Source organism: Pseudomonas sp. N-137 (assembly GCF_034555295.1).
Taxonomy (GTDB): Bacteria; Pseudomonadota; Gammaproteobacteria; order Pseudomonadales; family Pseudomonadaceae; genus Aquipseudomonas; species Aquipseudomonas rhizophila.
Map to the genome: position 1 here is coordinate 686,243 of NZ_JAXUDQ010000006.1, position 57,671 is coordinate 743,913.

The 57,671-nt window shown below is 60.1% G+C and carries 47 protein-coding genes, 1 tRNA gene and 1 pseudogene (1 of these 49 cut by a window edge); 32 read left to right on the forward strand and 17 right to left on the reverse strand.

Features of this window, described 5'->3' with window-relative positions; translation table 11 throughout:
- Positions 1-78 precede the first annotated feature (78 nt).
- The gene (locus T3A99_RS05315) at positions 79-345 is read left to right on the forward strand and encodes a hypothetical protein (RefSeq protein ID WP_047226544.1); all 267 of its coding nucleotides are present in this window, start codon (positions 79-81) and stop codon (positions 343-345) included.
- Between the two features lie 187 nt (positions 346-532).
- The gene (locus T3A99_RS05320) at positions 533-1,822 is read left to right on the forward strand and encodes a hypothetical protein (protein ID WP_322834021.1); all 1,290 of its coding nucleotides are present in this window, start codon (positions 533-535) and stop codon (positions 1,820-1,822) included.
- A gap of 13 nt (positions 1,823-1,835) precedes the next feature.
- Here T3A99_RS05320 and T3A99_RS05325 read toward each other — a convergent pair whose 3' ends face one another.
- From T3A99_RS05325 to gnd, 3 genes are read right to left on the reverse strand one after another with little or no spacing between them, the layout of a single operon-like run.
- Complete coding sequence (locus T3A99_RS05325; RefSeq protein ID WP_047226638.1) at positions 1,836-2,657, reverse strand: HAD family hydrolase; 822 nt, start codon at positions 2,655-2,657, stop codon at positions 1,836-1,838.
- A complete protein-coding gene (zwf, locus tag T3A99_RS05330) occupies positions 2,650-4,173 on the reverse strand; it encodes a glucose-6-phosphate dehydrogenase (RefSeq protein WP_173406998.1) in 1,524 nt (507 codons plus the stop codon). Before zwf ends, T3A99_RS05325 begins: the two co-directional genes overlap by 8 nt.
- Entirely contained in the window at positions 4,170-5,174 is a 1,005-nt protein-coding gene (gene gnd / locus T3A99_RS05335) for a phosphogluconate dehydrogenase (NAD(+)-dependent, decarboxylating) (RefSeq protein WP_260990091.1), read from the reverse strand. Before gnd ends, zwf begins: the two co-directional genes overlap by 4 nt.
- A gap of 250 nt (positions 5,175-5,424) precedes the next feature.
- Here gnd and T3A99_RS05340 point away from each other — a divergent pair, with 250 nt between their 5' ends.
- Entirely contained in the window at positions 5,425-5,598 is a 174-nt protein-coding gene (locus T3A99_RS05340) for a DUF6026 family protein (RefSeq protein WP_171061379.1), read from the forward strand.
- 348 nt (positions 5,599-5,946) lie between these two features.
- Positions 5,947-7,686: a phosphoethanolamine transferase CptA gene (locus tag T3A99_RS05345; RefSeq protein WP_322834022.1), complete on the forward strand. Its 1,740-nt coding sequence runs from the start codon at positions 5,947-5,949 to the stop codon at positions 7,684-7,686.
- A gap of 36 nt (positions 7,687-7,722) precedes the next feature.
- Here T3A99_RS05345 and T3A99_RS05350 read toward each other — a convergent pair whose 3' ends face one another.
- The 4 genes from T3A99_RS05350 to T3A99_RS05365 all read right to left on the reverse strand — a co-directional run bounded on the left by T3A99_RS05350 (position 7,723) and on the right by T3A99_RS05365 (position 10,657).
- A complete protein-coding gene (locus T3A99_RS05350) occupies positions 7,723-8,217 on the reverse strand; it encodes a GNAT family N-acetyltransferase (protein ID WP_047226549.1) in 495 nt (164 codons plus the stop codon).
- A 57-nt stretch (positions 8,218-8,274) separates the two neighbouring features.
- The gene (gene zapE, locus T3A99_RS05355; protein ID WP_076384977.1) at positions 8,275-9,396 is read right to left on the reverse strand and encodes a cell division protein ZapE; all 1,122 of its coding nucleotides are present in this window, start codon (positions 9,394-9,396) and stop codon (positions 8,275-8,277) included.
- Between the two features lie 151 nt (positions 9,397-9,547).
- Entirely contained in the window at positions 9,548-9,889 is a 342-nt protein-coding gene (locus tag T3A99_RS05360; protein WP_047226551.1) for a nuclear transport factor 2 family protein, read from the reverse strand.
- Between the two features lie 51 nt (positions 9,890-9,940).
- Positions 9,941-10,657 (reverse strand): helix-turn-helix transcriptional regulator, encoded by a 717-nt coding sequence (locus T3A99_RS05365; protein WP_047226552.1) that lies wholly within the window; start codon positions 10,655-10,657, stop codon positions 9,941-9,943.
- A gap of 191 nt (positions 10,658-10,848) precedes the next feature.
- On the opposite strand from T3A99_RS05365, the gene T3A99_RS05370 reads away from it, so the two are divergent.
- Positions 10,849-11,319, forward strand: coding sequence for an LEA type 2 family protein (locus T3A99_RS05370; RefSeq protein WP_047226553.1), 471 nt, complete (start codon positions 10,849-10,851; stop codon positions 11,317-11,319).
- A gap of 1 nt (position 11,320) precedes the next feature.
- Here T3A99_RS05370 and T3A99_RS05375 read toward each other — a convergent pair whose 3' ends face one another.
- The gene (locus T3A99_RS05375) at positions 11,321-12,244 is read right to left on the reverse strand and encodes a carbon-nitrogen hydrolase family protein (protein WP_047226639.1); all 924 of its coding nucleotides are present in this window, start codon (positions 12,242-12,244) and stop codon (positions 11,321-11,323) included.
- Between the two features lie 94 nt (positions 12,245-12,338).
- Between T3A99_RS05375 and T3A99_RS05380 the strand changes: the two genes are divergently transcribed.
- Entirely contained in the window at positions 12,339-13,238 is a 900-nt protein-coding gene (locus T3A99_RS05380; protein ID WP_172833799.1) for a LysR family transcriptional regulator, read from the forward strand.
- Positions 13,239-13,241: 3 nt separating this feature from the next.
- Here T3A99_RS05380 and T3A99_RS05385 read toward each other — a convergent pair whose 3' ends face one another.
- On the reverse strand, positions 13,242-13,496 hold the full coding sequence (locus T3A99_RS05385) for a hypothetical protein (protein WP_076384979.1): 255 nt from the start codon (positions 13,494-13,496) through the stop codon (positions 13,242-13,244).
- A 160-nt stretch (positions 13,497-13,656) separates the two neighbouring features.
- On the opposite strand from T3A99_RS05385, the gene T3A99_RS05390 reads away from it, so the two are divergent.
- Positions 13,657-13,974: a DUF883 family protein gene (locus tag T3A99_RS05390; RefSeq protein ID WP_047226556.1), complete on the forward strand. Its 318-nt coding sequence runs from the start codon at positions 13,657-13,659 to the stop codon at positions 13,972-13,974.
- A gap of 104 nt (positions 13,975-14,078) precedes the next feature.
- Here the strand turns inward: T3A99_RS05390 and T3A99_RS05395 are convergent, their stop codons facing one another.
- Complete coding sequence (locus tag T3A99_RS05395) at positions 14,079-15,110, reverse strand: Ldh family oxidoreductase (protein WP_322834023.1); 1,032 nt, start codon at positions 15,108-15,110, stop codon at positions 14,079-14,081.
- Positions 15,111-15,417: 307 nt separating this feature from the next.
- On the opposite strand from T3A99_RS05395, the gene T3A99_RS05400 reads away from it, so the two are divergent.
- Positions 15,418-20,172, forward strand: a complete 4,755-nt coding sequence (locus T3A99_RS05400) for a dermonecrotic toxin domain-containing protein (RefSeq protein ID WP_322834024.1) — start codon at positions 15,418-15,420, stop codon at positions 20,170-20,172.
- A 196-nt stretch (positions 20,173-20,368) separates the two neighbouring features.
- Positions 20,369-21,370, forward strand: coding sequence for a FecR family protein (locus T3A99_RS05405; protein ID WP_322834025.1), 1,002 nt, complete (start codon positions 20,369-20,371; stop codon positions 21,368-21,370).
- Positions 21,371-21,419: 49 nt separating this feature from the next.
- Here T3A99_RS05405 and T3A99_RS05410 read toward each other — a convergent pair whose 3' ends face one another.
- The gene (locus T3A99_RS05410; protein WP_160892640.1) at positions 21,420-23,768 is read right to left on the reverse strand and encodes an acylase; all 2,349 of its coding nucleotides are present in this window, start codon (positions 23,766-23,768) and stop codon (positions 21,420-21,422) included.
- A 267-nt stretch (positions 23,769-24,035) separates the two neighbouring features.
- Between T3A99_RS05410 and T3A99_RS05415 the strand changes: the two genes are divergently transcribed.
- Entirely contained in the window at positions 24,036-24,416 is a 381-nt protein-coding gene (locus T3A99_RS05415) for a fe2+ zn2+ uptake regulation protein (protein WP_047226560.1), read from the forward strand.
- 9 nt (positions 24,417-24,425) lie between these two features.
- Here T3A99_RS05415 and T3A99_RS05420 read toward each other — a convergent pair whose 3' ends face one another.
- A complete protein-coding gene (locus T3A99_RS05420) occupies positions 24,426-24,614 on the reverse strand; it encodes a hypothetical protein (RefSeq protein WP_047226561.1) in 189 nt (62 codons plus the stop codon).
- Between the two features lie 308 nt (positions 24,615-24,922).
- Between T3A99_RS05420 and T3A99_RS05425 the strand changes: the two genes are divergently transcribed.
- The 19 genes from T3A99_RS05425 to T3A99_RS05515 all read left to right on the forward strand — a co-directional run bounded on the left by T3A99_RS05425 (position 24,923) and on the right by T3A99_RS05515 (position 51,876).
- Positions 24,923-26,158: an MFS transporter gene (locus T3A99_RS05425; protein WP_322834026.1), complete on the forward strand. Its 1,236-nt coding sequence runs from the start codon at positions 24,923-24,925 to the stop codon at positions 26,156-26,158.
- A 27-nt stretch (positions 26,159-26,185) separates the two neighbouring features.
- Complete coding sequence (locus T3A99_RS05430) at positions 26,186-27,313, forward strand: acyl-protein synthase (protein ID WP_322834027.1); 1,128 nt, start codon at positions 26,186-26,188, stop codon at positions 27,311-27,313.
- 1 nt (position 27,314) lies between these two features.
- Complete coding sequence (locus T3A99_RS05435) at positions 27,315-29,726, forward strand: acyl-CoA reductase (protein ID WP_316913154.1); 2,412 nt, start codon at positions 27,315-27,317, stop codon at positions 29,724-29,726.
- Positions 29,727-29,778: 52 nt separating this feature from the next.
- Positions 29,779-31,053 (forward strand): phenylacetate--CoA ligase family protein, encoded by a 1,275-nt coding sequence (locus tag T3A99_RS05440; protein ID WP_305468350.1) that lies wholly within the window; start codon positions 29,779-29,781, stop codon positions 31,051-31,053.
- A complete protein-coding gene (locus tag T3A99_RS05445; protein WP_160892630.1) occupies positions 31,050-31,994 on the forward strand; it encodes a GNAT family N-acetyltransferase in 945 nt (314 codons plus the stop codon). The genes T3A99_RS05440 and T3A99_RS05445 overlap by 4 nt, the downstream gene beginning before the upstream one ends.
- A 286-nt stretch (positions 31,995-32,280) precedes the next feature.
- Positions 32,281-32,727 (forward strand): DUF411 domain-containing protein, encoded by a 447-nt coding sequence (locus T3A99_RS05450; protein ID WP_047226568.1) that lies wholly within the window; start codon positions 32,281-32,283, stop codon positions 32,725-32,727.
- Positions 32,727-33,161, forward strand: coding sequence for a YqaA family protein (locus tag T3A99_RS05455; RefSeq protein ID WP_047226569.1), 435 nt, complete (start codon positions 32,727-32,729; stop codon positions 33,159-33,161). Before T3A99_RS05450 ends, T3A99_RS05455 begins: the two co-directional genes overlap by 1 nt.
- 86 nt (positions 33,162-33,247) lie before the next feature.
- Positions 33,248-34,279, forward strand: coding sequence for an alpha/beta fold hydrolase (locus tag T3A99_RS05460; RefSeq protein WP_281459269.1), 1,032 nt, complete (start codon positions 33,248-33,250; stop codon positions 34,277-34,279).
- A gap of 11 nt (positions 34,280-34,290) precedes the next feature.
- Positions 34,291-35,256 carry a D-2-hydroxyacid dehydrogenase family protein gene (locus T3A99_RS05465; RefSeq protein WP_107322524.1) on the forward strand — a complete coding sequence of 322 codons (966 nt, stop codon included), beginning with the start codon at positions 34,291-34,293 and terminating at the stop codon, positions 35,254-35,256.
- Positions 35,257-35,815: 559 nt separating this feature from the next.
- Complete coding sequence (gene glgA, locus T3A99_RS05470; protein ID WP_047226572.1) at positions 35,816-37,387, forward strand: glycogen synthase GlgA; 1,572 nt, start codon at positions 35,816-35,818, stop codon at positions 37,385-37,387.
- Positions 37,388-37,394: 7 nt separating this feature from the next.
- Positions 37,395-39,197 carry a malto-oligosyltrehalose trehalohydrolase gene (gene treZ / locus T3A99_RS05475; RefSeq protein ID WP_047226573.1) on the forward strand — a complete coding sequence of 601 codons (1,803 nt, stop codon included), beginning with the start codon at positions 37,395-37,397 and terminating at the stop codon, positions 39,195-39,197.
- The gene (gene malQ / locus T3A99_RS05480) at positions 39,194-41,272 is read left to right on the forward strand and encodes a 4-alpha-glucanotransferase (RefSeq protein ID WP_139050374.1); all 2,079 of its coding nucleotides are present in this window, start codon (positions 39,194-39,196) and stop codon (positions 41,270-41,272) included. The genes treZ and malQ overlap by 4 nt, the downstream gene beginning before the upstream one ends.
- The gene (locus T3A99_RS05485) at positions 41,269-44,055 is read left to right on the forward strand and encodes a malto-oligosyltrehalose synthase (RefSeq protein ID WP_322834028.1); all 2,787 of its coding nucleotides are present in this window, start codon (positions 41,269-41,271) and stop codon (positions 44,053-44,055) included. The genes malQ and T3A99_RS05485 overlap by 4 nt, the downstream gene beginning before the upstream one ends.
- A 20-nt stretch (positions 44,056-44,075) precedes the next feature.
- On the forward strand, positions 44,076-44,402 hold the full coding sequence (locus tag T3A99_RS05490) for a DUF2934 domain-containing protein (RefSeq protein WP_107322529.1): 327 nt from the start codon (positions 44,076-44,078) through the stop codon (positions 44,400-44,402).
- A gap of 209 nt (positions 44,403-44,611) precedes the next feature.
- Positions 44,612-46,771, forward strand: a complete 2,160-nt coding sequence (gene glgX, locus T3A99_RS05495) for a glycogen debranching protein GlgX (protein WP_092397872.1) — start codon at positions 44,612-44,614, stop codon at positions 46,769-46,771.
- Positions 46,772-47,019: 248 nt separating this feature from the next.
- On the forward strand, positions 47,020-47,784 hold the full coding sequence (locus T3A99_RS05500) for a PIG-L deacetylase family protein (RefSeq protein WP_047226578.1): 765 nt from the start codon (positions 47,020-47,022) through the stop codon (positions 47,782-47,784).
- A 182-nt stretch (positions 47,785-47,966) separates the two neighbouring features.
- Positions 47,967-48,767: an endonuclease/exonuclease/phosphatase family protein gene (locus tag T3A99_RS05505; RefSeq protein ID WP_047226579.1), complete on the forward strand. Its 801-nt coding sequence runs from the start codon at positions 47,967-47,969 to the stop codon at positions 48,765-48,767.
- A gap of 347 nt (positions 48,768-49,114) precedes the next feature.
- Entirely contained in the window at positions 49,115-50,029 is a 915-nt protein-coding gene (locus T3A99_RS05510; protein ID WP_160892616.1) for an autotransporter outer membrane beta-barrel domain-containing protein, read from the forward strand.
- A 221-nt stretch (positions 50,030-50,250) separates the two neighbouring features.
- The gene (locus T3A99_RS05515) at positions 50,251-51,876 is read left to right on the forward strand and encodes an NADP-dependent glyceraldehyde-3-phosphate dehydrogenase (RefSeq protein ID WP_047226581.1); all 1,626 of its coding nucleotides are present in this window, start codon (positions 50,251-50,253) and stop codon (positions 51,874-51,876) included.
- A gap of 18 nt (positions 51,877-51,894) precedes the next feature.
- On the opposite strand, the gene T3A99_RS05520 is transcribed toward T3A99_RS05515, so the two are convergent.
- Positions 51,895-52,788 carry a DMT family transporter gene (locus T3A99_RS05520; RefSeq protein WP_107322532.1) on the reverse strand — a complete coding sequence of 298 codons (894 nt, stop codon included), beginning with the start codon at positions 52,786-52,788 and terminating at the stop codon, positions 51,895-51,897.
- A gap of 134 nt (positions 52,789-52,922) precedes the next feature.
- Here T3A99_RS05520 and T3A99_RS05525 point away from each other — a divergent pair, with 134 nt between their 5' ends.
- Positions 52,923-53,360: an Lrp/AsnC family transcriptional regulator gene (locus tag T3A99_RS05525; RefSeq protein WP_047226583.1), complete on the forward strand. Its 438-nt coding sequence runs from the start codon at positions 52,923-52,925 to the stop codon at positions 53,358-53,360.
- A gap of 41 nt (positions 53,361-53,401) precedes the next feature.
- On the opposite strand, the gene T3A99_RS05530 is transcribed toward T3A99_RS05525, so the two are convergent.
- Positions 53,402-54,745, reverse strand: a complete 1,344-nt coding sequence (locus T3A99_RS05530) for a hypothetical protein (protein WP_047226584.1) — start codon at positions 54,743-54,745, stop codon at positions 53,402-53,404.
- A 403-nt stretch (positions 54,746-55,148) separates the two neighbouring features.
- Complete coding sequence (locus T3A99_RS05535) at positions 55,149-55,820, reverse strand: Bax inhibitor-1/YccA family protein (protein ID WP_039588756.1); 672 nt, start codon at positions 55,818-55,820, stop codon at positions 55,149-55,151.
- 124 nt (positions 55,821-55,944) lie between these two features.
- Between T3A99_RS05535 and T3A99_RS05540 the strand changes: the two genes are divergently transcribed.
- Positions 55,945-56,032, forward strand: a tRNA-Ser gene (locus T3A99_RS05540).
- A 117-nt stretch (positions 56,033-56,149) separates the two neighbouring features.
- On the opposite strand, the gene T3A99_RS05545 is transcribed toward T3A99_RS05540, so the two are convergent.
- Positions 56,150-56,575: a hypothetical protein gene (locus T3A99_RS05545; protein ID WP_322834029.1), complete on the reverse strand. Its 426-nt coding sequence runs from the start codon at positions 56,573-56,575 to the stop codon at positions 56,150-56,152.
- Between the two features lie 30 nt (positions 56,576-56,605).
- The gene (locus T3A99_RS05550; protein ID WP_322834030.1) at positions 56,606-56,755 is read right to left on the reverse strand and encodes a LysR family transcriptional regulator; all 150 of its coding nucleotides are present in this window, start codon (positions 56,753-56,755) and stop codon (positions 56,606-56,608) included.
- Between the two features lie 266 nt (positions 56,756-57,021).
- Between T3A99_RS05550 and T3A99_RS27820 the strand changes: the two are divergent.
- Positions 57,022-57,671 (forward strand): annotated as a pseudogene (locus T3A99_RS27820) (MCP four helix bundle domain-containing protein); its annotated part runs 112 nt beyond the window's last position; the annotation flags it as partial.

Below are 57,671 nucleotides of genomic sequence, written 5' to 3' on the forward strand. Positions count from 1 at the left end.
TCAGTACAAGTAACCAGCCGCCCGGTACGCCCAACCGACGGCACATCATTTGATTGGGCATACTTAAGAGATAACGCCATGAACGCCCCGCTCCGTATCAACGAAGCTCTTTTGATTGCCGACCGCGCCTTTCGTCCTTTTCAATGCGTGGCCTGGGCTCCACAAGACGGTAATGGTGAACTGAGCCTGACCGTCATTGACCGCACCAATACTCATATTGGCCGCACTCAGATTCCAAGCAGTGCCTACACCGACCCGGCCCAACTGGCTGACTGCTTGAAACAGGCCCGTGCCGAGTTGAGCCAGGAAGGCTACACCCTGCAATCCTGGTCCATGCCTGAGTAAATCCTTAGCGGTAAACCTGATGATGGATTGCAGGCTTTGCACTGGATCGAAAAGCCAGTGTTCTGGCACGATTCGCTGCTGTTTCTGCAGCGTCTGATAGTTGTGCATTGTCACATTCAGGGATTGAATGTTGCCCTCATGCAGTCGTCGCCCCTCCGGGCTTATCGACACGCAAGGAGAGGCATGCATGCTCGATCAAACCGCGTTTGCAATGCGGACGGCCGCAGCCTGTGCCGGCCAACTCGACCCAGGCTTTGCCGATAACGGTAAAGCCTGGGTGCATTTTACCGGTAGCTTCGGGAGCCGGACCACGGGCCTGACGGTCGATCATGCCGGAAGGATCCTGGTGGCAGCCCGGATCGAAACGACCGAAGGCAGCCGGTTCGGGCTTGCACGGCTCAACCACGACGGTTCGGCTGACGCGAGCTTCGGACACCATGGCTATGTGATCGGCTCTTTTGAGCGCGGCTTCGAAGCCACGGCAGGCAAGGTGATGGAATTACCCGACGGCCGTATCCTGCTGTCCGGTCTGCACTACGAAAACACCGACCGCACCCTGCCCGCCATCGCGCTGTTCGATCAGCAGGGCCGCGCCGTTCAAAGCTTCGGCAGCGCCGGGCGGCAGGTCATACGGCTGTGCGGCAATCTTTCCCAAGGTCTGCGCGACACCTGGCTCCCACCCGGCGTACCGGGTCTTGAAGCCTGCGACATGCGGGTGCAGGCCGATGGCCGGATCCTCATCCTCGCCAATCATCATTACCAATTATCTGACCATGTCGGCATCCTGATCCGGCTCCTGCCCGACGGCGCATTGGACACTTCGTTCAACAACCGCGGCTTTGTGATGGTCCGGCATCTGTTGAAAAACACTTGGCTGGGTTGTGTGGCGCTTCAGGCCGACGGCAGCATCGTGGTCGGCGGAGTGATTGACTTGCCCCAACAAGGTTTGATGGCCCGCTATGATCCCAGCGGCACACTTGATGACAGCTTTGGCGAGGACGGTTTCCTGTCCATCACGACCCAACAGCACAGCGTGATGGTCAGCCAGATCGTCCAACTTCCAGACGGTGATCTGCAAGCACTGGGCAGCAGCCGCGACCCGATGCATTGCCTGTCGCTAAGAGTGGGCAGGGACGGCAAACCGGACCCTCGCTGCAATCAAGTACAGTGTCAGTTCCTGAAATTTGGCAACAGCGCCAGTCAGTGGACGGCGGCCCAGCTTCAAGCAGACGCAAAGCTGGTGACCGCTGGGGCCACCATCGGCGGTATCGAAACTGACTTCGTTCTGGCCCGGCACTTGCCGGACGCCAGCCTCGATCCGGATTTCGGTGAGGGCAGAGGTTGGGTCCGCACTCGACTGGGCTACAGCCTCGACACCGCCACATCCCTGGCGCTGCAGGCAGACGGGAAGATCCTGGTGGGCGGCTATTCTCTGCATGGCAAGTATCGAGCAGTGGTGGTGCGGTACCGGCCCTGAGGATTTGCTTGGTTCATCGAGCCAGAATGAATCGCTCGATTGCCAGCGCCGCGCCGTCTTCGGTGTTGGCTGCGGTGATGACATCGGCCTGACGCTGAATCGCCTCCTCCGCCTGCCCCATGGCAATCGACAACCCCGCACGGTGAAACATCGCCGGATCGTTGCCACCGTCGCCCATGGCGGCAGTCTGTTCCAACGGCACCCCCAGGAACGCTGCCAGGGTCGCCAGCGCTTCACCCTTGTTTGCCCGCATCGCCGTCACATCCAGATAGATCGGTTGCGAACGCGAGACCTGAGCCTGGCCCTTGAGCAGCGGATGCAAACGCGCCTCCAGCTCAACCAGTAGCTGCGTATTGGCGCTGGTGGCGACGATCTTGTCGATACGTTCCAGGTAAGGCTCGAAACTCTCGACTTGCACCGGCGGATAGCCAAGCCCACGCGTCTCCACCGGCACCATCGGACCGTTGGCGTCGCGCACCAGCCAGTCGCCGTCGGCAAACACCCAGACCTCGATATCAGGCTGGTCGGCGTACAAGGCCAGCGTCGCCAAAGCCGCCTCAGGTGGCAGGTAGTGCACGGCGAGGAAACTGCCGTCCGGGTGGACCAGCGTACCGCCATTGAACGCGGCGGTAGGCAGGTCCACGCCCAAGGCTTCGATCTGCTGCAACATCGCCCGGGGCGGCCGCCCGGTGGCGAGGCTGAACATCACGCCCGCCTCGCGCAGCGAGCGAACGGCCTCGATAGTGCGCTGGTTGAGACTGTGGTCGGGCAGCAGCAGCGTGCCGTCCATGTCACTGAGTAAAAACCGGATGGGGTGTTTCACCTGATCACTCATCGAGCGCATGCCAAACGCGGCCATCGCGTGTCAGCAGGTCATCTGCGGCCGACGGACCATCTTCACCGGCCTTGTAGAACTGGACCGTCGCGTCCTGTTGCCAGGCATCGAGGAACGGCTGGACCACACGCCAGCCGTTTTCAATGTTGTCGGCACGCTGGAACAAGGTCTGATCGCCGGTCAGGCAGTCGTAGATCAAGGTTTCGTAGCCCGTGGACGGTTGCATTTCGAAGAAGTCCTTGTAGGCAAATCCCAGCTCAATATTCGCCATGTCGAGGGTTGGCCCCGGCCGCTTGGCCAGCAGGTCGAACCACATGCCTTCATTGGGCTGGATCTGGATTCTCAAGTACGTAGGTTGCAGTTCATCGACTTCGGTATCGCGAAACTGCGCGTAAGGCGCCGGTTTGAAGCAGATGACAATTTCCGTGTCCCGCACACTCATGCGTTTGCCTGTGCGCAGGTAAAACGGCACCCCGACCCAACGCCAGTTATCGATCATCACCTTGAGGGCGACGTAGGTTTCGGTATTGCTGTCGGGCGCGACATTCGCTTCCTCGCGGTAACCATTGACCGGTCTGTCGCCGACGTGGCCTGCGGTGTACTGGCCACGCACCGAATTGGCGCGGGCCTGCTCCACCGACCAGGGGCGAATGGCCCCGACCACCTTGGCCTTCTCACCACGCACCGCATCGGCGCCAAAGGCGGCCGGCGGTTCCATGGCCACCATCGCCAGCAACTGGAACAAGTGGTTGGGTACCATATCCCGCAGGGCGCCGGTGTGTTCGTAGAAACTGCCACGGGTTTCCACGCCAACGGTTTCCGCGGCGGTGATTTGTACGTGGTCGATGTAGTGATTGTTCCAGAAGGCCTCGAACAGGCTGTTGGAAAAACGGCTGACCAGAATGTTCTGCACCGTTTCCTTGCCCAGATAATGGTCGATCCGGTAGATCTGTTTTTCGCTCATGACTTTGAGCAGGCAGGCATTGAGCGCTTCGGCGGTTTGCAGGTCGGAACCGAACGGTTTCTCGATCACCACACGCCGGAAGGCATCATCCTGTTCCTGAAGCAGCCCAGCCGCGCCAAGGCGGCGGACCACTTCACTGAAAAAGCGCGGCGCGGTCGCCAGATAGAAAACCGCGTTGCCGGTGCCCCTGGCGGCGATTTTCGCCGCCAGTGCTTGGTAGGTGCTGTCGTCGAGGAAGTCACCCTGAACATAACTGATGCCCCGAGCCAGGCTGGCCCACAGCACCGGGTCGAGCGCCCGGTCGGCATCACCGCCCTTGCTCGCCGCCTGGTGACGGATGAAATCCTCGAGTTTCCGGGCGAAGTCCACATCACTGATAGCATTATGGTCAACGCCAATGATCTGCAGGCCATCCCCCAGCAGCCCGTCGCGACTGAGGTGGTACAGCGCCGGCATCAGCAGACGCTTGACCAGATCACCATGGGCGCCGAACAGAAACAGCGTGGTCGGCGGCGCGGGTTCTGCCTTGGATTTCCTGCCGATCGAGGTCATTTTTTCGGCGTCTCCACGTGACCACCGAAGCCAAAGCGCATGGCCGAGAGCATCTTGTCACCGTAGGTGCTCTGCTGGCGCGAGCGGAAACGGGCGAACAATGAACTGGAGAGCACCGGCACCGGCACCGCTTGCTCAATGGCCGCTTCGATGGTCCAGCGCCCTTCACCACTGTCGGCAACCTCACCAGAGAAGCCGTCCAGCTTCGGATCGCTGGCCAAGGCGTCGGCGGTCAAATCCAGCAGCCAGGACGACACCACACTGCCGCGACGCCAGACTTCGGCGATATCGGCCACGTTCAAGTCAAATCGCTGCTCAGGTGGCAGGCTTTCGCTGGATTTGGTCTTGAGGATGTCAAAGCCCTCGGCGAAGGCCTGCATCATTCCGTATTCAATGCCGTTGTGGATCATCTTCACGAAATGCCCCGAACCGGCTGGGCCCGCGTGGATGTAGCCGCGTTCAGCGCGATCATCGTCGGACTTGCGGTCCCGGGTGCGCGGGATATCGCCCATCCCTGGTGCCAGGCTGTCAAACAAGGGGTCCAGGCGCTTCACCACTTCGGCGTCACCCCCAATCATCATGCAATAACCGCGTTCCAGGCCCCAGACGCCGCCGGAAGTGCCGACGTCGATATAATTCAGGCCCTTGACCGACAACGCCTGCGCGCGACGGATGTCATCCTTGTAGTACGTGTTACCGCCATCAATGATGACGTCGCCCGGCTCCAGCAACTCGCTGAGAGCGTTAATCGTGTCTTCGGTGGGTGCGCCGGCAGGCAACATGACCCAGACAGCCCGTGGTTTTTCCAGACCGGCCACCAGTTGCGGCAGATCCGCGACGCCCGTTGCGCCCTCCTGGCTCAGGTTTTCAACAAAGGCGGCATTGCGATCGTAGACGACGGTGGTATGCCCATTGAGCATCAGGCGCCGCGCAATATTGCCGCCCATGCGGCCCAGTCCAATGATCCCGAGTTGCATGTGCTGATGCTCCCTACTACAAATAAAGGTGTGTCAAAGGTTTAGCTCAATCGACGAGTGGAGGTTAGTCCAGAGCATTGCTGCATAGTTTCCGGGTAATTCGAGCGATCACAAGGGATAACGCTCCAGATCCGGCCAAAGACACAGCGACCATGAAAAATAAAAAAGTTCCAATCACAAGCAAAAGAAATCAGAATCGGCGCCGATAGTAGAGGTGTCGACCAAATACTGGCGACATCTCTATAGTTGATGTACGCCATTTGCGAGGTGAGCAATGGACTCCGTAGTTACCGCACGTCCTCCCCAAACCCTTTACGTGACCATTCGTCGCGACGAATTACGCCTGCTCAAAGAAGAGCGTGATCTGCTGCTTGATGAGGTGACGCAATTGCGCATGCAGTTGCAACACTCCCAGCTGTCCCATCAGAGCCAGGCCCTGGCTCGGTAACCCCCGAGCAGAGGCGCGGCGCCGGAAGTGGCACTGGACAAACCGGTGTCATTTCCATGTGTACCCATTCGTGCCAAGGGCATGTGTTCTTGCCGCAGCACGTAGCGGCCAGCCCCTGAGTGCGCGGGTTTCAGTGCGTGAGGTTGCAACGCGACCACCGGAAATAAACCTCCTCGCCACAAAAAACGCCTTCGCCACAGCCCCCCGACATTCGTTTTGTAACCAAATATCTAACAAACTTTTCACACCCCCATCGCGATACTCCCGGCCTTTTAGGTAGTTCGGCGCATGTCTGTGGGCATCCATTGGGTGCCAGCGGCTTTGTCGACAGGAAGGCTGGAGCGCTTGATGAGTTTGTTCAAACGCAGCACAACGACTGCGAAAAGTTTCGACTGGGCCGGGTTTGGCTGGTTATTTCTGTTTTTCTGGTATTTCTCGGGCATTACCCAACTGCTCATACTGGTGACCGACACCTCTGGGTTCACCGGGTTTCGCCAGGCATTCGTGATGAGCGCGCTGTGGCTTGCGCCCATGCTGCTCTTTCCTGCCCGGACCCGTTTACTTGCTGCGCTGATCGGCGTGGTCCTGTGGGCTTGCTCCATGGCCAGCCTGGGCTACTTCTTCATCTATCAGCAGGAGTTTTCCCAGAGCGTCATCTTCATCATGTTCGAATCGAACGTGTCCGAAGCCGGCGAGTACATGACGCAGTATTTTGCCTGGTGGATGGTGGCGGCCTTCCTGGCCCATACCGCCGTCGGATATTGGCTCTGGACACGTCTGCGCCCGGTGTACCTGCCCCGCGGCCAAGCCATGGTCGCGGCGACTGCGATTGTGGTGGCAGTTGCCGGCTATCCGCTGGTCAAGCACACCCTGCGTGCAGGTACATTTGCCGGTGGCCTGGAGAAATTCGAAAGTCGCATCGAGCCGGCCGTGCCGTGGCAGATGCTGGTTGCTTACCGGCGCTATGGCGAACAACTGGAAAACATGCAGGGCATGCTTCACAGCGCCAGCAAGATCGCCCCCCTGGGCCACCTGAAGGACGCCATGGCCGACCAGCCCGCCACTCTGGTGCTGGTCATCGGCGAGTCCACCAACCGCCAGCGCATGAGCCTGTACGGTTACCCAAGGAAAACCACGCCGGAACTGGACAAGCTCAAGGACCAGCTCTCGGTTTTCGACAATGTCATCACCCCGCGCCCCTACACCATCGAAGCGCTGCAGCAGGTGCTGACGTTCGCCGATGAACAGAACCCAGACCTTTACCTGAGCACACCGTCCCTGGTGAGCATGATGAAGCAGGCCGGTTACAAGACCTTCTGGATCACTAACCAGCAGACCATGACCAAGCGCAACACCATGCTCACGACCTTCTCTCAACAAGCCGATGCGCAGGTATACCTGAACAACAACCGCAACCAGAACGCGGCGCAATACGACGGCGATGTGATCGCCCCGTTCAACCAGGCCCTGGCAGACAGCGCTGCGCGCAAACTGATCGTGGTGCACCTGCTCGGCACCCACATGAGCTATCAATACCGGTATCCGCCCAGCTTCAAGACGTTCACCGACCGCCAGGGCGTACCGGCGGGGGTACGTGACGACCAGGTCCCGACCTACAACAGTTACGACAACGCGGTGCTGTACAACGACTTCGTAGTGTCCAGCCTGATCAAGGACTACGCCAAAACCGACCCCAACGGCTTTTTGCTGTACCTGTCGGACCATGGCGAAGACGTGTTCGATTCGCCGGGCCACAGCACGCTTGGCCGCAACGAAGGCAAGCCGACCGCGCCGATGTACACCGTTCCGTTCATCGCCTGGGCCTCGCCCAAGTGGCGTGAAACTCATGACTGGAACTTCAGCGCTGACCTGTCACGCCCCTACAGCAGCGCTCACTTGATCCACACCTGGGCAGACCTGGCCGGTTTGAGTTTTGATGAGCTGGACCGCAGTAAAAGCCTGGTGAACGATGACTTCAAGGCCCGCCCGCTGTTGATCGGCAACCCTTATGAACACCAGCGCAAAGCCTTGATCGACTTCAGCCTGATGCAGCCCAAGACGCCTGCGGTGCGGGTCGTGCAAAAATAACCGCACTGCCCTCGCCCGCTACCACAGGGGCGGCCTCTACAGGGGCTTTGTCCAGAACAGCATACGGCCATGGGCCGGGTCGAACATGCCAGGGGCAAAGCCAAACCTGGTATAGCTGGCCTGGGCGATGGCATTGCCTTCAAGCACTTCCAGGGTGATTTTGCAGCAACCCCGCTGGCGGGCGATATCCTCGACCTTCTGCAGCATCTTCTGGCTCAACCCCAACCCGCGGAACGGCTTCATCACCACAACATCGTGGACATTGACCAGCGGTCTGCAGGCGAAGGTCGAAAAACCTTCGAAGCAATTGACCAGGCCCGCTGGTTCGCCGTTGACGAAAGCCAGTACGCTGAAGGCATGCGGGCGCTTGGCCAGTTCCTCGGGTAGATGCAGCAGCACTTCCGGCGGCAGCGACTGACCACCGCCCATTGGATCTTCGGCATAGCCGTTGAGCACATAACAGATTGCTTCGGCGTGGACTGCATTGGTGTAGCTGGCTTGCAATACAAGAATGTCCCTGGTTTCTTCCACGGCGTTCCATCTCACTTCGGTAGTACCGACGGCTCCGGTGCCGTCGGCGGGATACGGTCAGGCGGACTGACCAAAACGCTGCATTTGCATTTCCTGCAGGCGGCTGAGCGTACGACGAAACGGGAATTGCAGATAGCCCTCGGTGTACAACCGGTCCATCGGTACCTGTGCCGAAAGGTACAACGGCACCTTGCGGTCGTAGCATTCATCGACCAGGGCAATGAACCGTCGCACACCGTCATCATGAATGGACAACTGCGGCAACTCACGATCACCGGCCTCGACCCTTTCAACCCCGTCTTCGGTTCCACGGGCAATGCGCCCCTCGCGCTGCTCGGCGCTCAGATTGGGTACGTCGCTGATCAGAATGGCCTTGAAACGGTCGCACAGTGCCATGAAATCCATGGCTGAGAACGGCTGTTCGCACATATCCGCGTAACGACTCCAGAGCACCGTATCGCTGGCCCGCACGGGCTGAAGCAGACGATGGCCAACTTCAATCGGCAAACTGTTGGACGCCTGTCCTGCGGTCAACTGGGCAAAAACAGCCTCCAACGGATCGGGTTGTCCGCCGTCGCGTAGCCAGTAGCGCTGCTGCAATGCTCCCGGATGCTGGCGATGATCTTGCCATCCGTTCACCGGCACGACCCGCATGTGCTGCTTGATCGCCGTGATGGTGGGCAGGAATCGCTCGCGGTTGTGGCCGTTGGCATAAAGCTCCTCGGGCGGCAGGTTGGAGGTGCTGACCACCACCATGCCCCGCTCGAACATGACCTGAAACAGACGGCTCAGAATGATGGCATCGCCAATGTCGGTGACGAACAACTCGTCGAAACACAACACCCTGACCTCTTGGCTCAGTTCTGCAGCCAATGCCTGCAAAGGGTCCGGCGTGCCCGTAAGCTGGAACGAGCGCTGATGCACCCAGGCCATGAAATGATGGAAATGCTGACGACGGGCCGGCACCCTCAGGCTTTCGTAGAAACGGTCCATCAACCAGGTCTTGCCGCGGCCGACCGGCCCCCAGAGATAAACGCCCTGGATCGACTTGCGCCCCTCGTGCAGTGCCTGGTGGCACTCTTGCAGAGCCATGATGGCCAGTTCCTGGGCTTCATCCTGGACAAAGCCATGGTGTTCGATGGCATGCTGCCAGGCGCTCAAGGGGGAGTCGAAAGTCATACGGCCCGGATCCGGAAAACGAGGTCGGGGAGTATGCCATGTCGGCGGCTTTGAGTGAGTGATCTCACCTGCCTGTGAATCCAAGCAAAACCCTGTGGCGAGGGCGATTTATCCCCTCCCCACAGGTGTTGACGATCCAACGTGCAAACATCTAGATCGAGATATCCAGCCGACTGATCTTCCCCTGCTCGTCGAGCCGGAAGGTGTAGCGCAACTCCAGCGGGCTGCCGGGGAAAGTTCCGGAGATCAGGTTATGCACCAGCACCTTGCCGGTGCGTTGCTGCACATTGAGCACCTCGACCCGAGGCTGTAAACGCCGGGCGGTGTCTTCCATCCATTGAGCGATGGCCTGGGTGCCGGCGCGGTGCTGGCCTTCATCGAACACGTTGGCATCCTCGGCGAAAAAACGCGTCACCGCCGAACTGTCACGGGCATTGGCGGCTGCAATGTAGCCGGCAATGGCCGGGGCCAGGGAAGAGACGGGATTGGACATGGTAGGGCTCCTTGTTTTATCGATCTGACACCATGCTAGAACAGCCTTGTGTCAGTTTTTGTCAGGAGTGAAACGCCCCATTTCGTCCAGTTCCATCAGCTTGAACCAGGCGCGCAACAAGTCGCTGCGCCGGCCAGGATAGCGCTCGCCCTGCTCGGTGGCAGAAGCAATCCGGTCAGTGCGAAAGGTCCGATAGGCGCCGCGTAGTTCACACCAGGCAACCACTACCCGCGCCTCATTGAAAAAACCCAGGGCCAACGGCCAGATCAGGCGCTGGCTGGGGGTTTTGTTCACGTCGGCGTAATCGATATGCAGCTTGGCTTGGGCGCGAATGGCCTGGCGGTACACATTCAGCTCCACCGTATTCTGTGGATAGCCATAGCCAGGAGGCCCGGGCAATACCGTGGGGTTGCGCAGGGCATCCCGGACGTCAGGCGCCAGCACTGCGGCCACCTTGGCCAAAGCGTCGGCAGCAGCCTTGCCCAGCACCTCGTCGCCACGCTGATCAACGTAGCGCAGCCCCAGCACAATGGCTTCGATTTCATCAGCCGTGAACATCAATGGCGGCAGGAACAGGCCGCTGCGCAACACATAGCCAATGCCCGCCTCGCCCTGGATCGGCGCCCCCAGGGCCGAGAGTTCGGCGATATCGCGGTAGAGCGTGCGCTCGGACACTTTCAACTCGGCCGCCAATGTCGCAGCGGTAACCGGGCAGCGCTTGCCTCGCAAGACTTGCAATAATGTGAGCAGTCGAGTGGTACGCGACACGATGGGCGATCCGGAAAAAAGATTGACGCAGATTAGCAGAGCCTGCTGTCAGAAACTGTCAGGAGCCATGAGCCCTGTCTGGATTGAACTGGACGGGAAACCGCGTGATGTGCGGTGGTTTGAGAGAAATGTGGGTTATCGTGCTCAACAGCTCGCCCGTTTGCCCTACCTATTATCGTGAGAGTTTATCCATGCGCAGAGCCCTCGGTGTGTCCCTTTTCCTGATGTTGCTCAGCCTGAGCGCCTGCGCCCTCTTCCCGCACCGCGATCCGCTGAACATCACCGTGGTGGGCATCGAACCGTTGCCCAGCCAGGAGCTGGAGATGCGCTTTGCCGTGAAACTGCGATTGCAGAACCCTAACGAAACCGCCATCGATTACAACGGTGTCGCGCTCGACCTCGAGGTTAATGGCCGGACACTGGCATCGGGGGTCAGCGATCAGACCGGATCCATCCCACGGTTCTCCGAGGCGGTACTGAGCGTGCCAGTGAGCATCTCGGCTTTCTCCGTGCTGCGCCAGACGCTGGGCCTGAGCCAGACCCAAAGCCTGGACAACCTGCCTTACGTACTCAAAGGCAAACTGGCCGGTGGACTGTTCGGCACCCTGCGCTTCGTGGACCGCGGCACCCTGGACTTGCCGGGTACCGCGGCCACTTGGTAAATCAGCGAGTAAAACGCACGCCGGGTTTGGCCCGCTCGTCCACCACCAGTTCGAACACATCGGGCCTGGCGTAATGGCCGACCACGTCATAGTCGTAGCGCGCCGGTACCAGTTCATCGGTATCGATTTCGGCGGTCAACAACCCGCTTGTGCCTTTAAGCGGACCGGCCAGGACGTCCCCCATGGGGCCGACAATCACACTGCCGCCGGCAATCAGGGGACGCTCGGCAGGCCAGTTCGCCACTTCAATGCCCAGCGCCTGAGGCGAGGCCTGAACCTGACAGGCGCTGACCACGAAGCAACGACCTTCGTGGGCGATATGACGCATGGTCACCTGCCACATCTCCCGCTCATCCACCGTCGGCGCACACCAGACCTGCACCCCTTTGGCGTACATCGCGGTGCGCAACAGCGGCATCATGTTCTCCCAACACACCGCAGCGCCTACACGACCGACCTGGCTGTCGATCACCGGTAAAGTCGAGCCGTCGCCCTTACCCCAAATCAGACGCTCAGTGCCAGTGGGCATCAGCTTGCGATGCTTGGCCACCAGGCCGGCATCGGGCTCGAAATACAGGGCGGTGCAGTACAAGGTACTGCCGTCACGCTCAATGACACCCACTACCAGACTTGCCCCCGTGCGCGCCGAAAACCCGGCCAAGGCCTCGGTTTCACTGCCCGGCACGTCGATGGCGTTGGCAAAATAACGAGCAAAGGCCTCGCGTCCCTCGGGCAACCGGTACCCCAACTGTGTACCGAAGCTTTCTCCCTTCGGATACCCACCCAGCAGCGCTTCGGGCATCACCACCAAGCGTGCTCCGGCCTGGCGTACGGCATCTTCATAGGAAAGGATCTGCGCCAGGGTGTCAGCTTTGCCTCCGGGCAACGAGCCGATCTGCAGGGCAGCCACAATGGATTTGGGCATGGTTTTCAACTCCTCGATCATCTGGGGTTGCTGATTTTCAGGTGCCAGACGATCATGAATAAAGCCCCATACGCTGCTAAATGATATGAGTGTTATGAATATCGCGGATGTCGACCTTAATCTGCTCAAGACCTTCGAAGCCCTGCACGATGAATCCAGCGCCAGCCGCGCCGCGCTACGCCTGGGCGTGACCCAGTCGGCCATCAGCGCGGCGCTGCGCAGGCTTCGAAACCTGTATGACGATCAATTGTTTGTGCGCACTGGCCGCGGCCTGGCGCCGACCTTACGGGCCAATCAGCTCAAACCGGTGATCAGCGACGCACTGAATAAATGTCGCCAGAGCCTGGCGATGGTTGACCCCGATGCCAGTCACTACGAAGGTCGCTCGGTCATCGTCGGGTTGTCCGATGATTTCGAAATTGCCCATGGCCGGCGCTTGATCGAGGACGTGGCACGACGCGCGCCGGGGCTGCGATTGATTTTTCGCCAGACCCATAGCCAGATCGTCGGCCGGGCGCTGATGGAGCGCAGTTTCGATCTGGCGATCACGGCGGGAGGGTTTACCGAACGCTTGCTCAGCCGTCAGGTACTGGGCGAAGGCGACTACGCCTGTCTCGTCGACCCGGCCAGCCTGACGCAGGACCAGCAGACGCTGACCCTGGAGGCGTTCGTGGCCCGTGAGCATCTGCTCGTGTCTTCCGGTGGGTTCATCGGCATCACCGACGAAGGGTTGGCCGGCCTTGGGCTGAGCCGGCGGGTGTGTGCCTCGACCACCCACTTTGCCGCCCTGCCGTTCCTGCTCAAGGGCAGCCAGGCCGTGGCGACCATTCCGCTGCATGCCGCCGCGGCGATCGCCTCCCTCAGTGGCCTGGCGTTGCTGCCCTGCCCGCTGGACCTGCCCCGCTACCCGATCGAACTGGGCTGGCGAACCCATACGCAGATGGACCCGGCCGTGGTCAAGGTGCGTGAGGCTATCATCGCGACCTTTGCCTGAGGTTTATTTGTTGGCTGCCATCAGACGATTGACTTCACTGCGCACCATGTTGGCGTACTCAGGCGGCGACATGCCGTCCAGTTCGGCACGTACCCATTCGGACCACTTGCCCTTGCGCTTGGAACGCTCGCCGAACAACCGGGCCGCGTCACCCTTGGCCTTGCCCAGATTGTTTTGCCACAGTTCAAAAAGTCGGGACTTTTCGTCTTCCAGTGCCGCGCGCTCGGCCAGGGGCTTGTCAGCCAGATTGAAACTCATGGGAATTACCTGTTGCGTAAATATGCGCCATCTTACACCTTGAAGAGGCGCGTCTTAACCACGTTTTATGATCCACAGTGCTGCCGCTGCCAGACGCTGCAACTTTTGCTCAAGGGCAGCACTCCATTGTTCACTGCCATCATCAGCAAGGAGTACCTCAATGGCTCGCAAAAGCACGCTGCAAGGGAATGGAGAGCAAATCAAGGATCAAGCCTTCAGCGAACTGAAGGCTTTGATTGAGGAATCGGAAAAGCTGCTCAAAAGCAGCGCCTCACTGGTCGGCGAAGACGCTGAAAACCTGCGCGACCAGATCTCGCAGAAGCTGCAACAAGCCCTGGATTCGGTTGCCAGCGCACGGGAGCGGACCCGGCCGATGGTCGATGCCACCGAAGTCTATATCGGCGGACATCCATGGCAGACCGTGGCCATTTCCGCAGGCTTCGGCCTGGTGGTGGGGTTGTTGCTCGGACGCCGTTAAGCCCTTGGCAAAAACCTGTTTGAATGATCACTGATAGTGTGGCGAGGAGATTTATTTCCTCGCCACTGATGCGTGAACCGCCAGAGCCTCATCCGAAGCCGGCTTTACAAACCCGCCAACTCCCGCAACTGCGCCAATGTCTGCTCGTCCAGTGCGATCCCCCGCTCATTGGATTTGCTGCGCTCGTTGTGTCGACGATCACCCGGCAGCCGTCGCAACCCGACACCATGCATCTGTCTGACCAGCTCCTGGCTGCGCTCGGCGAAGTTCTGCCCGGCGGCCTTGCTCGGGTCGATCACAATCAACAACTGGCCGGTCCAGGGTGTCTTGGCCCCAGGATGGTTGTGCCAATCGAACTCGAAGGAAAAGTTGCCACCGGTCAGGGCGGCCGCCAGCAGCTCGACCATCATCGACAACGCCGAGCCCTTGTGTCCGCCAAAAGGCAGGAGCGCCCCACCTTCGAGAATCGCCTTCGGATCGCAGGTCGGCTGACCGAGGCTGTCCACCCCCATTCCTGGCGGTAGTGACTCGCCCTTGCGTGCAGCAATCTGCACATCTCCGTGGGCAATCGCGCTGGTGGCCAGGTCGAAGACAATCGGCTCACCATCTGCCCGTGGCGCAGCGAAGGCAATGGGATTGGTACCAAAGAGTGGACGGTCAGCACCGTGAGGCACCACGCACGTCATGCTGTTGACCACGCTCAATGCCACGAGACCTTCATAGGCAAACGGCTCGACATCCGGCCACAGGGCAGCGAAGTGATGGGAGTTGTGGATCGCCAACACTGCAATCCCGGCGCTGCGGGCCTTGGCCACCAGCAACGGACGTGCGGCGGCCAGGGCCGGCTGGGCGAAGCCGTTACCAGCGTCCACCCGTACAAACCCTGATGCCACATCTTCGACTGTGGGTACTGCCTGACCATTGACCCAACCACTTTTCAGCGTCGAGACATAACCGGGAATGCGAAACACCCCATGACTGTGGGCGCCATCACGTTCGGCTCCGGCGCAGTTTTCGGCCAGGGCCCGCGCGACCTCGGCCGACGTGCCGTGTCGCAGGAATATTTTCTCCAGCAAGCTCACCAAAGCGGAAAAAGACAGGGTGCTTGAACCGGCATGATCGGATAGCGCAGACATCTGAAGCTCCAGAGTGATTGTTGGAGGTAGCAACAGCGTAAGGGGAACCAGCCGGCTGATTAAACACCGCTTCACTGTCGGAGCAAAGCTTGCTCGTGCCGGATTACGCTGATCACCGCGCTTGGGTGCGGTAACTATGTACCACCTTGGCTCATTGATCGTTGCCTAGTCTGGCCGCTCATCCACCAAACGTGCCGCCTCGCGGCGCCTTGAGCGAGAAGCAACGATGACCACTGCAACGACGCCGTTATTATTTCCCGAGGTATTGGCCGCCAATAACCTGGAGGACTTGAACGCCCCCCACGGATTGACCCAGGCCGACCTCGACTGGCTGCACCATGTGTCCCTGTCCAACCATACGCTGCGCGCCGCACAGACGCCCCCCATGTCTGCCGAAACGATTCGCTTGCAGGTCGACGCAAACGCGCCGATCCCGCTGGCCGGCTGCCTTGTGCTCAAAGCGCTGACAGACGCAGACGCAGCGCAGACCCAGCCTGCGTTCCTCTACACGCCCTACGGCGGAATCAGAAAATTCGACAGCCCCGAAGCTCTCGAAGAGAAGATGGAAGCAATGCTGGACAGTCCAGCCGAGCGTGACGATCTTTTTCGGCTGTTATCGATTTCCCAGCGCGCCGAACTCAACAGCACCTCCGCGATCAGAACGACCCGGCAACGTATCGACGGTGACGTCTTCAACACCCTGGTCGAGTCCATCGAGTTCGCTCAAAGCCTCAACGCCCGAACAATGGTGGATGAACTGATCAAGTTACCCTCCCTCAGTACGATGCTTGACGCGATCTTGAATGAGGTGCTGTCCAACTTTGATCATCGACAGACCCGCGTAACCATGAGCACGGGGAGTAGCGCGGGGAATCAGAAGACAAGCCAGTTGACCAGAAGCATGACACTCAGCGAGGCGGTCCTGGCCTACTTCCACAGCCAGGGTCGGCCCGCCGGGCAAGACGTTGACTTCATTCATCCAGGCATCACCGTATCACCGCAAAACAAGCGTCAATGGGAGAGCGTGTTGAAGGTGACCGCCAGCAACCTGATCCCCAGCCTTGCCCACTGTATCGACGCTTATTGGGACGCCACCGGCCCGTTCAATACCTCGCGCCGGCGCTTTCTTTCCCAAGTTCTCAGCGATGCGCTACAAGCCACGATTCTGATCAAGCGGGAGAAAAGACAACTCACCGAGGCCCACGCCCAGGAACTGCTGCGGCTGTACAGGCCATCTCGCCCGGACGAACCGCTGCTGTTTATCGAAACCCTGCGTCTTTGGGAATATGAGCCGCTCTACGTAGAGCTGGCGGGTTCTTTGATGATCAGCGCCAAGGGACACTATCTCTATACCCCCAGTCACGGCCTTGAGAAAGTCGACAACTACCTGGGTTTCAAGGATGCACTGCTCAATACCCCCACCGGCGCAGGGCGAAAGGAAGAACTCTACAGTCTGCTCAGCCTGGAGGAGCGCAACCGCTTCCTGCGCTTTGACGATCCCCAGGTGTCAGGTAAGGCGGTGACGTGGCCGGTATTCGAGTCTCTGGCTGATGCGATCATCGGCAAACAGTCGAAAAACCTTCATTTTGCAATGGAGATGTCCCGCCAGGGGGACGTGGACGTCCACGCGCTCGTTGACAAGGCCCTGGACATACGCAGCCTGATCGGCAAAAACCTGCTGACGCAAAAAACCGCTGGACACTGGGGCACGCAGCCGGTTTTTTACGGGGACCTGCGCCCGTCCAATTTCATGGCTGATCAACTGGAGAGGAAGATCAAGAGCTACGCCAGTGTCGAAGAGGCCTTGAATGCCGAACTGAGCCGATTGCCACTCTCCAGCGACACCTCGCTGCGTCACGCATTGAAAGGCCTTCTTCCTAAACTGACCAACGTATTTTCCCTGGGAATACGTGCAGAAGCCGAACTCAGAGAACTCAACGCAACCCTGTCTCCCGCCGCGCGCGACCTTATCGCCGCGGTCTTTGCCTTTGATGCCGAATATCCGGACCGCACTCAACGCATCGGGGTAAAGGGCTTCCGGCCCGATGTCTATTCGCTGAGGCTGGCATGTACCGAGGACGGCAAAACCGTCTCCTTGCCGCTGGCCAATTGTTTCCTGCTGACCGAACGCGGCGGGCTGGATACGCCTCATTCCGGCCTGGCAATTCTCTGGACACCGGCCGATGGTTTACAAGTGTTTGCCTCAGTCGAACTTGCCACCCAGCAATTGAATCGCCACCTGCTCGACTCACGAAAGCGCTCTGGTCTGCTCGCCAACCTCTGGCCCGCCCAACGCAAGCCCCATGGACGCTATCAGCTTGATGGGTTTGAGCTGATCGAAGACAACGTGCTGCTCAATCGGATGAAGTCGTTCAACGCACTGTTCGAGGCCCAATACAGGTATCTGAGCACGCTAAAGAGCGGGGACTGGCAACTGACAGGGCCTGAACGGGTAAAAAGCCTGGGCACATTGCTTGAAAAGGCCGCGCCTACCAATCTGACACACGCCACACGTATCGCCCAGGCGATCCGCTTGCAACAGAAACTCCCCGCCTGGCTTGGCGCCGCACCACTTGAAGAACAGCGCCTACAGGTTGACCTGCTTGAGCAATACAGAAGCAGTGTCGACGATGACGAGGATTATCTGGACGGTATCGAGCCCCTGCACACCTATGTGAGCAAAAAGCTCAAAGCGCTCCTGGATGCGCGTTTCGCCATAAAAGACCTGGATCCCGCCACCCTGTTGATCACCCCGAACCATGCGTTGGCGGGGCCCGCCAGCAGCTTGACCGAGTTCGCCCTCAATCATGCCGACTTCACTCAAAAGACAGGCTTCAGGGTGTCCTCGACCTCCGGGCGCGCGTTGCCCGACAGCCTGAACGAGACGGCTGTCAGGCAAATGCTTTCGTTGGACATCCCCACCGCCTATAAAAAGATCGTACTGGACGAACTCTCCACTACCTCGACCGATGGCCAGAAAAGAAAGCAGCGATTTCGCCGGCAGTTGCCCTGGCAACTGTTGCAACATGCCCACGCACTGCATCTACAACAGCACCTTTCTCCCACAGGGTTTGACTTGATTCGCCAGGTACTGGACATGCCGGATGCCATCGCACGCCAGGCAGTGGACGGCGCCAGCGCGTTGATTCGTCCACTGGAGCTGATCAAAACCCGGGGAACTGCGGCGATCAAGGCACTGGGGCTCTACCTGATCGGATCAAGCACCGATGATACTGCCCCCCATGTGCTGTATTCCCCCTACCATGCGGGCCACAACTTCACCGAGTTCAAGGACCAGGCCAGCCTCATTGCAGCCTTCAACACGCCGGGCGCGTTGCAGGACCTGCTGATTCGTCGACTTCCCGAAAGCCAGCAAGCCACGTTCAAGAACCTGTTCGCCGCCACGGTCGGTTCTCTATCGGAAATCACCCTGGCTTCCAATCCGATCAAGACCAACCTGTTCGATGTATTGTTCAACGACAATACAACCCTGTTATCGGACATGCTGAGCGCACAAACAGAAAAAAACCGCCAGTTTGACTGGGAAACGGCCCTGCATTTGTTCAGCGCCGGCGTCAAACTGGTGGGGCGGCAGTTGCAAGGCAAACTGACGTTTATCGAAACGCTTTGGGAAAGTTACCAAGACTTCAAGGCCTCTTCTGAATCCCTGCAGCAGCATGACTGGAAAGCAGGCTTGCACGACTTCATCGCCGGCGCGGCAGAGATGGTCTCACTTGGCTTCCTGAATCGCGACGACACCTTCGGCCTGCTCGACCCGATAAGTCCCGGCACGCAGAACGCCTCCATGGCGACCCCGCCCCGCTGGAAAGACATCGCCTCCACCGCCCCGACGCGCACCAACCTGCGGGCCTTCGAAGCCACGGAGGTGAGCCTGCACAACCTGCAGAAGAACCGGATCGACGGAACCTACAGGGCCCCAGGGTCCGACAAGCTTTACGCACCTGTTGCCGGCATGGTTTTTCAGGTGGCCAAAGCCAATCAGGTCTGGCGCGTGGTCCATGAACAGGGAGAGGGCCCAATACTGAGGCAGTCGCCTGATAACCAGCAATGGACCGTAGACCCACAACGGCAGACCATTCGCTACGGCAAAGTGATGTCAACGCTGGCCAATTCCTACAGCGACTACAAGGCTTCAACGTCGCTCAACATTGAGGCTCGGGGCATGGCGCAAATACGCCGCAAATACCCGGCTTACGCAAACATGATCGAGCAGGCCCTGGAGGTGGCCAGGTATTACTCATTCAACGCCCTGCATAATCTGGATCAGATCAAACATCAGGTCCCGCCGGGCTCTCGGCTGGATACCTTCCTGAAGACGTTTTTTGGGGTGAGGACAGTCGACGCCAGCCTGATCAAGAAAATACACACCGCCGTCTCGCCGCTGTGCCGAGCATTGGCCGACCCGTCCTGGGAAACCCGCAACGCCAAGCGCCTTGTAATCGGCCGTTTGAAATACATGGACGATAAAGCCACTGCATTCGTGCTCGAACCGGAAACGGCAGGAAGAATCTATCTGACCCAGTATTTCTTCGAGGTCGGATTGGATTGGTACAAGGACGCGGTCCCGGATTCCTTCAATGTCGATGCCCACGCCCAGGCCGCGGTGCTTATCCACGAAGTTTCTCATCAGCTTTTCGACACGCTCGATATTGTCTATCTGGACGCGGCACTGCCGTTTCTGGACCTGATTTCCAATGCCACTCAGTTCGGACATTCAAAATACAATTATCAAAAGGACCAGCAACGCAACGGGCTGTCGTTGACCACGCCACGATCCAAACTGTTCATGGGCTGGGACAGTGCAGCCGGCGGGCTCAAGAGCCTGGAGCTTTTCCCCGAGCATCGGAATATGGCCCGGGAAATCCTGAAGATGACCGGCGCCAGAAGCATGAGCGAGGCGCGCAGTATCTTTCTGGATCCAGGTTCACCGACAGCACGCATCGACGTGATCTTGCGAAACGCCGACTCCATGACGCTACTCATCTGTGAGCTGGGTCGACAGCTGGACTCCCCACCCTTGAGTCCCGCTGCCACGTTTTAAACGGCCTCTGCGAACGCTGCGCGCGGACGGGTCTTGATCTTTTTTTCACGAGATGTATGCCACGCTATAACCACGACATACCGGTGTTCGAGCCTTTGACCGGAAAAAACAGGCTCATTTTGATGTGCAAACGCCATGATGGCGGTTCTCGACAGGTCATGCCGAAGGTTAGAATGCGGCAAACCAGGAAGAGTCAATGACCGAACATACACTCTCGGAAGCCGAATACGACGCCATTACCGATGCGGCCGCGCATTGGTGCATGCGTTTGCACGCCGTCGACTGCACCGACGCCGAACGGCTGGCATTCAAACAATGGCACGATGCCGATCCCCTGCACGCTTTCGAATACCAAGCCATGCTGGAGATCTGGGCCGTGGCCGATCATCTTCCGCGTGTCGAAGCGGCACCATCTCCCGCGCCAATACCGCGACCTCGGTCCCGCTGGAGTCGGATGGCTGTCGCAGCCGCGGTGCTTGTGCTGGGCGTGCCCCTGGCCGCCTACACAGGCTGGAACCTGGGCTGGGTTGCCAACTCCTACGAACGATTCGAAGCGGATACAAGCGTGCGTCACATCACCCTGGGTGACGGCAGCCAGGTAGAACTGAACCTGGGCAGTGAACTGGTATTTGCCAATTACAAGAATGAGCGTCGGGTGACGCTGAAAAAGGGCGAGGCGTTTTTCGACGTCAGCCATGACACACAACACCCATTCGTTGTACGGGCCGGCCAGGGCCAGGTGCGCGTGACCGGCACTCGCTTCAATGTATGGATGTATCAGGATCAGGTCCGGGTGACGCTGGTGGAGGGCTCGGTATGGGTGACCAGCAACCAGGCACTTGCCAGTAACGGCTCGCAACTGTCGCCGGGCATGCAGGCCAGCTACAAAGCTGGCGACTACCAACCGCAAATCCGTGAAGTCGATGCCAACGACAGCTCGCTGGCGTGGCGCAACGGCAAGCTGGTGCTGGACAACCTTGCCCTCAGCGATGCGCTCCCGCTGATCAATCGTTATCTCGAGCATCCCGTCATGCTGGCCGACAACAGCACGGGCGCCCTGCGTATCGGTGGTATCTACAACCTCAACGAAGTGAAGAACCTGGTGCCTTCGTTGCCCAAAGTCCTGCCGGTCTACCTGACGCAGAACCAGGACGGCAATCCAGTCCTCAACTCCATCGGTCAACGGCCGTCCAACTGAAAAAGCCGCGACCTGATCAGGTCGCGGCTTTTGTGTAAAACAACAGCGATCAGTGCGCGGCCACCCTGCCCGCCTCATCACGCTCACGGATGATCACCGCCTGATAGTGCGGATCGGCTTTGATCTGCTGTTCGGTGAACGGTAGCGCACTCCATTGCTTCTTCGAGAATGCCTGGGTCTGGTCGGCCGAATACGGCGATGCCGGGTCGCTGGAAATGGAAAATGCCAACAGACCTTCAGCCCGAGGTCCTTTGCCATCAAAACTCACCACTTGCAGATAGCTGGTGCCGCTGACCACTTCCCGTTTGCCGTTGGCCCCTGGCACGCTCTGAATCGCGTTATAGATCCCCAGCTCACCGGGGCCGCCGTGGATTGGCGTCTGCCGGCTGCCACTGCTGGCAACCTGGATGTCCTGCCAGCGGCTATCCTTCGGCAATCCGGCGGCCTTCACAGAGGCCTGCGAGGCCAGCATGGCTTGACGCACAGCCTTGTGCACCGGGGCACGCTCAATCGCCAGGCCGTTTGGAGTATGTCGCGGGTCTTGCGGATCGAACGGGACACGCCATGAATCAGGCACCCCCTGCAACTGCGCCATGATGCGCTGGAAATGAATGAAGCCCAATCCGCTGTCCAGGCCAGCGGTTCGATCCCAGACCCTGAGATCGTTGCACACCTGGGTCAACGTCACGGCATCGGCCCCCAGGTCACCGGCACAAAAGCCCAGCAGGTCGGGCATCACCTGATCAGCAAGGTAGACCTGGTCGTCCATGACCATACGCTGCAAGTCATCGACCTTCACCGGCCCGTCCTTGGCCAGTTGACCCAGCCGCTGCAGAGCAAAACGCGCACGCAGGCCCAGCGGTTGGTCTTGCTGGCTGATCAAGGGCGAATAACCGGACAAGGGTTGTGAAGGGTTGACCATCCAGGCCGAATCGTTGGAATTTTGCACATAATCGCGGCGCAACAACTGCGGTAGCTTGTCGGCGGCGTAAATGCCTTTTTGCACGGCCTCGGGATCGATATCCCAGGCGCATTCGCCGCGTGAGCCGTCCAGTACGATGAGTTGCAGCCCTGCCCGCGGGTCGCTGCAGCGGGCCAACTTGTCGGCATCGACGTTCGGTACCACCGACACGTTCATGTAGAGACTTTGCCCCTGATCGTCCACCGCCAGGGTGTTGACCCATGGAATACCGTGGATCTCATGGACCGCACTCTGCAAGTCCTTGAGCGTGACGGCCTTGTTCATGGCGTACCACTGGGCGAGCACCCGATCATTTTCCCGGTTCGCATCGCGCAGGCTGTAGGCGAACTTGTCATCCCAGTCCAGCCGGCCGGGCCATTGCACGATCGGACCGAACTGCGAGCCGTAGACCACCCGCGAAACGCTCTGCACCTGGCCATCGGGTTGTTTGATGTCCACCGTCACCGTCTGTTGGCTCATCGGTACGGATTGACCATCGAGCAGGTAGCGGGTCGGGTCTTTCGGGTCGAGTTGCAGACGGTACAGCGTGAAATGTTTAGAGGTGTCGACGGTGTGGGTCCAGGCCAGGTGCTGGCTGAAACCGATGTTGATCACGGGCAAGCCTGGCAGGGCCGCGCCCATGACGTCCAGTTTGCCGGGAATGGTCAGGTGCATCTGGTAAAAACGCATGCCCCCCAGCCATGGGAAGTGCGGGTTCGCCAGCAACATCCCACGCCCGTTGAAGGAGCGCTCACTGCCGATGGCGACCGCGTTACTACCACGCTCCAGGGCGAAACGCTGCTGCCGGGTCGCAGCGCCTGCGAAACCTGTCCTCGGCTCGCCAACGTCCGCCGTCGCTTGTGGCGGCTGAGCGCCCGCCAGGGCTTCGGCGAACTGGCCGACGCCACCTTCCACCAACAGGCGCCGGGTCAGTTTGACCAGGTCCAGCGCGGTGATCGGCCGCACCCACTCACTGGCACATTGCTCGGGCAGGCCGATGGCCTTGCGTTCGGCCAGCGCGCGGTTGAAACCCGCCACATAGCCTTCGACCAGTTGCTGTACTTGAGGCGTCTGGGCTTGCCAGAAACCGGAAACGGCTTGCGGCGTGTTGAGCCAGTTGAAAAATACATCGCTGACGCGGTTCTCCCGCTGTTCGAGCGTGACCTGCTCCGGGCCGAAGTAGCGCGAGCGTTGACCATTGACCGTGACGATCTCATTGGCCAGCAGGCATAAATTATCCTCAGCGTACGCATACCCGATGCCGTAGCCCAACCCGCGCTCATCCTGAGCCCGGATATGTGGCACGCCAAAACTGGTGCGGCGGATCTCGGCACTGGCCTGTTCTTTATCACTTTGAGCGCTGGCGACGCAGCTGAACCCCAGGCTCACTGCGAAAAACACACCTGCGAGGCCAAACCTCGATAACTGCCCGGACATTCTCACGTTCACTCCTGATCCAATACTTTCTAAAACCAGGACGGCTGCCTGGGAATTCACATACCGCGTGCCTGGCCGGAATGTGCCTCCCTTGAAAACGAATGGGATGAAAAAAAATTAATGGCCTGGCACCGCCTGACTACGGGCGTTTGATCGCCTCCAGACAAATTTTTCAGCTTTTTGCCTTCATGATTGGCCGCGTTCGTTCGTCCTATTACAGGAGAGTATCCGTGACCTTTTCTGAACAGGCTGGTAAGGAGTTTTTGCATGCATGACGCGCGTCAGCCCATGGAGGGCAAGCCCAGGTCGACCGGCGTTCCGGCGACAGCCACTCACAACCTGTTCGACAGGCCGGCAGAACGAGGTAGCAATGAACACATCAGGCTTTTGCTCAAGAGCTTCGGCCTCAGAACCAGCCTGATTCGCCTCAAGGTCATCGATGCATTACTCAAGGCCGCCGATGAAAACCGCAGCCTGGGTGTGCGGGGCGTACACAGTCAACTGCTGGGGCTGGACATTCCATTGTCCTTCCTCAGCGTGCGCGAGGTGTTGAAGCGCCTGTGCAGCGAGGGTGTCGTCACCCTTAACCCCGATAAGACCTACAGTTTGCACCGCAAGGCCATGCACGTGCTCCAGGGCGGGGAGTGACGCCTGCGCTCAGGGCTTGACCTTGCGTCGCATCACGCCGTTGATCACGACCACGATGACCGCGACGGCAATCGCGATGTATTGAAACAGCTGCTCGCTGATCATGCCGTTGTTCTGCATCCAGGTCAGTCCCAGCATGATCGCCAGAACCACGAGGACCACCAGAATCGAGTATTTCAAACGTTGCGATTGAGTCATTGCCAATTTCCTGAATGTATCCGCTCTGTATCCCCGTGCTTGCCAGCCCCATACCGTGTTTTGGAAATAGCGGGCAGCAGACGGGGTCTCATGGTACAGCCGAACGGGCGTACTCACGCAACCGAAGCCCATCAGATTAATTACCTGCATCACCACAGAAGTCCGCCCCTGGCGGACTTTTGTCTTACAGAATTAACTCATATTTCTGCCACAAACAAAGGGGAAGACTTCTTTCGGCCCTGAATTCCCCCAACGTATTCTCGAATAAGAGGCGCTTACCTCCTTACCGAAAATCGACGTTGGAAATCATGCAAACCTTGCTGGCAACTCTTTCGCCAATACGATTGACAGGTTTTTGCCTGGCTATCGCTCTTTTCGAACTATTGACTTATCTGGCCAGCGACCTGGTCATGCCGGCCATGCTCGCGGTGACCCGGGAACTGGATGCGCCCGCGGATAAAATCCCCTACGCCTTCAATCTGTATCTATTGGGCGGTGTTCTGCTGCCGTGGCTGATCGGTCCGTTATCCGATCGCTATGGGCGTCGTGCATTCATGCTCGCCGGTTGTGCCGGTTTTGTCCTAGCTTGCGCGGCGATCACCCTGGTCACCCACATGCAGGGATTCAACGGGCTTCGTTTGATCCAGGGTATGGGGCTGGGTTTCGTGATCGCGGTCAGCTACCCGGCCATACAGGAAGTATTCAACGAGTCGGACGCTGTGAAGGTCATGGCGTTGCTGGGCAATCTCGCCCTCCTCTCGCCCTTGCTGGGGCCGCTGCTGGGTGGCTTGCTGCTGCAATGGCTGTCCTGGCGCGAGCTGTTCATGTTGCTGGCAGGCCTGGGGGCAGTGAGCTGGCTGGCCTTATGGACATTCATGCCCCGAAGCCCCGGTCTGGCGCACTCCTGCCCCCGGCAACCGGCCCTGGAGCCGTTCGAGGTGCGCACACTCATCAGGCGCTATGGCGCGCTGCTGGGTCACTCCGGCTTCATGGCCGCGTGCGTGGCGCTGGGGTTGATGAGCCTGCCGCTGATTGCCTGGATCGGTCTGTCCCCCCTGCTGCTGATCCAGGACCAGGGCCTGTCGCCCCTGGTGTATGGCCTGTGGCAAATCCCGGTGTTCTCGGGCGTGATCCTTGGCAATCTCCTGCTCAATCACCTGGTAGAGCGGGTGGGCGTGCGCGGGGTATTGCGCTACAGCCTGTGGCCCTTGTCTACCGGCCTCATCGCACTGGTGATCGCCAGCCCGTTCAACCTTGGCGTACCCGCGCTGGTCAGCGGCCTGGCGCTCTACGCCCTGGGGCTGGGCATGGGCAACGCGGCCTTGTATCGATTGGCGCTGTTCGCCAGCGACGACAGCAAAGGGCTGGTCTCGGCCATGGTCGGGATGATTTCCATCGCAGTGATGAGCACCGCCGGCTCACTGCTCGCGCTGCTGGGCGCCGGAACAAGCCTGAACGCCTTTGCCTTGATGGTCGGCATTGCCGGGCTCAGCTGCCTTGTGGCGCTGCGTCTGTTCCTGTCGCAACCGGCCGCTCACGTCTGAAAATCCCCTCCCTGAGGAACGTTACCCATGATTCATTTTCCCCACGCCGATGCGCTGTGTGCATTGGCGCAGCCTTACGATCCCGATTCGGTACCTGCTGGTCTGTTTGATCGGGCCATGGCCCAGATCAGCCTGTTCCATTGCCACCACACCCCCGGCTACGAACACTGGCTCAACGCCAACGGCCTGGCGGTAGAGGATCTGGAGCATTTGACTGACTGGTCGCGCTTGCCGCCCATCTACGCCAATTACTTCAAACAGCGCTTGTTGCTCAGCCCCACCGGCGAGAACGCGCTAGAGCTGACATCCTCCGGCACCAGCGGCCAGAAAAGCCGCATGCGCTACGACGAGCGCAGCATGGCCGCGGCCCAGGGCATGGTGGCGCGTATCTTTGAACATTACGGCTGGTTCACGCCGGATTCGCCCTGCAACTACCTGTTGTTCAGTCACGAACCGGAGAAGGTCAATCACGTCGGCACCGCTCATACGGACCAGTTCTTGCGCAGCTTCGCACCGGCCAATCGGATTTTTCATGCGCTGCGGCGCACCGGAAAAGGTCATGAGTTCGATGTCTTTGGCGCGATCCGGACCCTTCAGGAGTTCGCCGAAGAGGGCCTGCCGGTGCGGATCTTTGGCTTCCCGGCGCTGCTGTGTCATGCGCTTGAGCGCATGCGTGAAACCGCGACGCCGAACCTCAAACTTGCCCCCGACTCCCTGGTATTTCTGGGAGGCGGCTGGAAAAAACAGGCCGCCCAGGAGATCCCCCGCCACGAGGTCTATGAACACATCACCCGGCAACTGGGCATTGAGGCGCACTGCTGCCGCGACGGTTACGGTGCCGTCGAGCACGCCGTGCCGTACATCGAATGTGCGCATCACAGGTTTCATGTGCCGGTCTATTCGAAAGCTTTCATACGTCACCCCTCGAACTTCAGCGTCCAGCCCTTCGGCGAGGCGGGATTGTTGTCGTTCGTCTCGCCTTACATCTCTTCCAGTCCCGCCCATGCCGTGGTGATGAGCGACCTGGCGACCCTGCATCCGGCCAATTGTGAGTGCGGCCTGAACACCCAATGGTTCGAGCTGCACGGCCGGGCCGGCACCAGTGCCAGCCGAAGCTGCGCCATGGCCGCTTCCGAATTGATCAAGGAGAATTGATATGTATCTCATCAATGGCCAACTGCACGCTGATCTGCCCCTCGATACAGCCCTTGAACGCCTGCAGACGCAACTGCCTGCTCTTCTGGACGCACCGCCCCCCAGTGATAGCGTGCTCGATTGTGCGCAGGCGTTCGCACAGATGCTGCGGGCCCCAGAACAAACTCCGTTCCTGGACGACGACCAGCGCCAGGCACTGATCGCCTTCTGCGAACGCAAGCATTTGAGCCGCAAACTCGAACGGGAGCTGGGGGCGGACGCGCGCTCGCTGCGCCGAATCGACTATAGCGATGGCCCTTTCGAAAGCTGGCAACCCCTGGGGCTGGTGGTGCATGTCACCCCCGGCAATGCTCCGCTGCTGGGGTTCTTCGCGGCACTGGAAAGCCTGCTGGCGGGCAACGTCAACTGGCTGCGACCCAGCACGCGCGATGCAGACCTGACGGCGCGGGTGCTGGCGACGTTCCTCGATTGCGACCCAAGCGGCCAGTTGCGCGATTACGTTGCGGTGCTGCCAGTGCCCTACCACGAGTGCCGGCGTCTCTTCGCGCTGGCCCAGGGCGTCAGCGCCTGGGGTGGCGAGACAGCACTCAAGGCCATGCGTGACCAGCTTCCAAGCGGCTGCCGCTGGATCGATTGGGGACATCGCATCAGCTTCGCCTATGTCACGCCGCAAGCCGTCAACGAGCAGGCGCTGGACAGTCTGGTGGATGAGGTCTGCCGCCTCGATCAGCAAGCCTGTTCCAGTCCCCAGTGGCTGTTGGTGGACAGCGACGAGCCGGCTCAGATGCTGGCACTGGGTGAGGCCCTGGCTGACGCATTTGAACGACGCGCCGGACAATGGCCAGCGTTGGAAACCAGTGCAGCCGAAGCGTGCGAGATCACCACCCGCACGGCACTTGCCCGACTCGACCACAGCTTTGCAGGACAAACCGGCCAGATTTGGGAAGGCCACGGCTGGCGCATTATTTGGGAGCATCACCGCGACCTGTTGCCATCGCCACTGTTTCGCACGCTTTTGTTACGACCGGTGCCCCACGGGCTGATCACCGAAACCCTGCTGCCCTGGCGAAACGTGTTGCAGAGCTGCGCGCTGATCTGTGAACCGCAACGGGCGCCTGAACTGGCACGTCGCGTCTTGGCCGCCGGCGTGACCCGCATCTCGGCAACCGCAGACATCCAGCAAGGCTACGAGGGCGAGCCTCACGACGGCGTCTACGCGCTGCAACGATTGAGTCGTCGGGTATCGGTCGGTCTTGAACCAGAGGTCGCCAGTCATCGTGTGACACTGGACGCCCCGCCGACCACGACACCCATTTCACCCTCGACGCCGATCATGGACAAAGCGGCATTCCTGGCGCTGCCTGCCGCACCCGAGGCCCAGTTGTTCTTCCGCTCAGGTGGTAGCAGCGGCGCACCGGTGCTGTCGCCCTACAGCTACCGCGATTTTGATCGCCACATGCGGGCCGCCGCCGATGGACTGCGCGCGGCCGGTCTGGATCCGGCGAAGGATCGGGTGATGAATCTGTTTTATGGCGGCAACCTCTACGGTGGCTTCTTCAGCTTCTCGAAAATACTGGAGCACATGAACGCCGTGCATTACCCCATGGGTGCGACGTCAGATGCGGACTTTGAAGAGATCGCACGGATGATCGTCGCTCACAAGGTCAATACCCTGGTGGGCATGCCAAGTACCTTGCAGCGCCTGTTTTCCAGCCAGCGAGAAACCCTTCAAGGCTACGGCGGCGTGCGCAAAGTCATGCTGGGCGGCGAGCACCTGGGGCCAGGCTGCCGTCAGTTGCTTGAGGACTGCGGCGTGACAAGTATTCGCTCAGCCATCTATGGCAGCGTCGACGCGGGTCCCCTTGGCCATGCCTGCACTGCCAGCGGCGAGGGTGTATTCCACCTCATGGAGGACATTCAACACCTGGAGATCGTCCAGCTGGAACTGGACGCTCCGGTCGCGTCGGGGGAAACCGGACGGCTGCTGTTCACTTCGCGCAGACGCCAAGCGCAGCCCCTTCACCGCTACGAAGTTGGTGATTGCGGGCGCTGGCTCACCGCTCCCTGCCCGTGTGGCCTGGAGTCACCCCGGTTCGAGTTGCGCCAGCGCCACGGCGCCCTGATACGCATCGTGACGTACCTGATCAATACCCACGAGCTGGCTGAGCAGGCACAAACGGCCATTCAGATCGTACTCGATTACCACAGCAGCGGCTGCGAACGCCTGTTGATTCGCGCCGATGGCGATGCACAAACGGTCCGGAGCCAGGTCATGGGCCTCGAACTGCTGTCCACGCTGGTGGAGTCCGAAATGCTCGTACTGGACGTGCAATCCTGTCCGGCGACAAGTTTCGAACATAACAAACACAGCGGCAAAGTACCGCTGGTGATTGATCGCAGAATCACCGCTTGATTGTTTTCCCGTGTAATTGAATAAGCGGACGTTAGAGTCCGAGAGAACCCTGATGAGCACCTCTTTACCATTCGAACAATGGCTCGCCCATATTCGTACGCATTCAACGTTCTACCGCAAGTCTTTACGGCATTTACCCGCGCAGAATTGCGCTCTGGAGGATTTCCCCATTGTCGACGTCGCCGACTATTGGGCCGGCAGTCATGACCTGGACCATTGGGACGTACTGACCGGCAAAGTCGAAGACGCACTGATCTACAAAACCGGTGGCACGACCAGTCAGGGAAAGCTGTCTGTGTACACCCACGCTGAATGGCAGCGGATGCTCGAATGCTTCGGTCAGAGCCTGGCAGCACAACTGAGGGCTGGTGATCGAATCGCCAACCTGTTCTTTTCCGGAGACCTGTACGCCAGTTTCCTGTTCATTCATGGCGCCCTTGGCAAAGTCGATGTAGCCATCACCGAATTCCCGTTCACCGGGGCGGTGGATCTCGACGTGCTGACCGAGGCGGTGACCGGCCACCGCATCAATGTGCTGGCCGGCGTGCCTGCGCACCTGCTGGCGTTTGCCGACCATTTGGATCAACAGGGGCGAACGCTGCCCGGCATCACCACCGTGCTGTTCGGCGGAGAAAATCTGTTCGACAGCCAGTTGCCTGCGTTGCAGCGCGCCTTCCCACAGGCACGCTTCGCCTCCATCGGCTATGCCAGCGTCGACGCCGGGCTGGTGGGCGCCAGCGCACCGGACTGCAACCTGGGCGAGCACCGCGTATTCGGCGAACAGATACGGGTGGAGATCATCGATGAACTGAGCGGTGAGGTCATCCAGGCGTGCGATCGGCCCGGCAATCTGGTGGTGACCAACCTCACCCGAACCCTGATGCCCATCGTGCGGTATCCAGTGGGCGACCGAGCGTGCTGGCGCGAGCCGGTTGGCACCCCGCGACGCAAGTTCGCGCTTCAGGGCCGCAGCGCGAAAAGCCAGCGAGTGCGGGTAGGCGTTTTCTCACTGTTTTCGCAGGAAATCAGCGACATCATCCGCAGCATTGGCGGTGACCTTCAGTGGCAATTGATCATCGAGCACGCACAGAACAACGACCGCGTGTTGCTCAAATGGGTGCCTGGCGGGCAAACCCAGGCTTGCCAGTCACTCTCCAACACATTGAAAGCTGCCTTGACCAAACAGTATCCGGGTATCGACCAACTCGACCTGCACGTCCAGGCCTGCGGCCTGCAAGCGTTGGAACGCCATCCACGCTCTGGCAAGCACCTGTCGATCATCGACCGCCGCACCTATGCTCCGTTGACAGCGAGGCACGCCGGATGAGCAGCGTGGTCATCCGAGCGTTCAGGCCCACGGATGGCGTCGGAACCAGCGAATTGTTCCGCCGGGTTTACGGCGATCACTACGTCTCACCAGACGTCTACCTGCCACACATGATTGGCCTGCACAACCTGCTGAACCGTTGGCACTCCATGGTCGCCGTGGAGGATGAGCGCGTGGTCGGTCATGCCGCATTGTGTCGGCAGACGGCCGATGGTGAAGACGCGGAACTGGCCCTGATCGCGGTGGACCCCGCGGTGCAGGGCGGCCAGATTGCGACGCGCCTGGGGCAGCAATTACTCGACAGCTGCCAGGACCTCGGACTTGCCAGGCTGTCAATCAAGCAAGTCACCAGCCATTGCTACAGCCAGCGTCTGGCACAACGCCTGGGGTTCCATGACACCGGGCTGCTGCCTGACCATGTGCCCTCACCTTTCGCCACGGTCCACGCCGAAACCATCGTGGTCGGCAGCCAGGTGGTCAGCGGCCATCGCCGCCCGCTGCCGCACCTCAAATGGCCCGCGGCATGCCAATGGCTGACGCAACCCTTGGCATCGCTGTTTGGTACCTCGCTCGAGGCGCCCTTGCCTTCGGTACAGCCTTTTCAAATCCGACAGCTGCCCGGAAGAATCGACATTGTGGCCGGGTACATAGGCCTTCGCCTGGCCGGGCAACTGCTGCGCTTGCCGGCCCATTGGTCACTTTCAGTGCGACTCGGACTGCGTCAGCAATTCGCCGACGATTACCAACGATTGATGGACGCCGGATTCATCTTCACCGGGATCATGCCTGCCGAAGGCGACCCCGGCTGGCAGGCGCTGTTTCACCGTGGCGCCCTGGATCGCCCGCTCACCTTGCATTCAGAGCCGATGCAACGGCTCCACGAACAAGTGCAAGCCCAAGGGCACATCTGGAGGAGCGCCCAGGCAGGTTCGGCGGCTTGAAGATGAGTTGGCGCTAAAGCGCCCCAGGCTGTTTGCGCATGACCCTGTGGGAGCGAACCTGCTCGCAATGACGGCGGCAAGGTCGACACTGGCCAAGCTGAACCACCGCGATCGCGAGCAGGCTCGCTCCCGCAGGGTTCTGCGGTGGCGGGTGAATTTGCGCCGAACTTCGAATCAGTACCGCTTCCAACCTGACAACTCTGTAATCCGCCCCTCAGCCCACTGTCAGCTCACGCTCGCTACTCTGTTATCCTCCTCCCAAACTGTTCGACACGAGACTGTCCCCATGGCCAATCCCCTGCACCTGCTCGCCCTGAGCGCGTTTTTTGTCACCACCCTGGCCCAGGCCGCCGAACCGATCACCATTGAGGTACACCGCGATGCCAATTGCGGTTGCTGTAAAAAATGGATTTCACATCTGCAAGAAAACGGCTTCAAGGTCAACGACCATGTTGAAACCGACATGAGTTCAGTCAAACAACGCCTGGGTGTTGCGCCCAACCTGCGCTCCTGCCACACCGCCCAGATCAATGGCAAATTCGTTGAGGGGCATGTCCCGGCCGACCAGGTCCTGGCGTTGAGCAAACGGGACGACCTGCTGGGTGTGGCCGCGCCTGGCATGCCCATGGGTTCGCCCGGTATGGAAACGGACGGCATGAGTGATGCGTATCAGGTGATCGGCCTGAAAAACGACGGGACTCAAACCGTGGTGGCGGATTACCCGGCCCATTGATGGGCGAGGCTTACATCGGCTTGTTCCTGGCGGCATTCGGTGCCGCCACCTTGTTACCGCTGCAATCCGAAGCGCTGTTGGTTGGGCTGTTGCTCAGCGAACGCTATGAAACCTGGCTGTTGCTGGGAGTCGCCACCCTGGGCAACGTACTGGGCTCGCTGGTGAACTGGTGGCTGGGCACACGCCTGGAGCAGTTCAAGGATCGGCGCTGGTTTCCGGTCAGTCCGGCCCATCTGGACAAGGCCCGCGTGCATTATCAGCGTTATGGGCGTTGGTCGCTGCTGCTCAGTTGGATGCCCATCATCGGCGATCCACTGACCTTGGTGGCGGGCGTGATGGGCGAGCCGTGGCGGCGCTTTGTGTTGATCGTGACCCTGGCCAAAGGGTTGCGTTATGGCGCACTCGCCCTCGCGACCCTGGGCTGGATGGGTTGAACGTTCGCGACTTTGGGTTGCCTGTGGTTAATGTCGCCATAATCGGGCCACGCCAGGATCGGCCGGATGCCCAAAGGAGATTGCCCATGTCGCGTTCCACTGCTCGCTGGTTACCCAGCCTGTTTCTGACGGCCGCCCTGCCGCTGTTCGCCCAGGCCGAAAACCCGCCTGAAGGCCCGGCCTATGGCCCGGAACTCCAAGGCTTCGAATACCCCTACACACTCAAGCACTTCCCCCTTCAGTCCCAGGGCCAATCGTTGCAAATGGGCTACATGGACGTGCCGGCCCAGGGCGAGGTCAATGGCCGCACCGTGGTGCTGATGCACGGCAAGAATTTTTGCGCCGCCACCTGGGGCGACTCGATCAAGACCCTCAGCGAGGCCGGTTACCGGGTCATCGCCCCGGATCAGATCGGTTTCTGTACGTCCAGCAAGCCCGCTCATTACCAGTACAGCTTCCACCAACTGGCAACCAACACACAGGCCCTGCTCAAGGCCCTCGGGGTGCAGAAAAGCATTGTGCTCGGCCACTCCACCGGTGGCATGCTCGCCACCCGTTATGCCTTGCAGTTTCCCGATCAGGTCGAGCGGCTGGCGATGGTCAACCCCATCGGCCTGGAGGACTGGAAAGCCCTCGGCGTGCCCTACCGTACCGTGGACCAGTGGTACGAGCGCGAACTGAAACTCAGTGCCGACGGTATCCGCAACTACGAGCGCACGACCTACTACGGTGGCCGCTGGAAACCGGAGTTCGAACGCTGGGTGGACATGCTGGCCGGGCTGAACAAGGGGCCGGGGCACACGCAAGTCGCGTGGAATTCGGCGCTGATCTACGACATGATCTTCACCCAGCCGGTCTACTACGAATTCAAGGACCTGAAAGTACCGACGCTGCTGCTGATCGGCACCTCCGACACCACCGCCATCGGCAGCGACATCGCGCCGCCGGCCGTGAAAGCCAAACTGGGCCGGTATGAAGTGCTGGGCAAGCAGGTGGCTCAATTGATTCCCCAGTCGACCCTGGTGGAGTTCGCCCATTTGGGGCATGCCCCACAGATGGAAGAGCCGGACCGGTTCCACCAGGCCTTGCTGGGCTGGCTGAACAAACCCATTCCCTGACGAGGTGTTCCATGGCGGTGCAAATAGCAGTCATCGATGATTGGCAGGACGTAGCGCGGGACGTGGTGGACTGGTCGGTGCTCGATAGCATCGGCCAGGTGACATTTATTCATGAGTACCCTGCCGAGCGCGACACCCTCGCCGCGCGCCTGCACCGCTTCGAAGTGATCTGCGTGATGCGTGAACGCACGCCATTCGACGAAGGCCTGCTGCGCCGCCTGCCCAACCTCAAGCTGTTGCTCACTGGCGGCATGCGCAATGCCGCCCTGGACCTCAAGGCAGCCGCCGAACTGGGTATCCAGGTATGCGGCACCGAAAGCTACAAGCACGCAGCCCCCGAGCTGACCTGGGCGCTGATCATGGCCCTGACCCGCAACCTGGTGCAGGAGGCCAATGCCTTGCGCGCCGGGCTATGGCAACAAGGCTTGGGCGGCGACCTGCATGGCAAGACCCTGGCGATCCTCGGCCTGGGCAGCATCGGCACACGGGTAGCTCAGTTCGGCCAGGTCTTCGGCATGCGGGTGATCGCCTGGAGCCAGAACCTCACCGCTGAACGGGCCGCAGAGGTGGGTGTGACCTACGTGAGTAAACAGCAACTGTTCGAACAGGCTGACATTCTCTCGGTGCATCTGGTACTCAGCGAGCGCTCCCGCGGTTTGGTGGACGCCCAGGCGCTGGGCTGGATGAAACCCCAGGCGCTATTGGTCAATACCGCACGCGGTCCAATCGTCGATGAAGCCGCCCTGATCGACGCCCTGCGCGACAAACGCCTGGCCGGTGCCGCCCTGGACGTCTTCGCCGAGGAACCCCTGCCATCCGACCACCCGTTCCGATCCCTGGAAAATCTACTGGCCACACCGCACGTGGGTTACGTCACCCGGAACAATTATCAGAAGTTCTATTCCTTGATGATCGAAGACCTGCAAGCCTGGGCGGCCGGCAAACCGATCCGCCTGTTGACCCCCACTGGCGACTGAACACGTTTTAAGTGGGAGCAAGCCTGCTCCCACAGAAACAGCGTATTTCCGGGCCAACAATGGCCACTAAAATGCCTCTATTTCACCCGCCCCCTGATGGTGCATCGCGCCATTGCATCGCGCACGCCGATGAAACACCCCCATTCCCCATACACCCATTACGTTTCCAGAAACTGCACTTCGTCGGTGCGTATCCCCCTTTGTCGTGTAAGACATTGCCGCCAACAAAGCTGATTGTCGGACAATTCGACGAAGCGCGCCGCACCGCTCTAGGTTCTGACCTAGACTGCCAAACCGGGGAGAAAACCGACCGGTCGTCCAGACGAAAAAAAGTGGAAACTTTTCGCAACGGCGACGGGTCAGGTTAGAGGTAGGGCAACAACGGCTGGTGCAGTCCTTGCAAGTCCTTGAAGCAGCCCCTTCACCTGATTCGCTTAACCGCATTGGGCAGCGCTTTGCTTACCTTGCGTAGCGCTTGTGCGCCTGGCCGCAGGATTCGGCCAATGAAACAACAGCTCTGGCGCTTGCCGGAAACAGATCGAGAAAATGGGAGAAAGTTATGATCAGTGCTGCCTTGGAACCACAGCAAGTCCGTTCTCAACTTCCGCTGGCGACTGACTCGCCGACGGCACCGGTGCTGGCCACCGGTGGCAAGGCACTGCTCCCGGTCGTCAGGCAGAATCCCAATCGCAAGAAGGTATTGTTCGTAACCTCGGAAATTGCCGACCTGGTCAAAACCGGCGGCCTGGGCGATGTTTCTTCCGCCCTGCCCCGGGCCATGGCCGGCCTGCATGACGTGCGGGTGCTGATCCCCGGTTACCCGCAGGTGATGAACAGCGGCAACCCGATCCACATCATCGGTGAACTGGGCGGCCACGCCGCGCTGCCGCCCTGCAAGATCGGGCGCATGGACATGGCCGACGGCCTGGTGATCTACGTACTGATCTGTCCGGAGCTCTTTGCCCGTGAAGGCTCACCCTACGGGGCCAACAACGGTCGCGACTGGCCCGACAACCACATTCGCTTCGCCCGACTGGGCCTGGCCGCGGCGGATATCGCCGCCAACCTCGCCCAAATCCACTGGTGCCCCGATCTGGTCCACGCCCATGACTGGCCGGCCGGTCTGGCGCCGGCCTACATGCACTGGCGTGGGCAACGCACGCCTACCCTGTTCACCATTCACAACCTGGCATACCAAGGCGTAGTGAGCCTGGCCTCCTGCCCGGAGCTGGGTATCCCGGAGCACGCGCTGCAACAGGAAGGCATGGAGTTCTACGGCAAGTTGTCGTTTCTCAAGGCCGGCATGGCCTACTCCAGCCATATCACCACGGTTAGCGCCACCTACGCCCAGGAAATCACTACCCCGGCATTCGGTTGCGGGCTCGACGGTTTTCTTGCGGCTAAAACACAACAAGGCCTGCTCAGCGGCATTCCCAATGGCATCGACGAGAGTTGGGACGCGGCCACCGATACGCACTTGTTCCGCCAGTTCGCCATGGGTGACTGGGAAGGCAAAGCCGTGAACGCGGCTCATGTACGCGATCTGTTCGGTCTCGACGACTCCAGCGGCCCGCTGTTCGCCGTGGTTTCGCGCCTGGTGTACCAGAAAGGCCTGGACCTGACCGAAGCCGTCGCCGAGTTCATCGTCGAATCCGGGGGCCAGATCGCGATCATCGGTCGCGGCGAACCGGAGGAAGAGCAAGCCATGCGTGAACTGGCGCTGCGTTTTCCCGGACGCATCGGTGTACGCATCGGCTTCAACGAAACCGACGCGCGGCGGATGTTCGCCGGCAGCGACTTTCTGCTGATGCCTTCACGCTACGAGCCCTGCGGCTTGAGCCAAATGTACGCCCAGCGCTTCGGCTCGCTGCCGGTGGCACGCAATACCGGCGGGCTGGCGGACACCATCGAAGACGGCATCACCGGCTTCCTGTTCGATGAGTCCACCGCCGAAAGTTACAAACAGGCATTGAGCCGGGCCTTCAAGGTCTTCGAGTTCCCTGACCTGCTCAACGCGATGCGCTGCCGGGCCATGTCAGCGCCATTCAACTGGTGCAAGGCCGTGGAACCCTACGCCGAACTCTATGAACAGCTAGTGGCCAAGTCACTGGGTAAATCGGCCAGACAATGAGGTAACAATGCCGTCAAGGACGCCTGAAACCTGGACCCATGGCGCGGTCATGCTCGATGCCGAGCACACCCGCTTCGCCCTCTGGGCCCCGGATGCTTTTTTTGTGAGTGTCGAACTCGACACTGGAGATTCAATACCGCTACTGCCCCAGGCCGATGGCTGGTTCATGATCCAGACCCGCTGCCCCGCCGGCACTCGTTATCGCTACAACATCGACGGCGAACTGGAGGTTCCCGACCCGGCGTCCCGCGCCCAGGCCGGTGACATTGACCGCCACAGCGTGGTGGTCGACCCTCATGCTTACCGATGGCGCCATACCCAATGGTCCGGGCGCCCCTGGCATGAAGCTGTGATCTATGAGTTGCACGTCGGCGCCCTCGGTGGTTTCCAAGGCGTCGAACAGCACCTGGCGCGCCTGGCTGGATTAGGGGTAACCGCCATCGAACTGATGCCGCTGTCGCAGTTTCCCGGTGACCGTAACTGGGGCTACGACGGCGTCCTGCCCTACGCTCCCCAGGCCTCCTACGGCACGCCGGAACAGCTCAAGCACTTGATCGACAGCGCCCACGGCCACGGGCTGGCGGTGATTGTGGACGTGGTCTACAACCATTTCGGCCCCGACGGCAATTATCTGCACCGTTACGCAAAAGGTTTTTTCCGCGAAGACAAGCACACCCCCTGGGGCGCGGCAATTGACTTCCGGCGCCGCGAGGTGCGGGACTTCTTTATCGACAATGCGCTGATGTGGCTGCTGGAATACCGTTTCGACGGACTGCGCCTGGACGCCGTGCATGCGATCGAAGATCCGGATTTTCTCCAGGAACTGGCCGCCAGGGTGCGCGAACAGGTAGATCCGGTTCGGCATGTCTGGTTGACCGTGGAAAACGAACACAACCAGGCCAGCCTGCTGGAGCACGGCTATGACGCCCAGTGGAACGATGACGGGCACAACGCCCTGCACGTGCTGCTGACCGGCGAAACCGACGCCTATTATGCTGACTATGCCCAAGAGCCGACGGAACAATTGGCACGCTGCCTCAGCCAGGGCTTTGTCTTCCAGGGCCATATCAACCGCCACGGCGAGCCCCGGGGCGAACCCAGCGGTCACCTGCCCCCCAGCGCCTTCGTGCTGTTTCTGCAGAACCACGATCAGATTGGCAACCGGGCACTGGGTGAACGCCTGCACCAACTGGCCCCGCCTCAGGCCGTGCAAGCGGCGACGGTCTTGTTGCTGTTGTCGCCGATGATTCCGCTTCTGTTCATGGGCGATGAAGTAGCCGCCCGGCAACCCTTCCTGTTTTTCACCAGCCATCACGGCGAGCTGGCGGAGCTGGTTCGTGAGGGTCGGCGCAACGAGTTCAAGGCGTTCAGTGCCTTTGCCGATCCCGAAAAGCGTGAGCGCATCCCGGATCCTAACGCGGCTGATACCTTCGAGGTGTCGAGGCCTGAGCTGGAGGCGCAGCACGCTGAGCAACTAGCCAGTGAAACACTCTATCGACAACTGCTGAAAATCCGCCGTGAAGTGATCGTCCCGCGCTTGCCCGGAGCCCAGGCCTTGGACGCCGAAGTGCTGGGCCATGGCGCAGTCAGCGCACGCTGGCGCATGGGCGACGGCAGCGTGTTGCGCATTGACCTGAACCTCAGCGATCAGCCGGTCAAGCATACCGCTCAAGAAGAGGCCGAGATTCTTTTCGAACATCCGCAGCACGCCATGGGTCTGTTGCAGCAAGGGGCCCTGGCGCCCTACAGCGCGCTGGTCAGTCTGACGCACGCGGCAAACTTGCCCAACATCACTGGAGAGCGCCTATGAGCGATGCGCAACTGGAAATTCTCGCCGGCCGAGCGGGCCTGGCGGTGGACTGGATCGACGCCAACGGCCGGGCGCAGAAAGTCTCGCCCGCCGTCTTGCGTTCAGTCCTCATCGGTCTGGGCCATCCAGCCGGGACCGCCCAGGAAATCGACGCCAGCCTGCTGCAATTGCAACAGGACCAACAGAATCATCAATTGCCACCGCTGATCACCGCCGATGTCGGCGCCAGCGTGGATCTGAGCCGCTACTTCGAAGCCGCCACGCCCTGCGAAATCCAGCTCGAGGATGGTGCCACACTGAACCTGAAACTCGACGCCGACGCCAGGTTGCCGGGGATGGTCCCGGTGGGTTACCAGCACGTCAGCATCCAGGACCAGCATTTCACCCTGGCGGTCGCGCCAGCACATTGCTATAGCGTGGCCGATGCGGTGGATAATCCGACGCCCCGCGCCTGGGGCCTGAGCGCGCAGTTATATGCGCTGCGCCGCCCCGGCGACGGAGGTTTCGGTGACACCCAGGCCCTGGAGGAGTTGGTACGGGTCGCCGGCGAGCGCGGTGCCGACGCCCTGGCGATCAGCCCGATGCACGCGATGTTCAGCAGCGACACCGGCCGTTACAGCCCCTATTCACCGTCCAGCCGGCTCTTCCTCAACAGTCTCTATGCCGCGCCGGGCACCGTTCTCGGCGAACGCGCGCTGCGCGCGGCCATTGACGCCACCGGTTTGACCAACCAACTGCGCAATCTGGAAGAACAACCGCTGGTGGATTGGCCCGTGGCGGCCCAGGCCAAGCAGAAAGTCCTGCGCGCCCTGTACGACGGCTTCAGCCAGGGCGAGCATCCATTGCATGAGGATTTCAGCAGTTTCCGCCACACCAGCGGCGAACCCCTGGAGAATCATTGCCGCTTCGAAGCCCTGCAGGCCGAACGTGCGGCTCGGGGAGAGAGCCTGGACTGGCGCCATTGGCCCGAAGAATGGCGCAACCCGCGTAGTTCGACGCTGGCGCATTTTGCCGAGGAGAACGCCGACGAAATCGGCTTCTACGCGTTTTGCCAGTGGCTGATTACCCGGTGCCTGGAGCGCGTCCAGAGCGCGGCTAAATCCAGCGGCATGGGCATTGGCCTGATCGCTGACCTGGCAGTAGGCGCCGATGGTGGAGGCAGCCAGGCCTGGAGTCGGCAGGATGAACTGCTCGCCTCGTTGACCGTGGGCGCACCGCCGGACATCCTCAACCGCTCCGGCCAAGGCTGGGGCATCTCGGCATTCTCGCCAGAGGGGTTGGTACGCAATGGTTTTCGCGCGTTCATTGAGATGCTACGGGCCAACTTCGCCCACGCCGGCGGCTTGCGCATCGATCATGTGATGGGCTTGCAGCGCCTGTGGGTGATCCCCAACGACGCCCCGCCCAGCGATGGCGCCTACCTTTATTATCCGGTGGACGACCTGCTGCGTCTGCTGGCCCTTGAATCCCATCGCCATCAAGCCATCGTCCTGGGCGAAGACCTCGGCACCGTGCCCGAGGGCCTTCGCGAGAAGCTCAGCGCCCGGTCGATCCTCGGCATGCGCGTGCTGTTGTTCGAACAGGACAACACCCACTTCAAACCCATCCTCGACTGGCCGGACAATGCCCTGGCCACGACCAGTACCCATGACTTGCCGACCCTCAATGGCTGGTGGCACGGCCACGATATCGACTGGAATGCCCGGCTGGACCTGATCGATTCCCACACCGAGATGGACTGGCGCAGACACCGCGAGCGTGAACGTGAAGGCCTGAGCAATGTGTTGAATCAGGACCCGCAGAACTTTCGTGAAGAACACCAGGATACCGACGAGATACTCGACGCCAGTGTGCGTTTTCTCGGCCATACCCGTGCGCCGCTGGTGTTGCTGCCCCTCGAAGACGCCCTGGGCATCGACGAGCAGGCCAACCTGCCTGGCACTACCGATACCCACCCCAACTGGCGGCGTCGCCTGGCGTGTGACAGCCAGGTGCTGCTGGATGACCCGGGCGCCGCCCGGCGTCTGGAAATCCTCGCCTGCGCAAGGCTTCAGGCGAACGAGCGTGACCGATGAATCAGACGTTGATCCAACCATTGCGGGCGACCCTTCGCCTGCAATTTCATAAAGGCTTCACCTTGGACGATGCCATCCCCCAGGTGCCGTACTTCGCATCGTTGGGCATCAGCCATATTTACGCCTCGCCACTGCTCAAAGCCCGCGCCGGCTCCATGCATGGCTACGATGTGGTCGATCCGACCCAGGTGAACCCGGAACTGGGCGGCGAAGCGGCGCTTCGACGCCTGGTCGCCAGCCTGCGTGAGCACCGAATGGGGTTGATCCTCGATGTCGTGTCCAACCACATGGCCGTCGGCGGCAATGACAATCCCTGGTGGCAGGACCTGCTGGAATGGGGACGTTTGAGCCCCTTCGGCGAGTTTTTCGATATCCAGTGGCATTCTCCCGACCCCTTGATGGAGGGCCAACTGTTGCTGCCGTTTTTAGGCAGCGACTACGGAGTGGCCTTGCAGGAAGGCACCCTGAAGTTACGCTTCGATGCCACACAAGGCAGCTTCCTGGCCGAGCATTACGAGCATCACTTCCCTATCTGCCCCATGCAGTACGGCGAATTACTCAAACCTGCCGAAACGCTGCCATCCGAACAGGCCGAATCCCTCAAGGCGTTGGCCGAGCGTTTTACCACGCTGAACTACCAGACCGACGCCCATACCCTGGCCCGACCGCTGCAGCAGCAATTGCAAGAGCTGGCCAGCCAGCCGGGCATTCAGGCCGCGATCGAAGATAATTTGCTCGCCTACGACTCCCAGCAACCCGAGGGGTTCGAGCGTTTGCATCAGTTGCTGGAGCGCCAGAGCTACCGGCTCGCCAGTTGGCGCACGGCGGCGGACGACATCAACTGGCGGCGCTTTTTCGACGTCAATGAGCTGGGTGGCCTGCGGGTCGAGCGCCCTGCGGTGTTCGAAGCCACCCACGCCAAAATTTTCGAATTGATATCCGAAGGATTGGTGGACGGCTTGCGGATCGACCACATCGACGGTCTTGCCGATCCTCGCGGCTACTGCCGCAAATTGCGCAGGCGTCTTGATTCGCTTTCGCCCTCGCGGCACCTGCCCATTTTCATTGAGAAAATCCTCGGCGATGGCGAGAGCCTGCGTCGGGACTGGAACATCGACGGCAGTACCGGTTACGAGTTCATGAACCAGATCTCGTTGCTGCAGCATGACCCGGCCGGTGCCGAACCCCTTGCCGAGTTCTGGAGTCGCCACAGCGAGCGACCGGCGCACTTCATCGAAGAAGCCCGTCTGGCCCGTCAACAGATTCTCAATGGTTCCCTGGCCGGAGACTTCGAAAGCGTCGCCCAGGCCCTGTTGCAAGTCGCGCGGGACGACGTGATGACCCGTGACCTGACCCTCGGCGCCATTCGCCGCGCGTTGCAGGAACTGATCGTGCACTTCCCGGTGTACCGCACCTACATCAACCCGCTCGGCCGCTCCAACGAAGACGATGTGTTTTTCCGTCAGGCCCTGGAAGGCGCCCGACAGACCCTCAGCGAAGCCGACTGGCCGGTGCTCGACTACCTGGCCGACTGGCTCGGCGGCATGCCCTGGCGGGATCGCCCTCGGGGCGGTCAGCGCAAACGGCTGCGCCATGCTTGCGTGCGCTTCCAGCAACTGACCTCGCCAGCCGCCGCCAAGGCCGTGGAAGACACGGCGCTTTATCGTTCGGCAGTGCTGTTGTCGCGCAATGACGTGGGCTACAACACCGAACGGTTCAGCGCCCCGCCGCAAGCGTTTCATGACGCCTGCCTCGAACGGCTGGAGCATTTCCCTGACAACCTGATGACCACCGCCACCCATGACCATAAGCGCGGCGAAGACACCAGGGCGCGGCTGGCGGTCATCAGCGAACGAGCTGATTGGTACATGGCGTGCGTGGACCAGTGGCGCATTCTTGCGCCATCGCTCCACAGCGACCCCGCCGCTCCTTCAGCCGGTGATGAATTGATTCTGTACCAGGCGCTACTGGGAAGTTGGCCGCTAGACCTGGATGTGCACGACCACACGGCACTGGCCGACTACAACGAGCGCATGTGGCAATGGCAACGCAAGGCTTTGCGCGAAGCCAAGTTGCAAAGCAGTTGGTCGGCCGTCAACGACGCTTATGAGCAGGCGACCCAACTGTTCCTGGAGCGGCTGTTGCTCGGTGATGAGGGGCTGCCTCTGCGCAACGCCCTCGCCGAAGCGGTCCAGGTCATCGCCCCGGCGGGCGCCCTCAACAGTTTGGCGCAAACCTTGCTGCGCATGACTGTCCCTGGTGTACCGGACCTGTACCAGGGTAATGAGTTCTGGGATTTCAGCCTGGTGGATCCGGACAACCGCCGCCCGGTGGATTTCCTGGCGCGCCGCGAGGCAATGCAAACACCAGGCACCCCAGCGCAACTGGTAAGCACCTGGCGCGATGGCAGGGTCAAGCAAGCGTTGATCGCCAGGACACTGGCCGTACGCACCGAACACTTGCAACTGTTCCAGCAAGGCCGCTATCAGCCATTGCAAGTGGTTGGCGCGCAGGCCAAACGGGTCCTGGCCTTTATGCGTGAGCATGAGCAACAACGGGCAATCATAGTGGTACCGATCCATGCCGCTCGCCTGCTGGAAAACGGTGCCGTGCCGCTGGTGGCTGCATCGGACTGGGGCGACACCCGCGTATCACTACCGTTTGCCCGTGGGGATGAAAAGCTGAAGGGACTTTTTTCCAGCGCGGCAGTCACACCCCAAAGGGAGCTGATGGTCAGCGACGCGCTGGGGGATTTCCCGGTCAATGTCTTTATCCAATCTTGAGTTCAGTCAGGAGCACTGCGATGAGTACCGACGATAAACGCATTCGTGAATTCGCCTATCAGATCTGGGAATCCGAGGGTAAGCCTGCCGGGCAGGAAAAACGCCACTGGGAGATGGCTCGCAAACTTGCCGAGGCCGAAGCCCTGGCACCGAGCAAACCCGCCAAGGCCGCCGGTAAACCAGCGGCGAGCAAGCCTGCCGCGACCAAGAGCACCGCAGCCAAGCCTGCCACGAAAAGCACTACGCCCAAGGCCAAGCCTGCAGCCAAACCTGCCGCTGTCAGCACCGCGGCGGAAAAACCTGTGGAGAAAAAGCCACGAGCGCCGCGCAAGCCGCCGGCTAACTGATCCATACCTGACATCCGCCTCAAGGGCATGCGCCCCCGTTCTGCCAAGGGCGCGTGCTGACGCCACACCAGGCCGACGCCTGGATGCGCGGTGTCGATCAATGGTGCCGCTAGGCGGCACAGCGGGAGCAAGCTGCCTCGCCACAGTGAAACGAATAGATTTTAAGTGAACAGCATTGCCGTATCTGTCTGTCTTTTGCAGGAGCAACTATGACCCATCCAAAAAACACTACGCCGCCGCCCGTTATCGAGGCTTCGCGGATTCGTGAAGGGCTGCCTTTCCCGCTGGGTGCGACGTGGGATGGCCTGGGGGTCAATTTCGCGCTGTTCTCAGCGAACGCCACCAAGGTTGAACTGTGCATTTTCGATGATACCGGCGAAGTCGAGCTCGAGCGTATCGAGCTGCCGGAGTACACCGACGAGATTTACCACGGCTATCTGCCTGACGCCCATCCGGGGATGATCTATGGCTACCGGGTCTATGGCGCTTACGACCCGGAGAATGGCCACCGCTTCAACCCCAACAAACTGCTGATCGACCCCTACGCCAAGCAACTGGTCGGCCAGCTGAAGTGGTCCGAGGCACTGTTTGGCTACACCATCGGCCACCCGGACGGCGACCTGAGTTTCGATGAACGCGACAGCGCGCCCTTCGTACCCAAATGCAAAGTCATCGACCCGGCCCATACCTGGGGCAACGACCAGCGTGTCAGTGTGCCGTGGGACAAGACCATCCTGTATGAAACCCATGTTCGCGGCATCAGCATGCGTCACCCCTCGGTTCCGGAAAACCTGCGAGGCACCTTCGCCGGATTGATGGTGGACGATGTGCTCGAACACATCCGCAAGCTGGGTGTTTCATCGGTGGAGCTGCTGCCCGTCCACGCGTTCGTCAATGACCAGCACCTGCTGCACAAGGGCATGACCAACTACTGGGGCTACAACAGCATTGCCTTCTTCGCCCCGGACCCGCGTTACCTGGCCAGCGGCAAAATCGCCGAATTCAAGGAGATGGTTGCGCACCTGCACGAGGCCAACCTGGAAGTCATCCTCGACGTGGTCTACAACCACACCGCTGAAGGCAACGAGCAAGGCCCTACCCTGTCCATGCGCGGCATCGACAATGCCTCGTACTACCGGCTGATGCCGGATGACAAACGCTACTACATCAACGATTCCGGCACCGGCAACACCCTGGACCTGAGTCACCCGTGCGTGTTGCAGATGGTCACCGACTCCCTGCGCTACTGGGCCACGGAGATGCACGTCGACGGCTTCCGTTTCGACCTGGCGACTATTTTGGGTCGATACCACGATGGCTTCGACGAGCGCCACAGTTTCCTCGTCGCCTGTCGCCAGGACCCAGTGTTGCGCCAGGTGAAAATGATCGCCGAGCCGTGGGATTGCGGCCCTGGTGGTTATCAGGTGGGTGGGTTCCCGCCAGGCTGGGTGGAGTGGAACGACAAATTCCGCGACACGGTGCGCGCATTCTGGAAAGGCGACGACGGCCAACTCGCCGACTTTGCCAGCCGCATGACCGCCTCCGGCGAGATGTTCAACCAGCGCGGTCGTCGCCCATACGCCTCGGTGAACTTCGTAACCGCCCACGACGGTTTTACCCTGCACGACTTGGTGTCGTACAACGACAAACACAATGAAGCCAACGACGAAAACAATCAGGACGGCAGCAACAACAACCTGTCCTGGAACCATGGCGTCGAAGGCCCGACAGACGATCCTGAGATCAATGAACTGCGTCAGCGACAGATGCGCAACTTCTTTGCGACCTTGCTGCTGGCCCAGGGCACGCCGATGATCGTCGCTGGCGATGAGTTCGCTCGGACCCAGCACGGCAACAACAACGCCTATTGCCAGGACAGCGAGATCGGCTGGGTCAATTGGGACCTCAGTGAGGATGGCGAGGCGCTGCTCAAGTTCGTCAAGCGTCTGATCAAACTGCGCCTGACCTACCCGATCCTGCGGCGCGGGCGGTTCCTGGTGGGCAATTACAACGAAGACCTGGGCGTCAAGGATGTCACCTGGCTGGCCCCCGATGGCAGCGAGATGACCACCGAGCAATGGCACGACGGCCACGGTCGGTGCCTGGGCATGCTGATGGACGGGCGCGCCCAGGAAACCGGTATTCGTCGCAAGGGTGGCAACGCGACCCTGCTTCTGGTGGTCAATGCCCATCACGACATCGTCAACTTCCGCCTGCCGGAAGTGCCCGAAGGCAGTTTCTGGACATGCATGGTCGACACTAACCAGCCGAAGGTGCGTGGCCAGGAGCGTTTCGATTTTGACTACGAATACTCCGTCACCGGCCGCTCGCTGTTGTTGTTCGAGTTGCAACGTGAGGAGGAGGAATAAACCTTCGATAAACGGGTGAAAAAACACAACCGCAGGGACGCGGTTTGTTCACCCGCTTAGTCCCCGCGCAGAAAAACAGCATTCGCAACAACATGGGGCGCGACGAATCGCCCAACATGATCAATACTTGGCGAGCGGTAGATTCCAGGATCGGAACATCGCCGCTCGCAGTCAGGCCCTGGTGGGCACCACCGGGCAATCGGCCCGGTGCATGGCTGAAAGATTGAATACAAACAGGGACGTCTCTCATGAAACTCGCTTCTCGCTTGCCAGGTCGACAGCATCCGCAAATATGGAACAGCGCCCCCCAGCTGGCCGACATTCCCATCATCAGTACCCAGACCCTCATTCCCGCTGGCGCACGCGCCGTCATCCTTGCTCCGCATCCGGGTGATGAGGTCGGTGCCTGTGGCGGTCTGCTCCAGTTGCTGAGCAATCTGGGTCATCCCATCTTGCTGATCTCGGTCACCGACGGCAGCATCAGCCATCCCGGCTCACCGCTGTGGACCGATGAGCGCCAGCATGCCTACCGCCCCCATCCCCAGGAAAGCGTGGACGCCCTGCATCGCCTTGGGGTACCGGCCCGTGGCATGCAGTGGGTGCGCGGTGGTTTTCCGGAAAAAACCCTCGCCGACCATGAGGCTCAACTGAGCGCTTTCATCGCTCGGTACTTGAAGCCGGGCGACGTTGTGTTCAGTACCTGGCGCAAGGATGGTGACAGCGACCATGATGCCGTTGGCCGCGCCGGGGCCCTGGCCGCCGAAAGCATTGAGGCGGTGTTCATTGAGCTGCCGGTGTGGGCCTGGCACTGGCCGGTCCGTGAGCAAAACAAGATCCCTTGGCACCGGGCCCGCAAGCTGCGCCTGGATATCTGGACCACCGCCCGCAAACGGCACGCCATGCACGCCTACGCCAGCCAACTCAACGGTGAGCCCGCCAGCGGCATCGCACCGTTGGTGCCACGGGTCATTCTTGATCGCATGGGTTTGCCCTATGAAATAGTGTTCATCTGACCACCGCCAATCCAGTGTGAGGCATGTCACAAAAGCGATGCCCCCTACCCTGTGGGAGCGAGCCTGCTCGCGATAACGGTGGCTCAGCGGGTGACGTGATTGACCTGGCAACGGGGAAAAATCCGGAACTGCGGCAGCCACCATAAGTCGCATGAACAGGTACGTCTGATTCAGGAGTGAACGTGACTGGCGATCCCAACCGGCAAGCCGCCGAATCAACGCCTTTGGACACGCCCGCGGCGGTCCATCGGCTACGGGTTCTGACGGTCAATACCCACAAGGGTTTTACCGCCCTCAACCGTCGTTTCATACTGCCCGAGCTGCGTGAAGCGGTACGCAGCACCGGTGCCGACCTGGTGTTCCTGCAGGAAGTGCTGGGCGAACACGACCGCCACGCTTCGCGCTACGAGAACTGGCCGCCAATGTCCCAGTACGAGTTCCTCGCCGACAGCATGTGGAGCGATTTTGCCTACGGTCGTAACGCGGTGTATCCCGATGGCCATCATGGCAATGCCTTGCTGTCCAAATACCCGATCCGTGAGTTTCGAAACCTCGACGTTTCCATTACCGGTCCCGAGCGGCGCGGACTGCTGCATTGCGTGCTGGACGTACCCGGTCATGCCGAGGTCCACGGAATCTGCGTGCACCTGAGCCTTCTGGAAAGCCATCGCCAGTTGCAGCTCAAATTGCTCTGCCAATTGCTGGATTCGTTGCCCGAAGACGCCCCGGTGATCATCGCCGGTGATTTCAACGATTGGCAGTTGCGCGGCAATACCGCCCTCGCTCGTCGCCAATACCTGCACGAAGCCTTCGAGCACCACCACGGTCGTCCGGCGAGGACCTACCCGGCGCGTTTCCCCCTGCTGCGTCTGGACCGCATTTACCTGCGCAACGCCACCAGCCATGCCCCGCAAATCCTGGGCAGCAAACCCTGGACACACCTGAGCGATCACCTGCCGCTTTGCGTGGAAGTGCATTTGTGAGGCCAAACACTGCGCGACACCCGGCGTACGAATCAAATGGTGAGTCGATGAACCAGAGGGGTTGAAACGGTTGATTGACGTCAATTCACCGATCTAGATAACCGAAAAAAATCAGTTATTTATTGGCACTGATTTCAGTTTGCCATTCATCGTTCATTTTCTTGACGCGACGGCACCGGTCTTCTTGACTACAACGTACTACCCCCGGAAATACAGTCAGGGGCAAGCCTCGGAACCCCGCTACAGCGGACGGCCCGAGGTTTGCCTCAATCCATTCGGTCGCCCCTCGTTCGGGGTAGGAGAGACGCCATAAGCGAGAAACGCATGCGATTGCAAGGCAGGCCCCCATGAAAACTTCCCTCCGTCCACAAGAGATCACTACCACTTTCTACACAATCTCGACTTCGTTGTTACTGTGTTCGTCCATGGAGGTATGGGCCTGGCCCGCCGAGCAGACGTCGCAACCCTGGTATGACCGAACACAGTCCGACAGCCAGGGCGCCGCCTCCACTGACACTGACCCCACCTCCAGCAAGAGTCCCGCCCTCTTCACCTTGCGAAACGACAGCGGCCATACCCAACGCGTGGGCCTGATCAGTGGACAGAACCAGGTCATCACCCGCGTCAATGGCACGCTGGTGACACCGGCCATGGCCGAGCCCGGCAAAGAAGCACTGAACCTGCAAGGCACCCATCTGGGCGCGTACTGGAGCCTGACCGGTCCGGCAGGCTGGCATGTGGATCTGAGTGCCAGCGGCGGGCGCGTCAACGGTTACAGCCGCACCGAGCAAGGCCAGCGTCAGGCCGCTGAAGGCAATGCCGTCACGTTGTCGGTCGAAGGCGGTTTTCCCATCGGTATCAGCGACCATTGGGTGGTCGAACCCCAGGCGCAACTGATCAACCAGCGCATCACCCTTGACAACCCCAATGCCGAGAACGGCTCCGGCAACGAACTGAGCACCTGGAGCGGGCGCGTCGGGGCACGCCTCAAAGGGACGTATCAGGTCAACGGCCTGGGCGTGGAACCCTACGTGCGCACCAACCTTTGGCACACGGTCCAGAGTGCCGACACCTTGACCCTGGACAAAGTCGACAAGATCAGCAGCAGCCGCAAATCTTCCACCGTCGAGGTAGGGCTGGGGTTGGTGGCGCGGGTTACACCGGTGGTGAGCCTCTACATCAGCGCTGACTACAGCAGCGACGTCGACGACAACGACCTCAACGGGCTGATCGGCAGCCTGGGGGTACGGATGCGTTGGTAAACCAGCGCTTCAGGGCGGGTCGCAGCCATGTGTTGGCGACTCGCCATGCCAACCGACAATGAGTCCAGCCTGCCCGCCTCCACACCTGCCTGACGCCGATAAAATCCTGTCCCTCGCCCCCCGGCACTTAAAACGCACCGCCATTTGGGCGTATAACCCTAAAAGCGATTTACGCCTGAAAGCCGTCAGCCCATGGCTCATTTCATTGATGGAGTAACGACATGACCCAAGCCAACCTCTTCGCCAACCTGTTTCCCAGCGCTGCCGATATTCCGCAGGCCTACCGCCTCGAGGGACAGATCGAGCAGCGCGAATACCTGATCGATGGCGTGCTGCAAACCTGGCAAGGGCCGCTGGCAGTTGTTCGCAGCCCGGTGTACCTGGCAGGCCCGCAGGGGGACGAACAAGTGATACTGGGCAGCACGCCGCTGCTGGATGCACAGACCGCGCTCACCGCCCTGGACGCGGCCGTCCGCGCGTATGACCGCGGCCAGGGCCAGTGGCCAACGATGCGCGTTGCAGAACGCATCCGCCATGTGGAGGCGTTCCTGGCGCGCATGCGCGAACAACGCGAGGCGGTGGTCAAGTTGCTGATGTGGGAAATCGGCAAGAATCTCAAGGACTCCCAAAAAGAATTCGACCGCACCTGCGATTACATCGTTGACACCATCAACGCCCTCAAGGAACTGGACCGCCGCTCCAGCCGTTTCGAGCTGGAACAGGATACGCTCGGACAGATCCGCCGCGTGCCGCTGGGCGTGGCCTTGTGCATGGGCCCCTACAACTATCCGCTGAACGAAACCTTCACCACGTTGATTCCGGCATTGATCATGGGCAATACCGTGGTGTTCAAGCCGGCCAAGCTCGGCGTACTGCTGGTGCGGCCGCTGCTGGAGGCATTTCGCGACAGCTTCCCGGCTGGTGTGATCAATGTGATCTACGGCAGTGGCCGGGAAACCGTCAGCGCGCTGATGGCCAGCGGCAAGATCGACATCTTTGCCTTCATCGGCACCAACAAAGCTGCAAGCGATCTGAAAAAACTCCATCCGCGCCCGCACCGTTTGCGTGCCGCCCTGGGCCTGGACGCAAAGAACCCGGGCCTGGTGCTGCCGGATGTGGATCTGGACAACGCCGTCAGCGAGGCGCTGACCGGCTCGCTGTCTTTCAATGGCCAGCGCTGCACGGCATTGAAGATCCTGTTTGTCCACGAAGACCTGGCACCGGCATTCATCGAGAAATTCAACGCCGGGCTGGCCGCCCTGAAACCTGGCATGCCGTGGGAAGATGGCGTGGCACTGACACCGTTGCCCGAAGCGGGCAAGGTCGATTATCTGCAGGCGCTGGTGGCCGATGCCGCCGCCAAAGGTGCGCAGGTGACGAATGAACACGGTGGCGAATCCCGCGGTTCGTTCTTCTATCCGGCCGTGCTCTATCCGGTGAACACTGCAATGCGGGTCTACCACGAAGAACAGTTTGGCCCGGTCGTCCCCATCGTGCCGTACCGGGACCTCAATACCGTGGTCGATTACGTGCTCGAGTCCGATTTCGGCCAACAGTTGAGCATCTTCGGCAACAACCCGGCCGAAGTCGGCAAACTGGTGGACATCTTCGCCAACCAGGTCGGACGCATCAACATCAACGCCCAATGTCAGCGTGGCCCGGACACGTTCCCATTCAACGGCCGGAAAAACTCGGCCGAGGGCACGTTGTCGGTCCACGATGCGCTGCGCACCTTTTCGATCCGCACGCTGGTGGCGACCAAGTTCCAGGACAGCAACAAGGCGCTGATCAGCGACATCATCCGCGGGCGGGACTCTAACTTCCTGACCACCGACTACATCTTCTGACCCGCGCCGAACGATGGGCTATGGCAGGGCTGGACGGCGCACCTTGATGCCCCAGCCCTGCTGCATGCCGGCGGCCGCCAGCAGGATCGCTGCCACACCCAGCCACTGCAGCAACTCGAGGCGATGACCGAAGGCGAACCAGTCGACGAAAATCGCCGCGATCGGATAGATGAACGACAATGCGCCGGTCACTGCGGTGGGTAGCCGTTGAATCGCGCTGTATAGCAACACATACATCACGCCGGTATGAACCATGCCCAGGGTTACCAGGCTAGCCCAGGCCTCGGGCTGCTGCGGCAACGCCGAAAAGTTCGCCCAGGGCGCCAACAGCAACACACCGGTGCTGACCTGGATCAGCGCGATCAAGTGCGGCGGTGTCCCGGTCAGATGCTTGATGATCAACGCCGCAATGGCGTACAGCAAGGCAGCGCCCAACGCCAGGGCGATACCCGTCAGATAGTCGCCGCCACCCTGCCCTTGCTCACCGTGGGCGCTGACGATGGCCAACATGCCGAGAAACGACACCGCCAGCCAGAACAGCTTTTGGGCGGTGATTTTTTCCCCCAGCAACAACGCCGCCAATCCCACCAGCATGAACGGCTGAACGTTGTACACCGCCGTACCGATGGCAATCGACGCGCGGGAGTACGAAGCAAACAGCAGCACCCAGTTGCCCACGATCGCCACGCCACTGAGCACCGCCAGCAAGAAGGTGGTACGCGTCAGGAGACCCGGACGCAAGAATCCGAAACCGGCGCAAATCAGCAGCAAGGTCGCAGCACCGAACACGCAGCGCCAGAACACCACGTCCAGCACCGGCACACCGGAAACCAGCACGAACCAGCCGATGGTTCCGGAAATCAACATGGCGGCGGTCATTTCCAGCGAACCGCGACGTAAGGTCTTGTCCATCTTCAGCCTCCTTCAGCAAGTGGGCACAGTATGCCGAGCCAAAGGGGCGCTCCTCCATGGCACGAGAAAGGCTAAACTGGCTTTCGACCTTTTTTATCAAGGCAACTTCGAGCATTGGCCTAACGGAGTGAAAAATGACTGACGACATCGACCAGATCCTCATCAGCGCTCTGATGGAAGACTCCAGGCGTTCCCTCAAGGCCCTGGCAAACTTGAGCGGCCTGTCTTCCCCCAGCGTCGCCGAGCGCCTTCGAAGGCTCGAAGAGCGTGGCGTGCTCAGGGCGTACACCGTTGAAGTGGACCCCAAGTGCTTCGGCTACCAGCTCCAGGCGATTGTGCGTATTCGCCCGTTACCGGGGCAGTTGCAGGAAGTGGAACGGCAGATCCAGGCCATCGCTGAATTTACCGAATGTGACAAGGTCACTGGCGATGACTGCTTCATCGCTCGGCTGCATGTGCGTTCGATGGAGCAACTGGACACCTTGCTGGACAAGCTCAATGTTCTGGCAGAAACCAACACCGCCATCGTCAAGAAGACTCCAGTCAAGCGGCGATTGCCACCCATGGCATGAACCTGACCCGGCCTCGGTGTCATCCGAGGCCGGGATTTATGTTACTCGAGGTCTTCCAGCTCAGGACTGCGCTGCACTTTTTGCACCTCATCCTGAGGCGCATTGCTTGCTTTCATCAATTTTAGCGGCACGATTTTTTCGCAAGCATTCTTGCCATCGGCATAGACGCCACTGTGGTTACATTTCCAGTCATAGAAGTTGGCCAAGGCCGCGGACAATTGCAGGCTGTAGTCCGTGCTTTGGGTGCCCGGCGTAAAGGGTTGGCCGGCGGGGATGTTCTGGAACCATTTCATCCACTCTTCAGTACCCGGCGCTGGTGGGTTGGCCTGGAAAGTCGGGTTCATGATCGCCAGTTGCTGGTATTCAGCGGTCATGTGACAGCTCAGGCATGAAGCCTGCGGGTTGTCCACCGGCCCATTGAGGCGTCCGTTCCAACCCAGGTGGGTCGGCGGCAGTTCTTTGGTATTGGCATTGATTGCGGTCTGCTTCAACGCAGGGTTGATTTTGGTTTCTGTCGGGGTCGGATTGGTGAACTCGCTGCTGGTCACTTCAGGGTCGTTACCCCACATGATTCCGACCGGCACCAGGTTTTCCCAGTCGCCTTTGCTTTTATCGATGCCGTTGTACTGAAAGGTCCCGAAGAGCCATCCGGTCTCGCTGACACGCGAGTCACGCACGGCAATGTCCATCTGGATCAATGCGACTTTTTTCACGACGCGATCAGTGGATGTAAACGTGACGGCGGTGTAGGCATCCAGCAGCAAGGGATTGGCCAACGACGGCACCGAATTGACATCGATGTCCGCATACAACGCCTTACACACCACGGTGCCGTTGGGGAAGCTCTTGGGCTTTGAAGTGAAGCTCGGGTCAGGGTTCTGCGGATCTTTCCAGACCTGGCCGATGGTAAAGGCACCGATATCGTTATAGATCCCCACCGCATAAGTCTGACCGGACTCCAACTGTGTGTGAGCGAGCTGTTTAGGTTGAATAGGCGCCTCTCGAGTCAGCCCGTGGATGCCTTCACGCCCGCTCGGCCCATAATGCTGCCAGGGCATGTGATACCACTGGCGGACGGCGTTTTTCTGCACATTCCAGTTGGTCTCGGCGTTGCCCTCCAGACAGTATTGCTTGACGCCCTCCATATAGGCTCGCCAGGTTTCAAAATCATTGCTGCGTGTTGTTGGCAGAATCTTGAAGAACGCTGGCATCGACGCGGCGCCAGGGGCAGTGGTGGGATAGTTCTGGCTGAGCTGGAACGCAGGGCCGGAATATTCACTCTTGGGAGGGGCGAAGCCGAAATCAGGGAAGGTGCCGGCATTGGCCATGGACGACCCGCCGGCCAAGGTCATGAGTACAAGGATCTTTGCGTGGGACTTAATCATCGGTATCTCCTTATAGGGGCAACGCCTGCCAAATCATCGATCTCCTGATTGATGCGCAGGGCTTCCTTTGTTATTGGGCCAGGGCGCGTTGCCCCCGCCGGCTCACGGTTAACGCTCAGTGACGTGCGTACACCTCCTTGGCGCCTGAAAAACGGGCGCAATCAGACCTGGCTCGGATAGCCGAATGCGAACGATATCGGGGGGGAACGTGGCGAAGATTTCGCGCGGTGGTTGACCGGTTTACCTCATGCCGCCCCTGGCAATGCAATCCCTTGTCATAGTTGTAGATCAATTATTCAAAGGCGCCATCACGATTCGGCTTTTTTGCGGGCAATTGGCCATAACGAAAAATCGGGGACGAAAAAAAGCCCGCCGAAGCGGGCTTTCCATATCACGCATGCAATCAGTCGTCGCGACCCATCAGGCCGAACAGCTGCAACAGGCTGACGAACAGGTTGTAGATCGATACATACAGGCTGATGGTCGCCATGATGTAGTTGCGCTCGCCGCCGTGGATGATGGCGCTGGTCTGATACAGGATGCAGACCGACGAGAACAGCACGAAGCCGGCGCTGATTGCCAGTTGCAGGCCGCTGATCTGGAAGAAGAAGCTGGCAACTACCGCACCGAGCAACACGAAGAAGCCTGCGGTGATGAAACCGCTCAGGAAGCTCATGTCCTTGCGGGAGATCAGCACGTAGGCCGACAGACCACCGAACACCAGCGCGGTCATGGCGAATGCCGAGCTGACCACTTCGGCGCCACCCTGCATTCCCAGGTAACGGTTGAGGATCGGGCCGAGCAGAAAGCCCATGAAGCCGGTCAGGGCGAAGGCCGAAACCAGGCCCCAGGCCGAATCGCGGAGCTTGTTGGTGAGGAAGAAAAGGCCGTAGAAACCGATCAGCACCACGAAGATGTTCGGGTAGCCGACGCGCATCTGTTGTGCAACGAAGGCCATCACACCGCTGAAAGCGAGCGTGAGTGCCAGCAGGCCATAAGTGTTGCGCAGGACGCGGCTAACCTCTAGCTGCTCAGCCTGCACGCTGTTGTTCACTGCGTAATCCTGTTCGCGCATGGCGACACTCCTCCGGTTTTGAAACATTCAGTGGCAAGGATGATAACAGACGCTCTGTAACAAGCTACGTAGAGAGTTTGACAGTGTGTTTCATTCGGGTATTATGGCGCCCGCAACGCAATACGGAGGTGTGGCCGAGTGGTTTAAGGCAACGGTCTTGAAAACCGTCGACTGTAACAGGTCCATGAGTTCGAATCCCATCGCCTCCGCCATATTTGTACGATAAAGCCCTGATTATTCGGGGCTTTTTCGTTTCTGTGATTTGGTAAAAAGCCCCAGCCCACACTTCAGCCCACACCCTGGATGGAGTATTGCTTTTCGACCAGCAGCTAGTTTTTCGAACGGTCTTTTGTCCCTGCACTTCCGAAGCACCGCTGTAGACAGTGGCGGCGAAGGCATCCAACGCCACCGACGGCACATTCACAGTGAACTGCGTGGTGAAATCCAGAGTGGCCGCATTGAGCGCCTTGTAGGCATTGAGCGTGAACTGAGTGGTGGTGCCGAGCTTGATGCCCAGGGTCGGCACGCCCGTCCTCCACCCCACGGATCACGGCTGACCCAATCTTCTCTTCAATATCGAATTTGATTTGCGGATAGAGCGCGACAAAGCCGGCCACGTCGTCCAGCAGAAACTGCGACAGCGCCGAGGTGATCGCGTGGATTCGAACATGGCCTTTGATCCCCAAAGCGTATTCGCCCAGCTCGCTGTCGAGCTGCTCCAGGGTCTGCTTCAACCGCCGGGCGTAAAACAGCATCGACTGCCCTGCCGGCGTCAGCTCCACACCTCACGCATTGCGTATCAACAGCGGCGAGCCGACCTGAAGTTCCAGCTCGCTGATGCGCTTGCTGATCGCCGATACCGCCAGATGTTTGATGCGGGCCGCCCGCGTCAGATTGCGCTCCTGCGACGAAGAGATCCCGGCTCGTAAGGCCATAGCGCAATGGGAAAGCCTTGCTTCTACGTTCAGCGGCTAAATGAATGCCTATTAACGTCTAAATAGCCAAAGAAGGAAACTTGAACAAGCGCACCTTCAAGCCCTTTATACCCAAAGAAAACTCAAAAATGCGGGATTAAAGTCAGTTAGAGATCTAAAAACAATGTCATATTGACACACTAAAATGCAATGTTATTTTGGGCGGCACAGATACACGCATCCAGCCAAGGCCTGGGTCGCCCTACTCCACCAAAGGGATACTGAACATGCTGTCACGACAACTCTCAATCGCCAGTCGAATGGTTCTGGGGTTCGTAATCATCGCAGCGTTCAGTGTCGCGCTCGGGGTATTCGCCCTTCGGCAGATTGACGAAGTGCAAGATCAATCCATTCAGATCAAGGACAACTGGCTCCAGCAGGTTCGTGTCTTGGGTGCTGCCAACGCGGCATTGAACAGGTACCGGATGGGGTCGATGCAGCACATCCTTTCGACCAGTGATAAAGACATGCAGTCCTACGAAGAAAAAACTGCAGTTCGCTTGCAGCAGGTTCGCGAACACATGCAAACATATGCGCAGTTGCTGAACAGTGACGCCCAGAAAAATCACTTAAAGGCATTCAACAACAGCTTGGATGTGTACGCAAAAAATCATCTGGAACTGCTCAAACTCTCCGGCCAGGGCGACAAGACCGGCGCTCGGGAATTTTTGAGGACGATTCGCGACTCCTACGATCAGATGACCAAGAATTTCGATGACCTGATCGATCGCGCCAATCAAGGCGCCGAGGTCGCCGCCAATCAATCAGTCGAGGCCTACCAACGGGCTGTCAGGGGTGTCGTGCTGGGCATCATCATCGTCAGCATTGGCACGATACTGGTGGCGTGGGTGCTGACGCGTAGCATCACTGCCCCACT

Excerpts from the sequence above, each read along its gene's own strand:
- glgA (WP_047226572.1), top strand. The coding sequence starts at position 35,816 with ATGATCAGTGCTGCCTTGGAACCACAGCAAGTCCGTTCTCAACTTCCG.
- T3A99_RS05435 (WP_316913154.1), top strand. The coding sequence starts at position 27,315 with ATGTATCTCATCAATGGCCAACTGCACGCTGATCTGCCCCTCGATACA.
- T3A99_RS05405 (WP_322834025.1), top strand. The coding sequence starts at position 20,369 with ATGACCGAACATACACTCTCGGAAGCCGAATACGACGCCATTACCGAT.
- T3A99_RS05520 (WP_107322532.1), bottom strand. The coding sequence starts at position 52,788 with ATGGACAAGACCTTACGTCGCGGTTCGCTGGAAATGACCGCCGCCATG.
- T3A99_RS05385 (WP_076384979.1), bottom strand. The coding sequence starts at position 13,496 with ATGAGTTTCAATCTGGCTGACAAGCCCCTGGCCGAGCGCGCGGCACTG.
- T3A99_RS05440 (WP_305468350.1), top strand. The coding sequence starts at position 29,779 with ATGAGCACCTCTTTACCATTCGAACAATGGCTCGCCCATATTCGTACG.
- T3A99_RS05545 (WP_322834029.1), bottom strand. The coding sequence starts at position 56,575 with ATGCTGTTTTACGCCCGGCGGTTGAAGCAGACCCTGGAGCAGCTCGAC.
- T3A99_RS05315 (WP_047226544.1), top strand. The coding sequence starts at position 79 with ATGAACGCCCCGCTCCGTATCAACGAAGCTCTTTTGATTGCCGACCGC.
- T3A99_RS05345 (WP_322834022.1), top strand. The coding sequence starts at position 5,947 with ATGAGTTTGTTCAAACGCAGCACAACGACTGCGAAAAGTTTCGACTGG.
- T3A99_RS05340 (WP_171061379.1), top strand. The coding sequence starts at position 5,425 with ATGGACTCCGTAGTTACCGCACGTCCTCCCCAAACCCTTTACGTGACC.
- T3A99_RS05390 (WP_047226556.1), top strand. The coding sequence starts at position 13,657 with ATGGCTCGCAAAAGCACGCTGCAAGGGAATGGAGAGCAAATCAAGGAT.
- T3A99_RS05460 (WP_281459269.1), top strand. The coding sequence starts at position 33,248 with ATGTCGCGTTCCACTGCTCGCTGGTTACCCAGCCTGTTTCTGACGGCC.
- zwf (WP_173406998.1), bottom strand. The coding sequence starts at position 4,173 with ATGACCTCGATCGGCAGGAAATCCAAGGCAGAACCCGCGCCGCCGACC.
- treZ (WP_047226573.1), top strand. The coding sequence starts at position 37,395 with ATGCCGTCAAGGACGCCTGAAACCTGGACCCATGGCGCGGTCATGCTC.
- T3A99_RS05465 (WP_107322524.1), top strand. The coding sequence starts at position 34,291 with ATGGCGGTGCAAATAGCAGTCATCGATGATTGGCAGGACGTAGCGCGG.
- T3A99_RS05425 (WP_322834026.1), top strand. The coding sequence starts at position 24,923 with ATGCAAACCTTGCTGGCAACTCTTTCGCCAATACGATTGACAGGTTTT.
- T3A99_RS05535 (WP_039588756.1), bottom strand. The coding sequence starts at position 55,820 with ATGCGCGAACAGGATTACGCAGTGAACAACAGCGTGCAGGCTGAGCAG.
- T3A99_RS05420 (WP_047226561.1), bottom strand. The coding sequence starts at position 24,614 with ATGACTCAATCGCAACGTTTGAAATACTCGATTCTGGTGGTCCTCGTG.
- T3A99_RS05450 (WP_047226568.1), top strand. The coding sequence starts at position 32,281 with ATGGCCAATCCCCTGCACCTGCTCGCCCTGAGCGCGTTTTTTGTCACC.
- T3A99_RS05380 (WP_172833799.1), top strand. The coding sequence starts at position 12,339 with ATGAATATCGCGGATGTCGACCTTAATCTGCTCAAGACCTTCGAAGCC.
- malQ (WP_139050374.1), top strand. The coding sequence starts at position 39,194 with ATGAGCGATGCGCAACTGGAAATTCTCGCCGGCCGAGCGGGCCTGGCG.
- T3A99_RS05370 (WP_047226553.1), top strand. The coding sequence starts at position 10,849 with ATGCGCAGAGCCCTCGGTGTGTCCCTTTTCCTGATGTTGCTCAGCCTG.
- T3A99_RS05325 (WP_047226638.1), bottom strand. The coding sequence starts at position 2,657 with ATGAGTGATCAGGTGAAACACCCCATCCGGTTTTTACTCAGTGACATG.
- T3A99_RS05485 (WP_322834028.1), top strand. The coding sequence starts at position 41,269 with ATGAATCAGACGTTGATCCAACCATTGCGGGCGACCCTTCGCCTGCAA.
- T3A99_RS05430 (WP_322834027.1), top strand. The coding sequence starts at position 26,186 with ATGATTCATTTTCCCCACGCCGATGCGCTGTGTGCATTGGCGCAGCCT.
- T3A99_RS05550 (WP_322834030.1), bottom strand. The coding sequence starts at position 56,755 with ATGGCCTTACGAGCCGGGATCTCTTCGTCGCAGGAGCGCAATCTGACG.
- T3A99_RS05410 (WP_160892640.1), bottom strand. The coding sequence starts at position 23,768 with ATGTCCGGGCAGTTATCGAGGTTTGGCCTCGCAGGTGTGTTTTTCGCA.
- T3A99_RS05500 (WP_047226578.1), top strand. The coding sequence starts at position 47,020 with ATGAAACTCGCTTCTCGCTTGCCAGGTCGACAGCATCCGCAAATATGG.
- T3A99_RS05515 (WP_047226581.1), top strand. The coding sequence starts at position 50,251 with ATGACCCAAGCCAACCTCTTCGCCAACCTGTTTCCCAGCGCTGCCGAT.
- T3A99_RS05455 (WP_047226569.1), top strand. The coding sequence starts at position 32,727 with ATGGGCGAGGCTTACATCGGCTTGTTCCTGGCGGCATTCGGTGCCGCC.
- T3A99_RS05530 (WP_047226584.1), bottom strand. The coding sequence starts at position 54,745 with ATGATTAAGTCCCACGCAAAGATCCTTGTACTCATGACCTTGGCCGGC.
- glgX (WP_092397872.1), top strand. The coding sequence starts at position 44,612 with ATGACCCATCCAAAAAACACTACGCCGCCGCCCGTTATCGAGGCTTCG.
- zapE (WP_076384977.1), bottom strand. The coding sequence starts at position 9,396 with ATGACTTTCGACTCCCCCTTGAGCGCCTGGCAGCATGCCATCGAACAC.
- T3A99_RS05525 (WP_047226583.1), top strand. The coding sequence starts at position 52,923 with ATGACTGACGACATCGACCAGATCCTCATCAGCGCTCTGATGGAAGAC.
- T3A99_RS05395 (WP_322834023.1), bottom strand. The coding sequence starts at position 15,110 with ATGTCTGCGCTATCCGATCATGCCGGTTCAAGCACCCTGTCTTTTTCC.
- T3A99_RS05375 (WP_047226639.1), bottom strand. The coding sequence starts at position 12,244 with ATGCCCAAATCCATTGTGGCTGCCCTGCAGATCGGCTCGTTGCCCGGA.
- T3A99_RS05360 (WP_047226551.1), bottom strand. The coding sequence starts at position 9,889 with ATGTCCAATCCCGTCTCTTCCCTGGCCCCGGCCATTGCCGGCTACATT.
- T3A99_RS05320 (WP_322834021.1), top strand. The coding sequence starts at position 533 with ATGCTCGATCAAACCGCGTTTGCAATGCGGACGGCCGCAGCCTGTGCC.
- T3A99_RS05415 (WP_047226560.1), top strand. The coding sequence starts at position 24,036 with ATGCATGACGCGCGTCAGCCCATGGAGGGCAAGCCCAGGTCGACCGGC.
- T3A99_RS05490 (WP_107322529.1), top strand. The coding sequence starts at position 44,076 with ATGAGTACCGACGATAAACGCATTCGTGAATTCGCCTATCAGATCTGG.
- T3A99_RS05445 (WP_160892630.1), top strand. The coding sequence starts at position 31,050 with ATGAGCAGCGTGGTCATCCGAGCGTTCAGGCCCACGGATGGCGTCGGA.
- T3A99_RS05510 (WP_160892616.1), top strand. The coding sequence starts at position 49,115 with ATGAAAACTTCCCTCCGTCCACAAGAGATCACTACCACTTTCTACACA.